At 66.5% G+C, this 54,205-nt stretch carries 57 protein-coding genes and 1 tRNA gene (1 of these 58 cut by a window edge); 26 read left to right on the top strand and 32 right to left on the bottom strand.

From position 1 onward, the window contains the following. The 5 genes from TBU01S_RS13410 to rplU form a co-directional block, all read right to left on the bottom strand. Positions 1–1,010: the 5' portion of an AMP-dependent synthetase/ligase gene (locus TBU01S_RS13410; protein ID WP_068637130.1), read on the bottom strand. The gene continues 868 nt to the left of window position 1, outside the view; the window shows 1,010 of its 1,878 coding nt (coding positions 1–1,010); the start codon lies at positions 1,008–1,010; its stop codon lies off the left edge, out of view. A 185-nt stretch (positions 1,011–1,195) separates the two neighbouring features. After that, the gene (gene proB / locus TBU01S_RS13405) at positions 1,196–2,311 is read right to left on the bottom strand and encodes a glutamate 5-kinase (RefSeq protein WP_068637129.1); all 1,116 of its coding nucleotides are present in this window, start codon (positions 2,309–2,311) and stop codon (positions 1,196–1,198) included. 68 nt (positions 2,312–2,379) lie between these two features. Beyond that, complete coding sequence (gene cgtA / locus TBU01S_RS13400) at positions 2,380–3,555, bottom strand: Obg family GTPase CgtA (protein ID WP_068637128.1); 1,176 nt, start codon at positions 3,553–3,555, stop codon at positions 2,380–2,382. Between the two features lie 83 nt (positions 3,556–3,638). After that, complete coding sequence (gene rpmA / locus TBU01S_RS13395; RefSeq protein WP_068637127.1) at positions 3,639–3,902, bottom strand: 50S ribosomal protein L27; 264 nt, start codon at positions 3,900–3,902, stop codon at positions 3,639–3,641. A gap of 20 nt (positions 3,903–3,922) precedes the next feature. After that, complete coding sequence (gene rplU, locus TBU01S_RS13390) at positions 3,923–4,234, bottom strand: 50S ribosomal protein L21 (RefSeq protein ID WP_068637126.1); 312 nt, start codon at positions 4,232–4,234, stop codon at positions 3,923–3,925. Between the two features lie 205 nt (positions 4,235–4,439). Between rplU and TBU01S_RS13385 the strand changes: the two genes are divergently transcribed. From TBU01S_RS13385 to TBU01S_RS13365, 5 genes are all read left to right on the top strand, one after another. Continuing rightward, positions 4,440–5,204, top strand: a complete 765-nt coding sequence (locus TBU01S_RS13385) for a PP2C family protein-serine/threonine phosphatase (protein WP_068637125.1) — start codon at positions 4,440–4,442, stop codon at positions 5,202–5,204. Positions 5,205–5,392: 188 nt separating this feature from the next. Next, positions 5,393–6,517, top strand: a complete 1,125-nt coding sequence (locus TBU01S_RS13380) for an NAD(P) transhydrogenase subunit alpha (RefSeq protein WP_068637124.1) — start codon at positions 5,393–5,395, stop codon at positions 6,515–6,517. Between the two features lie 10 nt (positions 6,518–6,527). Further along, positions 6,528–6,830 carry an NAD(P) transhydrogenase subunit alpha part 2 gene (locus tag TBU01S_RS13375; RefSeq protein WP_068637123.1) on the top strand — a complete coding sequence of 101 codons (303 nt, stop codon included), beginning with the start codon at positions 6,528–6,530 and terminating at the stop codon, positions 6,828–6,830. Next, positions 6,831–8,210, top strand: coding sequence for an NAD(P)(+) transhydrogenase (Re/Si-specific) subunit beta (locus tag TBU01S_RS13370; RefSeq protein ID WP_068637122.1), 1,380 nt, complete (start codon positions 6,831–6,833; stop codon positions 8,208–8,210). A 100-nt stretch (positions 8,211–8,310) separates the two neighbouring features. Further along, the gene (locus tag TBU01S_RS13365; protein WP_369404211.1) at positions 8,311–8,631 is read left to right on the top strand and encodes a hypothetical protein; all 321 of its coding nucleotides are present in this window, start codon (positions 8,311–8,313) and stop codon (positions 8,629–8,631) included. 25 nt (positions 8,632–8,656) lie between these two features. Here TBU01S_RS13365 and TBU01S_RS13360 read toward each other — a convergent pair whose 3' ends face one another. From TBU01S_RS13360 to TBU01S_RS13345, 4 genes are all read right to left on the bottom strand, one after another. After that, positions 8,657–9,952 carry a sensor domain-containing phosphodiesterase gene (locus tag TBU01S_RS13360; RefSeq protein WP_068637149.1) on the bottom strand — a complete coding sequence of 432 codons (1,296 nt, stop codon included), beginning with the start codon at positions 9,950–9,952 and terminating at the stop codon, positions 8,657–8,659. A 103-nt stretch (positions 9,953–10,055) separates the two neighbouring features. Next, the gene (locus TBU01S_RS13355; RefSeq protein WP_068637120.1) at positions 10,056–11,492 is read right to left on the bottom strand and encodes a DEAD/DEAH box helicase; all 1,437 of its coding nucleotides are present in this window, start codon (positions 11,490–11,492) and stop codon (positions 10,056–10,058) included. Positions 11,493–11,646: 154 nt separating this feature from the next. Then, positions 11,647–12,741 carry a 23S rRNA (cytidine(2498)-2'-O)-methyltransferase RlmM gene (gene rlmM / locus TBU01S_RS13350; protein ID WP_068637119.1) on the bottom strand — a complete coding sequence of 365 codons (1,095 nt, stop codon included), beginning with the start codon at positions 12,739–12,741 and terminating at the stop codon, positions 11,647–11,649. Positions 12,742–12,846: 105 nt separating this feature from the next. Further along, complete coding sequence (locus TBU01S_RS13345) at positions 12,847–13,233, bottom strand: hypothetical protein (protein ID WP_068637118.1); 387 nt, start codon at positions 13,231–13,233, stop codon at positions 12,847–12,849. A 182-nt stretch (positions 13,234–13,415) separates the two neighbouring features. On the opposite strand from TBU01S_RS13345, the gene TBU01S_RS13340 reads away from it, so the two are divergent. The 10 genes from TBU01S_RS13340 to TBU01S_RS13295 all read left to right on the top strand — a co-directional run bounded on the left by TBU01S_RS13340 (position 13,416) and on the right by TBU01S_RS13295 (position 21,637). After that, positions 13,416–14,687, top strand: a complete 1,272-nt coding sequence (locus tag TBU01S_RS13340; protein ID WP_068637117.1) for an extracellular solute-binding protein — start codon at positions 13,416–13,418, stop codon at positions 14,685–14,687. Positions 14,688–14,776: 89 nt separating this feature from the next. Further along, on the top strand, positions 14,777–15,745 hold the full coding sequence (ispB, locus tag TBU01S_RS13335) for an octaprenyl diphosphate synthase (protein WP_068637148.1): 969 nt from the start codon (positions 14,777–14,779) through the stop codon (positions 15,743–15,745). Between the two features lie 36 nt (positions 15,746–15,781). Beyond that, a tRNA-Pro gene (locus TBU01S_RS13330) sits at positions 15,782–15,858 on the top strand. A gap of 377 nt (positions 15,859–16,235) precedes the next feature. Then, positions 16,236–16,829, top strand: coding sequence for a ubiquinol-cytochrome c reductase iron-sulfur subunit (gene petA / locus TBU01S_RS13325; protein ID WP_068637116.1), 594 nt, complete (start codon positions 16,236–16,238; stop codon positions 16,827–16,829). Between the two features lie 55 nt (positions 16,830–16,884). Further along, positions 16,885–17,748: an electron transfer flavoprotein subunit beta/FixA family protein gene (locus TBU01S_RS13320; RefSeq protein WP_068637115.1), complete on the top strand. Its 864-nt coding sequence runs from the start codon at positions 16,885–16,887 to the stop codon at positions 17,746–17,748. Then, positions 17,745–18,863 carry an electron transfer flavoprotein subunit alpha/FixB family protein gene (locus TBU01S_RS13315; RefSeq protein ID WP_068637114.1) on the top strand — a complete coding sequence of 373 codons (1,119 nt, stop codon included), beginning with the start codon at positions 17,745–17,747 and terminating at the stop codon, positions 18,861–18,863. Before TBU01S_RS13320 ends, TBU01S_RS13315 begins: the two co-directional genes overlap by 4 nt. Then, the gene (locus tag TBU01S_RS13310; RefSeq protein ID WP_245650920.1) at positions 18,863–20,164 is read left to right on the top strand and encodes an FAD-dependent oxidoreductase; all 1,302 of its coding nucleotides are present in this window, start codon (positions 18,863–18,865) and stop codon (positions 20,162–20,164) included. The genes TBU01S_RS13315 and TBU01S_RS13310 overlap by 1 nt, the downstream gene beginning before the upstream one ends. Continuing rightward, the gene (locus tag TBU01S_RS13305; protein WP_068637112.1) at positions 20,161–20,472 is read left to right on the top strand and encodes a ferredoxin family protein; all 312 of its coding nucleotides are present in this window, start codon (positions 20,161–20,163) and stop codon (positions 20,470–20,472) included. Before TBU01S_RS13310 ends, TBU01S_RS13305 begins: the two co-directional genes overlap by 4 nt. 8 nt (positions 20,473–20,480) lie before the next feature. Then, the gene (locus tag TBU01S_RS13300) at positions 20,481–20,933 is read left to right on the top strand and encodes a ferritin family protein (RefSeq protein WP_068637147.1); all 453 of its coding nucleotides are present in this window, start codon (positions 20,481–20,483) and stop codon (positions 20,931–20,933) included. A 32-nt stretch (positions 20,934–20,965) separates the two neighbouring features. Further along, positions 20,966–21,637, top strand: a complete 672-nt coding sequence (locus tag TBU01S_RS13295; RefSeq protein ID WP_068637146.1) for an MBL fold metallo-hydrolase — start codon at positions 20,966–20,968, stop codon at positions 21,635–21,637. A gap of 59 nt (positions 21,638–21,696) precedes the next feature. Here TBU01S_RS13295 and TBU01S_RS13290 read toward each other — a convergent pair whose 3' ends face one another. Both TBU01S_RS13290 and TBU01S_RS23900 read right to left on the bottom strand, forming a co-directional pair. After that, positions 21,697–23,049 carry a sigma-54 interaction domain-containing protein gene (locus tag TBU01S_RS13290; protein ID WP_068637111.1) on the bottom strand — a complete coding sequence of 451 codons (1,353 nt, stop codon included), beginning with the start codon at positions 23,047–23,049 and terminating at the stop codon, positions 21,697–21,699. Positions 23,050–23,113: 64 nt separating this feature from the next. Then, entirely contained in the window at positions 23,114–23,518 is a 405-nt protein-coding gene (locus TBU01S_RS23900; protein WP_157659142.1) for a hypothetical protein, read from the bottom strand. Here TBU01S_RS23900 and TBU01S_RS13285 point away from each other — a divergent pair. The 4 genes from TBU01S_RS13285 (at position 23,507) to TBU01S_RS13270 (ending at position 26,409) form a co-directional block, all read left to right on the top strand. Next, positions 23,507–24,298, top strand: coding sequence for a class I SAM-dependent methyltransferase (locus TBU01S_RS13285; protein ID WP_068637110.1), 792 nt, complete (start codon positions 23,507–23,509; stop codon positions 24,296–24,298). The two genes, TBU01S_RS23900 and TBU01S_RS13285, sit on opposite strands and share 12 nt — an antisense overlap. Then, positions 24,295–25,149 carry a formylglycine-generating enzyme family protein gene (locus TBU01S_RS13280; RefSeq protein ID WP_068637109.1) on the top strand — a complete coding sequence of 285 codons (855 nt, stop codon included), beginning with the start codon at positions 24,295–24,297 and terminating at the stop codon, positions 25,147–25,149. The genes TBU01S_RS13285 and TBU01S_RS13280 overlap by 4 nt, the downstream gene beginning before the upstream one ends. Beyond that, on the top strand, positions 25,146–25,808 hold the full coding sequence (locus TBU01S_RS13275) for a hypothetical protein (RefSeq protein ID WP_157659141.1): 663 nt from the start codon (positions 25,146–25,148) through the stop codon (positions 25,806–25,808). The genes TBU01S_RS13280 and TBU01S_RS13275 overlap by 4 nt, the downstream gene beginning before the upstream one ends. 94 nt (positions 25,809–25,902) lie before the next feature. Continuing rightward, positions 25,903–26,409 carry a TlpA disulfide reductase family protein gene (locus tag TBU01S_RS13270; RefSeq protein ID WP_068637107.1) on the top strand — a complete coding sequence of 169 codons (507 nt, stop codon included), beginning with the start codon at positions 25,903–25,905 and terminating at the stop codon, positions 26,407–26,409. Positions 26,410–26,458: 49 nt separating this feature from the next. Here the strand turns inward: TBU01S_RS13270 and TBU01S_RS13265 are convergent, their stop codons facing one another. The 18 genes from TBU01S_RS13265 to nosZ all read right to left on the bottom strand — a co-directional run bounded on the left by TBU01S_RS13265 (position 26,459) and on the right by nosZ (position 42,378). After that, positions 26,459–26,947, bottom strand: coding sequence for a nitrous oxide reductase accessory protein NosL (locus tag TBU01S_RS13265; RefSeq protein ID WP_068637106.1), 489 nt, complete (start codon positions 26,945–26,947; stop codon positions 26,459–26,461). Beyond that, positions 26,944–27,555: a nitrous oxide reductase accessory protein NosL gene (locus tag TBU01S_RS13260; RefSeq protein ID WP_068637105.1), complete on the bottom strand. Its 612-nt coding sequence runs from the start codon at positions 27,553–27,555 to the stop codon at positions 26,944–26,946. The genes TBU01S_RS13265 and TBU01S_RS13260 overlap by 4 nt, the downstream gene beginning before the upstream one ends. A gap of 87 nt (positions 27,556–27,642) precedes the next feature. Next, complete coding sequence (locus TBU01S_RS13255; protein ID WP_068637104.1) at positions 27,643–28,140, bottom strand: TlpA family protein disulfide reductase; 498 nt, start codon at positions 28,138–28,140, stop codon at positions 27,643–27,645. An 11-nt stretch (positions 28,141–28,151) separates the two neighbouring features. Next, positions 28,152–29,162, bottom strand: a complete 1,011-nt coding sequence (locus tag TBU01S_RS13250; protein WP_068637103.1) for a hypothetical protein — start codon at positions 29,160–29,162, stop codon at positions 28,152–28,154. Then, positions 29,159–29,857 carry an ABC transporter ATP-binding protein gene (locus tag TBU01S_RS13245; protein ID WP_068637102.1) on the bottom strand — a complete coding sequence of 233 codons (699 nt, stop codon included), beginning with the start codon at positions 29,855–29,857 and terminating at the stop codon, positions 29,159–29,161. The genes TBU01S_RS13250 and TBU01S_RS13245 overlap by 4 nt, the downstream gene beginning before the upstream one ends. A gap of 4 nt (positions 29,858–29,861) precedes the next feature. Next, positions 29,862–30,998 carry an ABC transporter permease gene (locus TBU01S_RS13240; protein WP_068637101.1) on the bottom strand — a complete coding sequence of 379 codons (1,137 nt, stop codon included), beginning with the start codon at positions 30,996–30,998 and terminating at the stop codon, positions 29,862–29,864. After that, on the bottom strand, positions 30,961–31,293 hold the full coding sequence (locus TBU01S_RS13235) for a hypothetical protein (RefSeq protein WP_068637100.1): 333 nt from the start codon (positions 31,291–31,293) through the stop codon (positions 30,961–30,963). The genes TBU01S_RS13240 and TBU01S_RS13235 overlap by 38 nt, the downstream gene beginning before the upstream one ends. 79 nt (positions 31,294–31,372) lie before the next feature. Beyond that, the gene (locus TBU01S_RS13230) at positions 31,373–32,332 is read right to left on the bottom strand and encodes a prenyltransferase (protein WP_068637099.1); all 960 of its coding nucleotides are present in this window, start codon (positions 32,330–32,332) and stop codon (positions 31,373–31,375) included. Positions 32,333–32,345: 13 nt separating this feature from the next. Further along, the gene (locus TBU01S_RS13225; RefSeq protein ID WP_068637098.1) at positions 32,346–33,173 is read right to left on the bottom strand and encodes an ABC transporter permease; all 828 of its coding nucleotides are present in this window, start codon (positions 33,171–33,173) and stop codon (positions 32,346–32,348) included. Between the two features lie 5 nt (positions 33,174–33,178). Next, a complete protein-coding gene (locus TBU01S_RS13220) occupies positions 33,179–33,556 on the bottom strand; it encodes a hypothetical protein (protein ID WP_245650919.1) in 378 nt (125 codons plus the stop codon). Between the two features lie 116 nt (positions 33,557–33,672). Next, a complete protein-coding gene (locus TBU01S_RS13215) occupies positions 33,673–34,530 on the bottom strand; it encodes an ABC transporter ATP-binding protein (RefSeq protein ID WP_068637096.1) in 858 nt (285 codons plus the stop codon). Positions 34,531–34,585: 55 nt separating this feature from the next. Beyond that, positions 34,586–35,563, bottom strand: coding sequence for a NapH/MauN family ferredoxin-type protein (locus tag TBU01S_RS13210; protein ID WP_068637095.1), 978 nt, complete (start codon positions 35,561–35,563; stop codon positions 34,586–34,588). Continuing rightward, positions 35,560–36,426, bottom strand: coding sequence for a 4Fe-4S dicluster domain-containing protein (locus tag TBU01S_RS13205; RefSeq protein ID WP_068637094.1), 867 nt, complete (start codon positions 36,424–36,426; stop codon positions 35,560–35,562). The genes TBU01S_RS13210 and TBU01S_RS13205 overlap by 4 nt, the downstream gene beginning before the upstream one ends. Next, complete coding sequence (gene nosD, locus TBU01S_RS13200) at positions 36,423–37,805, bottom strand: nitrous oxide reductase family maturation protein NosD (protein WP_068637093.1); 1,383 nt, start codon at positions 37,803–37,805, stop codon at positions 36,423–36,425. Before nosD ends, TBU01S_RS13205 begins: the two co-directional genes overlap by 4 nt. A 6-nt stretch (positions 37,806–37,811) precedes the next feature. Then, positions 37,812–38,813 carry a hypothetical protein gene (locus TBU01S_RS13195; RefSeq protein WP_068637092.1) on the bottom strand — a complete coding sequence of 334 codons (1,002 nt, stop codon included), beginning with the start codon at positions 38,811–38,813 and terminating at the stop codon, positions 37,812–37,814. A 92-nt stretch (positions 38,814–38,905) separates the two neighbouring features. After that, entirely contained in the window at positions 38,906–39,619 is a 714-nt protein-coding gene (locus TBU01S_RS13190) for a c-type cytochrome (RefSeq protein WP_068637091.1), read from the bottom strand. An 89-nt stretch (positions 39,620–39,708) separates the two neighbouring features. Beyond that, positions 39,709–40,017 carry a c-type cytochrome gene (locus TBU01S_RS13185; RefSeq protein WP_068637090.1) on the bottom strand — a complete coding sequence of 103 codons (309 nt, stop codon included), beginning with the start codon at positions 40,015–40,017 and terminating at the stop codon, positions 39,709–39,711. A 72-nt stretch (positions 40,018–40,089) separates the two neighbouring features. Next, positions 40,090–42,378 carry a Sec-dependent nitrous-oxide reductase gene (gene nosZ / locus TBU01S_RS13180; RefSeq protein ID WP_068637089.1) on the bottom strand — a complete coding sequence of 763 codons (2,289 nt, stop codon included), beginning with the start codon at positions 42,376–42,378 and terminating at the stop codon, positions 40,090–40,092. 400 nt (positions 42,379–42,778) lie between these two features. Here nosZ and TBU01S_RS13175 point away from each other — a divergent pair, with 400 nt between their 5' ends. Genes TBU01S_RS13175 through TBU01S_RS13170 form a run of 3 tightly spaced genes read left to right on the top strand, consistent with a single transcriptional unit; the run spans position 42,779 to position 44,290 of the window. Continuing rightward, positions 42,779–43,390, top strand: coding sequence for a 3'-5' exonuclease (locus TBU01S_RS13175; protein ID WP_068637088.1), 612 nt, complete (start codon positions 42,779–42,781; stop codon positions 43,388–43,390). Next, complete coding sequence (locus TBU01S_RS23895; protein ID WP_169802973.1) at positions 43,387–43,542, top strand: hypothetical protein; 156 nt, start codon at positions 43,387–43,389, stop codon at positions 43,540–43,542. The genes TBU01S_RS13175 and TBU01S_RS23895 overlap by 4 nt, the downstream gene beginning before the upstream one ends. After that, positions 43,532–44,290, top strand: coding sequence for a class I SAM-dependent methyltransferase (locus TBU01S_RS13170; RefSeq protein WP_068637087.1), 759 nt, complete (start codon positions 43,532–43,534; stop codon positions 44,288–44,290). Before TBU01S_RS23895 ends, TBU01S_RS13170 begins: the two co-directional genes overlap by 11 nt. Before the next feature lie 30 nt (positions 44,291–44,320). On the opposite strand, the gene TBU01S_RS13165 is transcribed toward TBU01S_RS13170, so the two are convergent. Then, the gene (locus tag TBU01S_RS13165; RefSeq protein WP_068637086.1) at positions 44,321–44,704 is read right to left on the bottom strand and encodes a COG4315 family predicted lipoprotein; all 384 of its coding nucleotides are present in this window, start codon (positions 44,702–44,704) and stop codon (positions 44,321–44,323) included. Between the two features lie 118 nt (positions 44,705–44,822). Next, positions 44,823–45,728, bottom strand: coding sequence for a LysR family transcriptional regulator (locus TBU01S_RS13160; RefSeq protein WP_369404210.1), 906 nt, complete (start codon positions 45,726–45,728; stop codon positions 44,823–44,825). 107 nt (positions 45,729–45,835) lie between these two features. Here TBU01S_RS13160 and TBU01S_RS13155 point away from each other — a divergent pair, with 107 nt between their 5' ends. Then, positions 45,836–47,002 carry a mandelate racemase/muconate lactonizing enzyme family protein gene (locus tag TBU01S_RS13155; RefSeq protein WP_068637085.1) on the top strand — a complete coding sequence of 389 codons (1,167 nt, stop codon included), beginning with the start codon at positions 45,836–45,838 and terminating at the stop codon, positions 47,000–47,002. 235 nt (positions 47,003–47,237) lie between these two features. Next, a complete protein-coding gene (gene citF, locus TBU01S_RS13150; protein ID WP_068637144.1) occupies positions 47,238–48,740 on the top strand; it encodes a citrate lyase subunit alpha in 1,503 nt (500 codons plus the stop codon). 259 nt (positions 48,741–48,999) lie between these two features. On the opposite strand, the gene TBU01S_RS13145 is transcribed toward citF, so the two are convergent. Beyond that, positions 49,000–49,551: a TetR/AcrR family transcriptional regulator gene (locus tag TBU01S_RS13145; protein ID WP_068637084.1), complete on the bottom strand. Its 552-nt coding sequence runs from the start codon at positions 49,549–49,551 to the stop codon at positions 49,000–49,002. 208 nt (positions 49,552–49,759) lie between these two features. On the opposite strand from TBU01S_RS13145, the gene TBU01S_RS13140 reads away from it, so the two are divergent. Both TBU01S_RS13140 and TBU01S_RS13135 read left to right on the top strand, forming a co-directional pair. After that, positions 49,760–50,932, top strand: coding sequence for an efflux RND transporter periplasmic adaptor subunit (locus TBU01S_RS13140; protein WP_068637083.1), 1,173 nt, complete (start codon positions 49,760–49,762; stop codon positions 50,930–50,932). A gap of 23 nt (positions 50,933–50,955) precedes the next feature. Next, the gene (locus tag TBU01S_RS13135; RefSeq protein ID WP_068637082.1) at positions 50,956–54,114 is read left to right on the top strand and encodes a multidrug efflux RND transporter permease subunit; all 3,159 of its coding nucleotides are present in this window, start codon (positions 50,956–50,958) and stop codon (positions 54,112–54,114) included. Positions 54,115–54,205: the final 91 nt, after the last annotated feature.

Genomic DNA, 54,205 nt, shown 5'->3' with positions numbered 1-54,205 from the left:
CCGAGGCTATGGGCCTTGGCGATCCGTTCTTCGATGGACCAGGCGGCGCGCAGCCCTACCCGGATGGGAGCGGGCTGTGCGTCGATGCGGTCGAGCATGCCGGCATGGAGTTTCTCGAAGAACCTCGGCACCGCTACGAAGAGGCTGGGCTGTATTTCCGGCAGCCGTTGCACGATCTGTTCGGGCCGCTCGACGAAATGCGTCTCGGCGCCGAAAAGGATGGCGCACAGGTTGAGAACGCGCTGGAACATGCTCGACGGCGGGAGCCAGCAGACCATGCGATCGCCGACGCCTATCGACGGGAAACCGTCGCAGGTGACGCGGCAGGCCAGCAGGATCTGGGCATGGGTATAGGCGATGCCCTTGGGTTCGCCGGTGCTGCCCGAGGTGAAGATGACGGTTGCGATATCCGTCGGCAGCGGGGGGGCGGGTGCCGGTGCGGGGAGCGATGCATGGAGCGGACCGAGCGCATGCGTGCCCGGAGGGGCATCCGGTGCTGCGATGACCCGTATGGAGAAGCCCGGGTAGAGTGCGTCGAGCCTGTCGAGCTGGGCCGCATCGGCGGCGATGACGATGCGGGGCCGGGCGATCGCCAGGATGTGTTCGAGGTTGCGTGAAGTGTCGTGAGCGTCGAGCCCGATGATGGCCGCACCGAGTCCCAGTATTGCCAGATGGACGAGCTCCCATTCCGGGGTGGTCGGCAGCATGACGGCGACGCGGTCGCCTCGCCCGATGCCCAGATGCAGAAAGCCGCCCTGCAGGGCGTGCACTCTTGCCTGGATGTCTGCCCAGGTGAATGTCGTGGATGCGCTGCCGGTGCGATGGACGTAGCCGATGGCGGACGGGTTCGATCCTGCCCGTGCGTCGAGCAGGGCCGGCAGTGTCTGGACTTGCCGAAGCTGGGTGCGGGCACCATCGGGGGCACTGATCGCTCCGTCCGGCTGGCGATGGTGTTGCGTGGTTCCAGGGTTCGAAACCTGGGCTTCGAAGTTGGTCGACGTCCTCTGCATTGCCCTCTCGCTGGCGCTTGTCCACGCGCACGCCGGAGCGTTTGCGCGATATCCGGCCAGGGCATGCCGATGCGCTTCCCGAGCCAAAGGGAATATTAGCCGACGATGCGCTATTCAGGGGGTATATCCCGTACGAAAGTGAGCCCGGCGGGTTCGCCGGGCCCGATGAGCCGTGCGCGGCGCTTTCAGCGGCCGACCATGTTATCCCGGTGGATCAGCTCGGGTTCGTCGACGTAGCCCAGCAGCGTTTCGATTTCGGCGCTCGGCTTGCGGGCGATCCTGCGGCATTCGGCGGCGCTGTAGTTCACCAGGCCGCGCGCGATCTCCTCGCCGGCAGCGCTGCGGCAGGCCACGGCGGCGCCGCGGACGAAATCGCCGCGTACCGCGATGACGCCTACCGGAAGCAGGCTGCGGCCACTCCGGAGCGCGGCGATGGCACCGTCGTCGATGATCAGGTCGCCGGCCAGCTGCAGATGGTCGGCCAGCCATTGCTTGCGGGCCTGCAGCGGGGTGCTGCTGGCGTAGAGCAGGGTGCCGACGGCTTCGCCCGCGCCCAGGCGCAGCAGCGGGTCGTGCTCGCGTCCGCTGGCGATGCAGGTGTGGGCGCCGCTGCGGGCGGCGCGCTGGGCGGCACGGATCTTGGTGATCATGCCGCCCTTGCTGATGCCGCTGCCGGCGCCGCCGGCCATGGCTTCGTACTGGCGGTCTTCGGCGCGCCCTTCCGAGATCAGCGTGGCGTCGGGGTCGCGGCGCGGGTCGGCAGTGTACAGGCCTTGCTGGTCGGTCAGGATGATCAGCGCGTCGGCTTCGATCAGGTTGGCGACCAGGGCTCCGAGGGTGTCGTTGTCGCCGAACTTGATCTCGTCGGTGACGACGGTGTCGTTCTCGTTGATGATCGGCACGACGCCGAGCTCGAGCAGCGTGGTCAGCGTGCTGCGGGCGTTGAGATAGCGGGTGCGGTCGGTGAGGTCTTCGTGCGTCAGCAGGATCTGCGCCGTCTGCAGGCCGTGGCGCGAGAAGGCTTCTTCGTAGGCTTCGACCAGCCCCATCTGGCCGACGGCTGCGGCGGCCTGGAGCTTGCTGATTTCGTGCGGCCGCTTGTTCCAGCCCAGCCGCTGGATGCCGGCGGCGATGGAGCCGGAGGAGACGAGCAGGATTTCGCGCCCCTGGGCACGCAACGCGGCGATCTGCCGCGCCCAGTCGTCGAGTGCGGTCTTGTCGAGACCGGCGCCATTGTTGGTGACGAGGGCGCTGCCGACCTTCACCACCAGGCGGCGGGCGTTGCGGATCTTGGTTCTCATGGTGTCGCGGCGGAAGGAAAAAGGTCGGCGGGAAAGATCGGCAGAATGATGGGATGGGTGGAATGCGGTCAGCGCGCAGCGCCGTCGATGGGGCCGCCCTCGTCACCCTCATCTTCATCATCCAGACTCTCGGCGGCATAGGCTGCATCGGCAGCGGCGCGCTGGGCATCGAGCGCGGCCAGGCGTTCGGCTTCGGCCGCCTGGCGTTCGGCGCGTTCGGCCTCGATGCGGGCACGTTCGGCGTCGAGGAAATCCTGCAGCGCAAAGATCAGCGCCTGCGTGCCTTCGCTCTTGAGCGCCGATATCTCGAAATGGCGTTCGACCGGACCGTAGGCCTCGAGGAAGGCAGCGATGCATTCGGCGCGTTCTTCTTCCGGAACCAGGTCGAGCTTGTTCAGCACCAGCCAGCGCGGCTTGGCATGCAGCGCGTCGTCGTACTTGCGCAGCTCTTCGACGATGGCCTTGGCGTCGGCGACAGGATCGGCTTCGGGATCGAAAGGCGCGAGGTCGACCAGGTGCAGCAGCACATGGGTGCGCTGCAGGTGGCGCAGGAACTGGTGGCCCAGGCCGGCACCTTCGGCCGCGCCTTCGATCAGGCCGGGAATGTCGGCGATGACGAAGCTGCGGTTCTCGGCGGTGCGCACCACGCCCAGGTTGGGCGCCAGCGTCGTGAAGGGGTAGTCGGCCACCTTGGGCTTGGCCGCCGACACGCTGCGGATGAAGGTGGATTTGCCGGCATTGGGCATGCCGAGCAGGCCGACGTCGGCCAGCACCTTGAGCTCGAGATGCAGGCTGAAGCGTTCGCCTTCCTGGCCCATGGTCTTCTTGCGCGGCGCGCGGTTGACGCTGGACTTGAAGTGGATGTTGCCCAGGCCGCCGCGGCCGCCGCGGGCGATCAGCACTTTCTTGCCGTCTTCGTCGAGGTCGGCGATCAGTTCCTCGGTCTCGAGGTTGCGGATCACCGTGCCGACCGGAAAGCGCAGCGTGATGTCCTCGCCGCCCTTGCCGTAGCAGTCTCGGCTGCCGCCGTTCTCGCCGCGCTGGGCGCGGAAGCTGCGGGTGTAGCGGTAGTCGATCAGGGTGTTGAGGTTGCGGTCGGCCACCGCATAGACGCTGCCGCCGCGTCCGCCGTCGCCGCCGCTGGGGCCGCCCTTGGGAATGAACTTCTCGCGGCGGAAGGTGGCGGCACCGTTGCCGCCGTCGCCGGCGAAGACTTCGATGCGGGCTTCGTCAAAAAACTTCATGCCTGATCAACCTTGATCCAAAAATGAAAAAGCCCTACCGCAAGGATAGGGCTTCGATGCTGCAAGGCGCGTGCTGCCGTCGATCAGGCCGCTTCGGGCACGATGATCACGGTGCGGCGCTTGGACGGACCCTTGACCGCGAACTGGACGGTGCCGTTCTTCAGCGCGAACAGGGTGTGGTCCTTGCCGATGCCGACGTTGTCGCCCGGGTGGTATTCGGTGCCGCGCTGGCGAACGATGATGTTGCCGGCGAGCACGAACTGGCCACCGTAGCGCTTCACGCCGAGGCGTTTCGATTCCGAGTCGCGACCGTTACGCGAACTGCCGCCAGCTTTTTTGTGTGCCATGTCGGATTACCTCCTGCGCCTTAGGCCGAGATCGCTTCGATGCGAAGCTCGGTGTAGTTCTGACGATGCCCCTGATGCTTCTGGTAGTGCTTGCGACGGCGCATCTTGAAAATCTTGATCTTGTCGTGACGGCCGTGCGAAACCACGGTCGCCTTGACGGAAGCCCCGGCCACCACCGGCGTGCCGATCTTCACGGACTCGCCTTCGCCGACCATGAAAACCTGGTCGAGGGTGATTTCGGAACCCACGTCGGCCGGTATCTGTTCTACCTTGATCTTTTCGCCAGCGGCAACGCGATACTGCTTGCCACCGGTTTTTATCACCGCGTACATGGTGCTGCTCCAGTTGATGGGTTTGCAAAGAATCGCGCATTCTGGCTTTTCGGGCGGGAAAAGTCAATGCCAATCAGCGCCGTACGTGCCAGCGTGATCTTTGTCACGCAGCATGCGCCGGCAATGGCCGTTTCCGGCAGAAGTGCCGCGCGGCGGTGATAAAGCGGTTGCTATGATCAGCGTCTCTTCAGCAAGCATGCCCGCAATGCCCTTCTCCGCCGAAACCTGTGTCGCCATGCATATCGGCGACCGCCTGGAACAGCAGGATCGCGTCGGCCTTTTCGCGCATCCGAAGCGGCCGGGCATCATGTTGGCGGTGCTGGCCGACGGCATGGGCGGGCACAGCGGAGGCGCGGTGGCCGCCGAACAGGTGATCATGCGCGCCCGGCAGAACCTCGAAACCTACGCGCCGCTGCACGAGACGCCGCGGGACCTGCTGGCGAGCGTGATCGACGAAGCGCATACCGTCATCAAGCTCACCCGCTTCACCAGCGAAAAGGACCCGCACAGCACCGCCGTCGCATTCCTGCTGCAGCAGGGCAAGGCCTACTGGGCGCATTGTGGCGATTCGAGGCTTTACTGGTTCCGCGGTACCGACACGGCGGCGCGCAGCCGCGACCATTCGCTGGTTGCCGAGCTGATGCGCAAGGGGCGGCTCGACGAGGCGGGCGCGCTCAGGCATCCGCAACGCAACGTGCTGCTGTCCTGCCTGGGCAGCGAACGCGAGCCGCATATCGAATATGGCGTGGCGGAATCGCCCGATGCCGGAGACAGCTTCCTGCTGTGCTCGGATGGGCTGTGGTCCTACTTCACCGATTTCGAAATGGCTTCGACCATCCAGGCGCATCCGCCCCGGCACGCTGCCGAACGCCTGATCCAGCTGGCGCGGGAGCGTGCCGGCGGCGCGGGCGACAACATCTCCCTGGCCATCGTCAAACTCGTTCCGCCTGCCGCAGACGCTTCGCGGTGAAAGCATGCGGATGAATTCCGCGCTGCATTTCCCGCCGACTTCGGGTTCACCCTTGTTGCTGTGGTGCAGCAAATCCGTCTAATGTCCGGGGTTCGCCGGTGTTGCAACGAAAGGTTGCAGGACAAGGATAACGACGGGTGAGCCCGGCGGAATGTGCAATGTGGTCAAACAACAGGGAGGATCGGCCTATGCCTCTGACGATCGGAGTGCTAGCGGAGACCGCTGCGGGCGAACGACGCTTGTCTGTCGTGCCGGACGTGGTCAAGAGATACCTGAGCCAGGGCGCCCAGGTAGTGTTGCAGAAAGGGGCGGGGGTGCCTGCGCATTTCCCCGATGAAGTCTTCTCCGACGTGAGCTTCGCCGACACTGCGGCCGAAGTCTGCGGGCAGGCCGACGTGGTGTTCTGCGTTCAGCCGCCGAGCGAAGAGACGATCGCGGCGATCAAGCCGGGCAGCGTGCTGCTGGGCCTGCTGCAGCCGTGGTCCAGCGCCGAGCGCGTGCGCCAGCTCCAGGAGAAGCAGATCACCGCGTTCGCGCTCGAACTGCTGCCGCGCATCTCGCGTGCGCAGAGCATGGACGTGCTGTCCTCGCAGGGCGCGGTGGCGGGCTACGAATGTGCGCTGATCGCGGCCGACCACAGTCCGAAGTTCTTCCCGATGATGACCTATGCCGCGGGCACGATCCGTCCGGCCAAGGTGCTGGTGATCGGCGCGGGCGTTGCCGGCCTGCAGGCCATCGCCACCGCGCGCCGCATCGGCGCCATGGTCGAGGCCTACGACGTGCGTCCCGAAACGCGCGAGCAGATCGAATCGCTCGGCGCCAAATTCGTCGACACCGGCGTGTCGGCGGCGGGCACGGGCGGCTATGCGCGCGAACTGACCGACGAGGAAAAGGCCCGGCAGGCCGAGCGCCTGGCCAAGGCGGTGGCGCAGTGCGACGCGCTGATCACCACTGCGGCCATCCCCGGCAAGCGCGCGCCGCGCATCATCACCGCCGACATGGTCGCGAGGATGAAGCCGGGCGCGGTGGTCGTGGACATGGCGGCCGAGACCGGCGGCAACGTCGAAGGCACGGTGGCGGGCGAGAAGACCTGGGTCGGCGACGTGCTCGTCATCGGCCCGGTCAACATCCCCAGCCGCATGCCGGTGCATGCGTCGGAGATGTACGCCAAGAACCTGTTCAACTTCATTTCGCCCTTCATCGAGGACGGCGCGCTGACGCTGGACTGGGAAGACGAGGTGGTGGCCGGCACCTGCCTGACCCATGCGGGCGAAGTGCGCCACGCCGGGGTGAAGCAGATCCTGGGGCTGTAAGGAGACCACGATGGAAGGATACGCAGCACTGTACATTTTCATGCTGGCCGCATTCACCGGTTACGAGGTGATCTCGCGCGTGCCGGTGATCCTGCATACACCGCTGATGTCGGGCTCCAACTTCGTGCACGGCGTCGTGCTGGTCGGTGCGATGGTCGTGCTCGGCCACGCCGACCCGGAAGAACCGGTGCAACTGGTGATCGGCTTCGTTGCCGTGTTCCTCGGCGCCGCCAACGCGGCCGGCGGCTACGTCGTCACCGAGCGCATGCTGGCGATGTTCAAGGGTGGCAACAAGAAGGAAGGAGGCGCATAAATGGCGAACTGGTTCATTCAGGCGTCCTATTTCATCGTTGCCGTGGTGTTCATCCTCGGCCTGAAGGCGATGAGCTCGCCGGTGACGGCGCGCAAGGGCATCGTGTGGGCGGGCTACGCGATGGTCGCGGCCACCGTCGTCACCTTCTTCATGCCCGATCTGCACAACGTCGGCCTGATGGTGCTGGCCATCGTGTCCGGCGGCGCAGTGGCATGGTGGAGCGGCAAGACGGTCAAGATGACCGACATGCCGCAGATGGTCGCCATCTACAACGGCATGGGCGGCGGCGCGGCGGCGGCGATCGCCGCGCTGGAGTTCGCCCGCGGCGAAATCAACGATCCGGTGGTGGCGACGCTGGCGGTACTCGGTGCGCTGATCGGCTCGGTGGCCTTCTCCGGTTCGTGCATCGCCTACGCCAAGCTGCAGGGCATCATGAAGAACGCCTTCCGGCTGCCCAACCAGAACCTGGTCAACATCGGCCTGGCCGTGCTGACCGCGGTGCTGGGGCTGGCGATCATCGTCGCCGATGCGCCGTCCTCGACCCTGATCGTGCTGTTCTTCGTGCTGGCGCTGGCGCTGGGCGCGATCCTGACCAGCCCGATCGGCGGTGCCGACATGCCGGTGGTGATCTCGCTGCTGAACGCCTTCACCGGCCTGGCGGTGGGCTTCGAGGGCTACGTGCTGGGCAATCCGGCGCTGATCGTCGCCGGTATCGTCGTCGGTGCCTCGGGCACGCTGCTGACGCAGCTGATGGCGAAGGCGATGAACCGTCCGATCACCAACGTCATCTTCACCCCGCTCAGCGGCGGCGCGGCCGGTGGCGAAGGCGAGGCGATCGAAGGCACGATGAAGGAGTTCTCCGCACTCGATGCCGCTTCGGTGATGCGTTACGCCAGCAAGGTCGCCATCGTGCCGGGCTACGGCATGGCGGTGGCCGGCGCGCAGCACAAGGTGTGGGAAATGGCGCAGTTGCTCGAAGAGGGCGGCGTCGAGGTGGTGTTCGCGATCCATCCGGTGGCGGGCCGCATGCCTGGCCACATGAACGTGCTGCTGGCCGAAGCCGGTGTGCCCTACGACAAGATCTTCGACCTCGAGGAGATCAACGCCGACTTCCCGCAGATCGACGTGGCGCTGGTGATCGGTGCCAACGACGTGGTCAATCCGGTCGCCCGCACCGACAAGACCAGCCCGATCTACGGCATGCCGATCCTGAACGTCGACATGGCGCAGAACGTCATCGTCGTCAAGCGCGGCAAGGGCGCGGGCTACTCGGGCATCGAGAACGCGCTGTTCTACAAGGACAACTGCCGCATGCTCTACGGCAGCGCGCAGGAAGCGATCGCCCAGGTCATCACACACGTCAAGGCGCTGGAGTCCTGATCCGGGCAGTTTCCGGCCGGCATTCACCGGCCGGCTAAAGCCTGGCTTCATCGGGCCGTAAGCAGGAGAATGTTCCCCTGCTTACGGCCCGATGTCCTTCATGCGTGCATTGCTTTTCCTGAGCCTGTTTTCCGTCCTGCTGCCGGCCGCCGCGCAGCAGCCGGCGGCCGTGGCGAGCGAAGGCGCGCCGGCGTCCGCCGCGGCGAAGCCGGAAGTGCCCGAATGGCGCAAGACCGACGGCTACCGCTTTCCCGCCGTGGCAAAGACGGTCGAGGACATGCAGAACCTCGCTTATGCGATGCAGTTGCGGGAATTCTGCGCCAATGTGCGCATCCCGGACGATTTCGTGCGCGAACGGCTGAACCGCTTCAGTGCCATGACCGGGCGCGAGGAAGACTGCCGGACGCTGCTCGACTACTGAATCCCGCTTCGAACGCAGGTCGGTATCAGGCGGAAAAGCGCGAGAACTCGTGGGCCGTCATCGGCTGGCCGAACAAGGGGCCTTGTTGCAGATGGCAGGCGAGGGCGCTCAGAAAATCGCGCTGGGCGGGCGTTTCCACGCCGCGGGCAAATACTTCGAGTCCCAGCGTGCCTGCAAGGCTCACGATCGCCTCGACGACGGCCTCGCTGTCTTCGCTGTGGCCCACGCCCTGGACGAGCCCGGGCGTCAGCTTGACGGCGTTCAGCGGATAGCGGCGCAGCCGCGGGATCGATGACAGGCCGCGGCCGAAGTCGTCGATGGCAAGGCGGACGCCCATTGCCGACAGCGCCTTCAAGGCGCTCAGCAGGCCCGGGCTCTCGCTTTCGAGCACTTTCTCGTCGAGATCGAGCTCCAGGCGCTCCGGCGGCAGGTCGTTGTCCTCCAGCACCAGCCGTACGCATTCAGCGAAGTCGCCATGCAGCAATTGTTCGGTGGCGACGTTGACGGTCAGCCGCGCCTTGCGGCCCTTGCCGTTCTGCCAGGTCCGGGCGCTGCGGCAGGCCGCATTGAGCGCCCAGTCGCCGAGTCGGGCGATGAGCTGCGGATCGTGGATCGCATTCCTGAAACGTCCGAACGGCAGCTGGCCGAGGGTTGGATGCTGCCAGCGCAGCAGCGCTTCGCCGGCGCACAGGCGTTTGCTTCGGGTGTCGATCAGCGGCTGGAAATTCAGCGTGAACTCGTCCTGGTCGAGCGCTTGCCACAGTCTGGGTTCGAAGCTGCCGGCACTGGCGTCAGGCCATATGGTGGCGTCGAACAGGCTGCCCGGGCGGCTCAGAAGCCGGTGTTCCGGATCGAGATGGGCGGCGAAATGCACGGTCGGGGGCGCAGTGGTGCGCGACGCCGGGCGGGATGATGCGCGCGCGCGCGAGCCGGTGGGGCTGAGCACCAGTGCATGGACGCCGGGGCGCAGCCGGGGTGCGCAGAGCACCTTGAGTTCGCGCGTGCGCCCGTCCGGCAGGGCGAAGCCGACCTGGCTGCGCCGTTCGCCTTGGATCAGGAGCCGGCCGCGCGCTTCGAGAAAACCTTCCTCGTTGGGGAACAGGCTGGCAAGCGGCTGGCCGGCGATTTCCCGGTAGTCACGCTCCAGCAGCTTGCAGGCCGCCGTGTTGGCGTCGAGGATCAACTCGTCGCCGATGATCAGCAGCCCTTCGTCGATCAGCTCGAGCAGGGCCAGGTAGACGCCCGTTTCGGCGCCTTCCGAGAGGTCGGCAACGAAAGGTTCGTGCTGCGGCGAAGAAGACGGGCGTCCGGGAAGATTCACGGGGAACAAGGTCTGAGGTGGTGGTGTAGTGATCTACGGCATCGCCATCAGAATACTTGAACCCCCGTCATCGCCGATCTGGAAATAGACACCGGAGTCGCGGCTATTTTCGCCCCAGGCCGCCCAGCAGAACCGCGATCGGCCGCTGGGGCCGGCGCAGGGGGTCGGGGCGGGCATCGGCAGCCGGGTGCTCGGAGGCGGACGACGACGCTGCGGGCTGGTAAGGCTTGCTGAAATCGAAGCCGTCCGCGGCGACCGTCGAACGCGAGCGGGGGCCGGTCCGTGCCGCCGGCACGGCGGGCTGGCGCGTCCCGCCCTGGCGCGGCGGCCGCTGGCCATCGGCGGCGGCTGCGGCACGGCGGCCGCGCGACCGGCTGCCGGCTTCGAAGAACTCGGGCTCGGGGTCGAAGCCGGGCACGATCTCCTGCGGAATCTCGAGCTTGATCAGTTTCTGGATCTCGGCCAGCCAGTGCTTCTCTTCGGTGCTGACCAGCGACACCGCATTGCCCTTGTGGCCGGCACGGCCGGTGCGGCCGATGCGGTGCACGTAGTCTTCGGCGGTGTGCGGCAGTTCGAAGTTGATGACGTAGGGCAGTTCGTCGATGTCGATGCCGCGCGCGGCGACGTCGGTGGCGACGAGCACGCGCAGCTTGCCGCTCTTGAACGCTTCCAGCGTCTCGGTGCGCTGCTGCTGGCTCTTGTCGCCGTGGATGGCGTCGGCCGAGATGCCGCTGCGCTCCAGGAAATGGGCCAGCCTGCCGCAGACGATCTTGGTGTCGACGAACACCAGCGCCTGGGTGTCCGGCTGGTGGCGCAGCAGGTGGGCGAGCAGATTGCGCTTCATGCCCGACGAGACGGGGTGTACGACGTGCGTGATCGTTTCCGACACCATGTTGCGGCGCGCGACTTCGATCAGCTGCGGATTCTTCAGCATCTGGTCCGCCAGCTTCTTGATCTCGTCCGAGAAGGTGGCGGAGAACAGCAGGCTCTGGCGGTTGGCCGGCAGCAGCGCGAGGATGCGCTTGATGTCGGGGATGAAGCCCATGTCCAGCATGCGGTCGGCTTCGTCCAGCACCAGCACTTCGACCTGGGACAGGTTGATCGATTTCTGCTCGACGTGGTCGAGCAGGCGGCCCGGCGTGGCGATGACCACTTCGATGCCGCGGCGCAGTTCCATCTGCTGCGGCTTGATGTCCACGCCGCCGTACACGCACACCGAGCGCAGCGGCAGATGCTTGCTGTAGGTCTTGACCGATTCGTACACCTGCATCGCCAGTTCGCGCGTCGGCGCCAGGATCAGCGCGCGCGTCTGGTGACGGGCGGGCGAGGTGCTGGTGTTGGCGTGGCGGGCGATGCGCTGCAGCAGCGGCAGCGTGAAGCCGGCCGTCTTGCCGGTGCCGGTCTGGGCGCCGCCCATCACGTCGTGGCCGGCGATGACGGTCGGGATGGCCTGGCGCTGGATCGGCGTGGGTTCGGAATAGCCGGCGTCGGTGACGGCTTTGAGCAGTTCGGGAATGAGGCCGAGATCGGCGAAACTCATGGGCGCCTTTGCGTTGAATGCGGCCGGCAGCCGACCGCCTGATTGCGAAACCCCGGATTATACACCGCACGGAAAATCGTTACGGGACAGGGGCTTCGCCTGCGGCAGGGCCGGGCCGTCCCCGGCCGGACCTTGCCTGGTCGGGGCCGGCTTTTCAGCGCTTCAGCGTGAGGAAGGCGGTGACTTCCTCGCGGTCGTGGTACAGATGCTTGATGCGCAGGTCGAAGGGGCCGACGCTGTTGAGCCGCTTGCGGATCAGCTCGCGGCATTGCTCGACGGCTTCGAGCCGGCGCTTCATCGGCAGCTTGAGGTTGAAGATCGTATGGCGGCACTTGCCGGTGGCGATCCATTCGGCCATCAGCGAGGCGATGCGCGAAGGCTGCTCGACCATGTCGCACACCATCCAGTCGACCGGCCGCTGCGGCCGCCAGGTAAAGCCGTCGGCCTTCAGGTGCTCGACCATCTCGGTCGCCATCACGCTGTCGCGCAGCGGGCCGTTGTCGATCGCGGTCACCCGCAGGCCGCGATGGACGAGTTGCCAGGTCCAGCCGCCCGGCGCGGCGCCGAGATCGACCGCGCGCTGCCCGGCGCGCAGGATGTTGTCGCGCTCGCCTTCTTCCAGCAGCGTCATGAAGGCTTCGGCCAGTTTCATGGTCGAGCGGCTGGGGGCGTTGGAGGGCATCCGCAGCCGCGGAATGCCCATGGTCCAGGGCGCGCACTGGCCGTCCAGGCCGGCCGCCAGCCAGGCGGTGGTGGCGTCGGTGAACAGCACGTGCAGCACCGGCAGGCCGGTGCGGCTGCTGCGCAGGCAGCCGGCCTTCTCCAGCGCTTTGGTCAAGGGCTCGGTGAAGCGCTTGCAGAAACCTGAACGCTGCTTGGCCTCGTCGGTGTCCGGTGTTTCCAGCACCACGCCGCAGAAGCGCTGGCCGGAGGCCTTGACCGCGTCGACGATCGGCGTGGCGCGGTCGCGCTCGGGCAGACCCTCGACGCGGGCGAAATACGGCAGCAACTGGCGTGCGAAGCAGGGCCGCCGCCAGTCGGTGGCGGCGCCGAAGCTGCCGAGCGGAACGGGCTCGAAGGTCTCGAAGACGACGTAGCCGGTGTCGGGCTGGGCACGGACGAAGCCGATCAGGCCGGCCTCGGCGGCCAGATCGTCGAGCTCGCCGGCCAGTTCCTTCTCGAAACCGGCGCGGCAATAGCCGATCAGGCCGGAACAGGGCAGGCCGGCGGCAGGTGTGTGTTGGGTCATCGGCAGGCAGGGGAGATGAAGGGCGCGCACCCATCGCGAAATGGGAGCAAATGCGGGGAAAGTGCGGATGATAAGCCCTGCGGCCCGCCAGGGGCAGTGGCGCCGCTACTGTGCGGGCGCCGTGGCGCCGCCCGGAGAGGCGGCCGTGCCGGGCTCGGCCTGCCGGGCTTCCGGCACCAGCACCGATGGAACGGTGTCAAGCTTGTGCTCCATCATGTAATCGTTCATGTCCCGCCAGCCGGCGAACACCGCTGCCTTCTCGGATGAGGGGTTGAGTGCGTAGCAGTCTTCGAGCGAGCGCCCGGCGTGGCGGCAGGCGCCGCCGACCGCACGCCCCTCGGCTTCCTTCGCCGCCTGTTCGCGTGCAGGATTGGGAATTTCCAGCAACTCGCCCAGTACGTCGCAGCCGGCGGTCATCGTCAGCGAGGCGGCGAGCAGGAGTCTTGCGAGCGAGCGTTTCGCAAGTGCGGAGGGCAGGGCGTGTTTGTGCATGGCTGGTCGGAATGTGCACGGGCTATGGCAGGGCTTAACGGCATTGCCCGCCATATCTTGAAGGTCTGGCGCGAAGGCGTGCGATGTTGCGTCAGCAACATCAGGAGCACTCTATAATCTTTCAGTTAACTGATTTCTGCCGCCCTTCCTCTTTCCCGCCGTTTTCCTTTTGCCCCAGGTCCATGGATACCAAACGTTTCAAGACGACAGTCATTGCCTTTGCCGCCCTTCTGTCCGGTGCTGCCATGCCTGCGGCGCAAGCGGATGCCGGCTTGCAGATCCAGCTCTTCCACCGGCTGCCCGAAAGCAAGGCGGCGGCGCTGCAGGAACTGGTCGAGCGCTTCAACGCGCAGGAAAAAAGCGCCAGGGTGGTGCTGTCCGATGAGGACTGGCGCAGCGCTTCGCCGCACATGCTGATCCTCGAAGGCGAGGACGAAGAGGCATTCGTTGCCGGCAAGCCTCGCTACAAGGCGCTGCACGCGCTGATGAAGGATGCCGGCGTGCCCTTGCAGACGCTGCGCCCGCCCGCGATGATGACGCGCACGCCGGTCAACGCCAAGGGCCAGTTGCTGGCGCTGCCGGTCGGCTTGTCGACCCCGGTGCTGTTCCTCAACCGCGAGGCCTTGCGCAAGGCGGGGGTGAACGCGGACGCGCCTTCGGTGGCGACCTGGTTCGAACTGCAGGAAACGCTCGGCCGCCTGGCCGATACCGGCCATGCCTGCCCCTACACCGTGGCCGAGCCGGGCCGCGTGATGGTCGAGAACCTGAGCGCCTGGCACAACCAGCCCGTCACCAAGGCCCAGGGCAAGGGCAAGGCGCAGACGATGGCGCCATCCTTCAACGGCATGTTCCAGGTCAAGCACGTGGCGATGATGGCGAGCTGGTCGCGGGCGCGCTATCTGCATGTCTTCGAGCAGAACAGCGAAGCCGAGCAGCGTTTCGCGAGCGGCGATTGCGCGGTGATCGCGGCGCCGTCGTCGAGCTGGGCCGATTTCCGCCGCCAGGGCAAGGTCGATGTCGCGGTGTCGCGCCTGCCGTATTACGACGATTTCCCCGGCGCACCCCAGAACACCATTGCCGACGGTCCGGCGCTATGGGCCTCTGCGGGCAAGAAGCCGGCCGAATACAAGGCGGTCGCGCGTTTCATCGCGTTCTGGCTGCAGCCGCAGAACCAGGTCGCCTGGCAGCGCGAGACCGGCTATCTGCCGCTGAACCGCGCGGGCCTGCTGGCATCGACCAGCGAACTGCTGGGCGACGACCTCGACAACGTGCGCGTGGCCGTCGGGCAGCTCACGAACAAGCCGGCCACGGCCGAATCCGGTGCCCAGCCGGTGGTCGAGCGCGGGCGCGTGCGCCGCATCCTCGACGAGGAGCTGGCCGGCGTGTGGGCCGACAGCAAGGCCGCCAAGGAGGCGCTGGACAACGCCGTGGCGCGCGCCCTGGCCAGCCACTAGCAAGGTGCCGGGAACAGGTCGCCCGCGCGGCTTGACGCGAGTCGACGCGGGCGCCTACCATCCAGACTTTTTCCGCCAGCGTGTCCGCCTTGTCCGTCAAGCAGCTTTTTGCGCCGATCGCCGCCGACATGCAGGCGGTGGATGCGGCCATCCGCAGCCGTCTCCATTCAGACGTGGTCCTGATCCGCCAGGTCGCGGAATACATCATCCATAGCGGTGGCAAGCGCTTGCGTCCGGCTCTGGTGCTGTTCACCGCCGGGGCGATGGGCTACAAGGGGACGCATCACCACGAGCTGGCTGCGGTCGTGGAGTTCATCCATACCGCGACGCTGCTGCACGACGACGTCGTCGACGAATCCGACCTGCGCCGCGGCAACAAGACCGCCAACGCCATGTTCGGCAACGCGGCTTCGGTGCTGGTGGGCGATTTCCTCTATACCCGCGCCTTCCAGATGATGGTCGGGGTGGACAACATGCACGTGATGCGCGTGCTGGCCGACGCCACCAACATCATCGCCGAAGGCGAAGTCCTCCAGTTGCTCAACTGTCACAACGCAGATGTCCTCATCGAGGATTATCTGCGCGTGATTCGCTACAAGACGGCCAAGCTGTTCGAAGCCGCCTCCCGCCTGGGCGGCATCATCGGCGGTGCGGACGCGGATACCGAGCAGCGCCTCGCCGCATTCGGCATGCACCTCGGCACGGCCTTCCAGCTCATCGACGACGTGCTCGACTATTCCGCGGAGGAAGCCGACACCGGCAAGCACCTCGGCGACGACCTGGCCGAAGGCAAGCCCACGCTGCCGCTGATCCATGTCATGAGCCACGGCACGCCCGAGCAGGCCGCGCTGGTGCGCGGCGCCATCGAGAACGGCGGCCGTGACGATTTCGCCGTCGTGCTGGCAGCGATCAAGGCCACCGGTGCGCTGGAAGAAACCCGCCGCCATGCCGAAGCCGAAGCCCGACTGGCGATCGACGCGATTTCGGTGCTGCCCCCTTCCATTTTCAAGGATGCACTGCTACAATTATCCCACTTTGCAGTTGAGCGAAATCACTGATATATTGGTGGGCTTCGCAAGGCAGCAAACAAGTGTCGGGGAATAGCTCAGCCTGGTAGAGCACTGCGTTCGGGACGCAGGGGCCGGAGGTTCGAATCCTCTTTCCCCGACCAGAAATTCCCGGGAAACGCCCAAGTGAATCGATCACTTGGGCGTTTTTTTTTGCGGCCTCCATGCACGTCGAATCAAAGCAGGCCCTGCGTCTGCTGTGCCGGTTCGTCCATGGCAGTCGCTGCCGTCCGGGTGGCAGTATTGGCGGTGAATGGCAGTCGCCGGATGCAGCCATGTCGGCAATATCCCCTGTTTTCCGCCCATTCCGCGCCATCCCGTTCGTGGCACGCGGATTGCAATAGAGCCATCGAAGCAAGGCCGCCGGCCAAATCCCTGCCTGGGCTGTCCCCTCTTCGGCCCAACCCCCCGGTAGAGTTTTCCGGATTGGAGTGTTCCCCGGCCTTGTTTCTTTTTCGTGCCATTGCCGGGAGAGCAGTCGATGTCCGAATATCTCGAAGACCGCCGCAAGCTGCTGGCTGCCACTGCAGGTGCAGGGGCTGTTGCGGCGGCTGCGACGGCGGTTCCTTTCGTTGCCAGCCTGACGCCGTCGAGCCGTGCCCAGGCGGCCGGTGCGCCGGTCGAGGCCGACGTCAGCAAGCTGGCGGCCGGTGAAATGATGACCGTGGAGTGGCGGGGCAAGCCGGTGTGGATTTTGCGCCGCACGCCGGAAATGCTGGCCGCGCTGGAAGGCCATGAACAGCGCCTCGCCGACCCGGCCTCGGCGGAAAAACAGCAGCCCGGGTACGCCGCCAATCGTCATCGTTCGATCAATCCCGAATTTCTCGTCGTGATCGGCATCTGCACGCATCTCGGCTGCTCGCCATCGGAGAAGTTCGCACCGGGTGCGGCGCAAGGGATGCGGGAGGACTGGCCGGGGGGGTTTCTGTGCCCTTGCCACGGCTCGATATTCGATCTGGCCGGGCGTGTCTACCTCAGCCAACCGGCGCCGACCAATCTCGAAGTGCCGCCTTACCAGTGGCTGTCGGAGGCCGTGGTCCGGATCGGTGACGACGGCAGCGGTGATTCTGCGTGATGAGGACCGGGCCGATGAGCTTGCCGTCGATTCCTTGCAAACGTGACCGAATGCCATGCACATCGCCGTCTGTATAAAACAGGTTCCCGACAGCGCGCAGATTCGCGTGCATCCGGTCACGAACACGATCATGCGGCAAGGTGTGCCGACCATCGTCAATCCCTACGACCTGTTCGCGCTCGAAGAAGCGTTGCGGATCAAGGATCGTACCGGTGCCCGGATCACCGTGCTGACGATGGGGCCGGCCCAGGCCGAGGAGGCGCTGCGGAAATGCCTTTCCCTCGGTGCGGATGAGGCCATCCTGATCACCGACAAGGTGTTCTCCGGTGCCGACACCCTCGCCACCTCCTATGTACTGGCGGCCGCATTGAAGACGCTGGATGCGCGGACGCCGATCGATCTGATTTTCACCGGCAAGCAGACCATCGACGGCGACACCGCCCAGGTCGGTCCCGGCATTGCGATCCGGCTCGGCTGCCAATTGCTGACCTACGTGTCGAAGATCTGCGAGTTGGAGCCGACGGCACGGCACATCGTCGTCGAACGCAGGGCCGAAGGCGGCGTGCAGGTGTTGAAATCGGCGCTGCCCGCCGTGGTGACCATGCTGGAGGGCAGCAACGAACTCCGCTTCGCCGACATGCCCGGCATGTTCAGGGCTGCGCGCCAGGAAGTGCAACGCTGGAACCGCGACAGCATCGGCGTGGAGCTTGCCCAGGTCGGACTGAAGGGTTCGCCCACGGTGGTCGCCCAGGTTTTCGGTCCCAGGCCCAAGGCGGTCAAGGCGCTGCGCATCGACGGGGAAACCCCGGATGCGATCGCCGAAGCCTTTGTCGACAAGCTGTTCGCCGATCACCCGCATCTCGAGGACGCCATGCTCGAACATCTGGAACTGCTCGGCCAGCAGGGAGTGAAACCATGAGCGACTCACTCGACACTGCCGCCAAGCCGATCAAGAAGCCCAAGCGAGTCCTGCCGGAACGCTTCAAGTCCTACAAGGGCGTGTGGGTCTTCATCGAGCACGAGCATGGGCATGTGCATCCGGTGTCCTGGGAACTGCTCGGCAAGGGGCGGGAACTCGCCGACAAGCTGGGTGTGGAGCTGGCCGGCGTATTGCTGGGTGGCATGGGCGAAGCGGTGAGGGAACTGGCCGCGGAGGTCGGTGCCTACGGTGCCGATCTGTGCTATCTGGCCCGGCATCCGGTGCTCGAGGATTACCGCAACCAGCCTTACACCACCGGGCTGACCGAACTGGTCGACACTTACCAGCCGGAAATCCTGCTGCTCGGCGCCACCACGCAGGGGCGCGATCTGGCCGGATCGGTCGCGACCACGCTGCTGACCGGGCTGACCGCGGACTGCACCGGGCTGGACATCGATCCCAGCGACCGTTCGCTGCTGTCGAGCCGCCCGACCTTCGGCGGCAGCCTGATGTGCACCATCGTCAATCTGGCGACGCGGCCGCAGATGGCCACGGTCAGGCCGCGCGTCATGACCATGCCCGCCCGCCGGCCGGACCGCCCGCTGCGCGTCGTCGAGCATGGCCTGCAGCTGGACGAGTCCGCGGTCGTCACCAAGGTGCTCGATTTCGTCCCGGATGTCCGCGCCGACAAACCGCAGCTGCCGTTCGCCGATTTCATCGTCGCCGGCGGCCGGGGTTTGGCCAAGCCGGAAAACTTCACCCTCGTCACCCGCCTGGCGAGCACCATCGGCGCCGAGGTGGGCGCTTCCCGCCCGGCGGTTCATGCCGGCTGGGCCGACGTCGAACGCCAGGTGGGCCAGTCGGGCAAGACCGTACGGCCCAAGCTCTACATCGCCGCCGGCATCTCCGGCGCGGTGCAGCACCGGGTCGGCATGGAGGGCGCGGACGTCATCGCCGGGATCAATCCCGATCCGCGGGCGCCGATCTTCGATTTCGCCAACTACGCCCTGATCGGCAGCGCCGCCGAATTGCTGCCTGCGCTCGAACGCGCCTTCGCCCGGCGTCTGGCCGAGGCGCGGGCACGGCGGGCGCAGGCGGCGGAGGAGACGGTGTGATGGAGAAATTCGACGTCGTCGTCGTCGGCGCCGGCCCGGCCGGCAATGCTGCGGCCTACACTCTTGCTCGCGCCGGACTGTCCGTGCTCCAGCTCGAACGCGGCGAGTCGCCGGGAACCAAGAACGTCCAGGGCGCGATTCTCTACGCCGATGCGCTGGAGAAGATCATCCCCGACTTTCGCGACTCGGCGCCGCTGGAACGGCACGTCGCCGAGCAGCGGATGTGGCTGCTCGACGAGAACCAGACCTGTACCGGCGTCAGCCACCGCGACGCGCGCTTCTCGCAGCAGCCGTACAACCGCTACACCATCATCCGCGCGCGCTTCGACCGCTGGTTCTCCGAGCAGGTCAAGAGTGCCGGTGCGCTGGTGATCTGCGAGACCACGGTGACCGGCCTGCTGAAGGACGACGCCGGCAAGGTCATCGGCGTGCGCACCGAGCGCGCCCAGGGCGACATCCTGGCCGACTGCGTGATCCTGGCCGATGGCGCCAACGCGCTGCTCGGCGAGCGTGCCGGCCTGCGCCCCGCGATCAAGGCCGAGGACATGGCGCTGGTGGTGAAGGAGGTGCTGTTCCTGCCCAAGGAAACCCTGGAAGCGCGCTTCAACATCAGCGGCACCCAGGGCGTGGTCATCGAGATCGCCGGCAACGTCACCCATGGCATGGTCGGCACCGGCTTCCTCTACACCAACAAGGACTCGATCGCGATCGGCATCGGCTGCATGCTGGGCGACATGAAACGGCAGCAGCTCACGCCCTGCCAGTTGCTGGAGGGCTTGAAGCGCCATTCCGCCGTACAGCCCCTGATCGATGGCGCCGAGATGAAGGAGTACTCCGCCCACCTGATTCCCGAAGGCGGCTACCGCGCATTGCCGCAGCTGTATGGCGAAGGCTGGCTGGTGGTCGGCGACTCGGCCGGCTTCGTCAATGCGGTGCACCGCGAAGGCTCGAACCTGGCGATGACCTCGGGGCGCATCGCCGCGGAGACGCTGATCGCGCTGCGCCAGGCCGGCAAGCCGTTCACTGCCGCCAATCTGGCGGGATACAAGCAAGGCCTGGACGACAGCTTCGTGATGGCCGACCTGAAAAAATACCAGGGCGTGCCCGAACTGCTCAACCAGAACCCGCACATCCTCGACCTGTATCCGCGTTTCGTCGGCGATGCCGCGCGGGAAATCCTCACCGTCGATGGCGTGCCCAAGCGCGACAAGCAGAAGAAGATTCTCGGCGAACTGGCGCGCAGACGCTCCCTGCTCGGCCTGCTGGGCGATGCCTACAAGTTCTGGAGAGCCTTTCGATGAACATGCTTGCCGAAGCGCTGCTGCCCAGCGTCAACGTGGAAGAAAAGCTCTTCCAGGATCGCTATCGCGTCGATGTGGGCAGGCCGCACATCAAGCTCCGTGACGCCGCGGTGTGCACGGCGTGTAAGGCGAAGCCCTGTACCGTGTGCTGTCCCGCGGGCTGCTGGCGCGTCGCCGAGGGCGGCGGAATCGAACTCGTCGTCGACGGCTGCCTCGAATGCGGCACCTGCAGGCTGGTGTGCGGCGAAGGCAACGTCGATTGGAACTATCCGCGCGGTGGTTTCGGCATCCTCTTCAAGTTCGGTTGATCGAAGCGATGAACGGTATCCGCAAGTTCCTGGCCCATGCCGTGCGCCTGGAGGCCGAGTCGGCCAGGCGTTTCGACGAACTGGCCGAGCACATGGCCACTCACGGCAACGTGGAAGTGGAGGCGGTGTTCCGGCAGTTCGCGGACTTTTCCAGGCTGCACCTCGAGGACGCGATGGCCCGGGCCGGCTTCAGACATATCCGGGATCTGCCGCGGGACGGCTATGAATGGCCGCATGGCGAGCCGCCCGAGGCCGCGCCGTGGTGGGGCGTCGACGGCCTGATGGACGTCGAAGGGGCGTTGAAGCTGGCGCTGGAGAGCGAGCAGGGTGGCCTGGATTTCTACCGATCGGTCGCGGCCGCTTCGGCCGACCCGCTGGTGAAGGCCATGGCCGCCGAATTCGCTGCCGAGGAAGCGGAGCATGTGGCGACGCTGCACGAAATGCTGGCCAGGAACGAATAGAAAGAGAGGCGGCTTCCATGCTTGGCAGAGTGATGCCGCTGCAGTTCAGGCCGATCGAGGGGGTGCAAACCGGGCTGATCGGCTATCTGTTGGCCGACCTGGCCGCAAAGGCCGCGGTGGTCATCGACCCGCCACGCGGACAGACCGAATTGATCCTCGCCCTGTCGGAAGAGCGCGGTGTCGAGTTGAAGTATGTCCTTCGCACCCACGTCCATGCAGCCGATGGCGATGCCTGCGATGAGTTGTGCAGCCGCACCTGCGCATGCCTGCTGGCGGGCGATGAGTTCGAGATCGCAGGTATGCCGGCAGCGCGGATGTGCCGTGTCGGGCACGGTGCGGCGCTGTCGTTCGGCGCAGAAACGATCGACGTGATCGGCACTCCCGGCCACACGCCGGGCAGCGTGAGCTTCCTCTGGCAGGATCGCCTCTTCTGCGGCGATGTGTTCGATCTGGATGGCTGCGTGCCCAGTGGCAGCGAGACGGAGCCGGGGAGGCTTTTCGACACTCTGGTCCGGCGTGTTTTCGTGCTGCCGGAAGAGACCCTGGTGTTTCCTGCTCATCCGATCGATGTACGCCGCGTGGCAACGCTGGAAGAGCTGAAGGCGCATCTGGCGCCTGTGATGCGGCACGGCAGGGACGCCTTCATCACCGACATGGAATCGCGGAGAACGATGGACTCCGCAAGCGGCGAGTCCGTGCCGTAAGCTGCCGGCTCTGCCGTCTGCATCGGTATTTCCGACGCAGACGGAGGAGGGGGCCGGCCTCAGCTTGTCCGCTGTCCGAGGCCGAGTGCTTTCAGCCGGCGATAAAGCGTGCGCTCGCTCAAGCCCAGCTTCTGCGCCAGTTCCTGACGGCTGCCGCGATGGTTGCGTACCGCCTGGATCAGCGCCTGGCGCTGGATTTCACCGAGATCGGATCCTGGCGCCATCTCCGCGGTGCTTTCCTTGCGGGCATGCGTGGCGTCAGGGACCGGCTCATCCGGGTTACGGATCTCGTTCGCCAGATGTTCGAGGTCGATCACTTCGCCGTCGCACATCAGGCTGGCACGTTCCAGTACGTTGCGCAGTTCGCGCACGTTGCCGGGAAAGGAGTAGGCGGACAAGGCCCGCAAGGCTGCCGGCGACAGGCTCAGCCGGCGGCGCGGCGCCACCCGCTCGAGCAGCGAGGCCACCAGCAGCGGCAGATCCTCGCGCCGCTCGCGCAGCGGCGGCACGACGATCGGAAAGGCATTGATGCGAAAGTACAGATCCTGGCGGAAGCCGCCGTCGCGGATCATCTGCCGCAGCGGACGGTGCGTGGCCGATACGAGCCGCACGTCCGCATGGCGCAGTTCCGTCGAGCCGACCCTGCGGTAGGTGCCGGTCTCGAGCAGGCGCAAGAGCTTGACCTGCATGCTCAGCGGGATGTCGCCGATTTCATCGAGGAACAGCGTGCCGCCGCTGGCGGCTTCCACCAGCCCCTGCTTGCGCGCGACCGCGCCGGTGAAGGCGCCGCGCTCGTGACCGAAGACTTCGCTCTCGAACAGGGTTTCCGGCAACCCGGAACAATCCACCACGACGAAAGGCGCGTCTGCCCGGCTGCTGGCCGCATGCACGGCGCTGGCGACGAGCTCCTTGCCGGTGCCGGATTCGCCCTGCAGCAGCACGCTGGCCTCCGAGGGAGCCACTCTCATCACCATTTCGAGCATGCGCTGGAATGCCGGTGCACGTCCGATCAGCGCCTGATGGCCCGCTGCTCCCCGCGCGACCTGCATCGGCTCCATCCTCTCGATGAACCAGACAATCTCGCCCTCCGCATCCCGGATCGGGGAAAGTTCGATGGTGACGTATTCTTCCCCGCGCGGCGTGTGGTGCAGGTGGAGCATCTTTTCGCGCTGCCCCGACTGCAAGCTCTTTGCCAGCGGGCAGGACTCTCCCGCGCGGTCGCATGGAACGCTGTAATGGTGGGACACGTCGTAGCAGGTTCGTCCGACCACGCTCTGCCTGTCAGGATACGAGCGGCGGTATGCCGCGTTTGCGGCGATGATCCGGTAATCCCGGCCGCACAGGATATGCGGCTCCGGCAATGTCTCCATGAACGAAATCAATTCGGGCAGAGGGCGTGACGCGGGGCTCATTGGGATGCCGCCAGGACGGAAATGAGAGTTCGATTCTGCCATAAGGACAGAGGGTCCGCCTGTTTCATCGAACGGGCTTCACGCCGTATTGCAGGCTTTTCGGTCCCGCGGCGGCATGGAGCCGGTGCTCGGCATTTTCAGCACGTGAATAGGGGACAAAAGCAATCCGGCGTTTCCTGCCGCCGTTGTCGGGACGCCGCTCCATCGCTTTTCCATTCGGGCAGTGGCCTGCCTTCGCGCATGGACTGCCATTCATGGCGGTCGGTGGCAGCAATCCGGAAGGTGGCGGGGGCGTCCGATACAGGCTGAAAGGCTTGCACGGCTTGAAAGAGATCCGCCTCCTGGCATTCGAATGAAAATGGCACGACATTTGCTGATTGGCCGGTGGGCTGCCCCGTGATGTCTCGTCGTCGCGGAAGCCGGAAATGCCGGAACCACCGAGGATGCGAATGTGTTCATGAGCGGCCACGACGACAGCGACAAGGAACTGGATTCGACTTTCGGTCGGCAGCCGGTGACGGCGCACGAGCGCAGGAGAAGGATTCGCCGGATGTTCGACGACGTCGCGATGCGTTACGACCTGATGAACGACCTGATGAGTTTCGGCATCCACAGGCTGTGGAAGCGCAGTTTCGTCGCGCACCTGCCCGAGCGCGGATTGTTCGTCGATCTGGCAGGGGGGACGGGCGATGTGGCTGCGCTCCTCGCACGGCGGGGCGGCCGGCGCGTCGTCGTGCTCGACCCCTCCCTCCCGATGATGCGTACGGGGCGGAACAGGGACGATGCGGCCGGGGTGGAGTGGATTGCGGGAGAGGCCGAACGCCTTCCCTTCGCAGACGCTTCGGTGGATGTCCTCACGGTGTCGTTCGGCTTGCGCAACACCACCCGGCTGGATGCTGCGATCGCCGAGGTGGCCAGGGTGCTCAGGCCCGGTGGCACCTTCGCCTGCCTCGAGTTTTCCCGCCCGCAGAAGTGGTTCCAGTTGTTGTACGACCCCTATTCCTTCCATGTCATCCCGCGCCTGGGCTCCTGGGTGGCGAAGAATCCCGCGGCTTACGAATACTTGGTCGAGTCGATCCGCAACTTCCCCGATCAGCGGCGTTTCGCCGGGATGCTGGAGGCGGGCGGCCTGAGCGAGGTGAACTGGCGCAACTTGAGCCTCGGGATCGCCTGTGTCCACCAGGCATGCAAGCCGCCCGTATCGGCAGGCCGCACCGGGAGGGGCACAGCAGGAGGAAGCCCGCAATGAAAACGGATTCGTTCCCGCTCCGCTGCCTGGCCGGTGCGGCGCTGCTTGCCGTCGTGGCGAGCGCGTCCGCGATGGCGCAGGACGTATGGCGGGAACCTGTCACCGGTATGGAGTTCGTGCGTGTGCCTGGGGGGTGTTTCGACATGGGCGACACCTTCGGCGATGGGGAAACGAACGAACTTCCGGTGCACAAGGTGTGCATGAGCCCGTTCTGGGTCGGGCGTCACGAGGTCACCCAGGCGCAGTGGGGGCGGCTCATGGATTACAACCTGTCCGTCTTTGCGGCCTCGCCCCGGCACCCGGTCGACAGCGTGAACCAGGCCGACATCGAAACCTTCGTGCGCAAGCTCTCCGAGCACCATCCGGACAAGATCTTCCGGCTGCCGACCGAGGCCGAATGGGAATATGCGTGCCGTGCCGGGGGCAGGGCCGAAAAGCATGGCGGAGAGCCGCCACCCGCGGGCGCGAACACGGCCGAGTATGCGGAGGCGCATGGTGAGGGCAGCGTCGCGGTAGGCTCCTTCGCGCCGAATGCGCTCGGTCTGTACGACATGAGCGGGAATCTGTGGGAATGGGTGTCGGATGTCTATGCATCCGATGCCTACGCGCATCATGCCGTGGAGAACCCGCACTATCGGGCGGCCGGACCTGCCCGCCTGTTGCGCGGCGGCGGCTGGTCCCACCCGGGTGCCTTTGCCCGCTGCAGCAAGCGCCACATGCATTGCAGGCCCACGGCGCGTTTCGATTTCGTCGGATTTCGCCTGGTGCTCGAAAGCCAGGCGGCGGCCGTATCCGTTTCTCGGCCGGTCGCAGCCTCCAGCGTCCGTTCCGTGGAGGACTTGCGTCGATGATTGCAGAAAGGTTCCTCGGCCTCGTGCTCGGATTGGGCGCTCTGGCCGCTACCTTGCCCGTCCTTGCCCAGCAAGCCGCGACGGCGCCGGTGTCCATCCCAGGGGAGCAGCAGACGCCGGGCGGGCCGGGAATCGCCAAAGGGCTGCTTCTTGTCCATGAAGGGCGCGTTTTCATGGCGCCCTGCCGGGATCGCAGCTACTTGAACGTGGACGATGCCTCGGTAGGCCGGGCGGTGCTCGGTGCGCTGAAGGATTTCGGGCTCGCGCCGGGCCGTAACCTCTACGCCGAGCTGCTTGCGGTGCAGCGTGGCGGCTCACTGGAAGTGTCGGGCATCAACTTCGTCCACATCACTGCGCGCTGCATGCGCGAGTCGAAAGATACCGGGGAGTGGCGAGCGGTCGGTCTGCAGGCCGATTGGGAGGCCATGGCCGGCGGCGGCACCCTGCGCATCGATCGTATCGGTGAGGCCGAAGCATATGCGATCGACGGCGAAATCGAGCGCGACGGCGAGACGGTCCGGATTGCCGGGGCAGGAACGACGCTGACGGTAGCGCCGGGCATATGCCGCCTTGCCGATGGCAGCATGATGGCGGGGTGGAAGGCTTCCCTGCTGCTCGCCAACGGCGAGGCGCTGCAGGGCTGTGCCTGGGAGCGCTGAGCCCGCGGCATTCCCGGGCGCCCGTTCGCCGATATGCGAAATCCATGCCGCGCCCGAACCGCCCGGTCCCTGTTTGCCAAGAAAAGGTTGCCTCATGATCCGCAGATTTGCCTTGATCCTCTGTCTCGGCTTCGTCGCTGCCAGCACTGCCCGCGCCGGCGAAGGCATCGATACCGCGGCTTTCTTTTCTTCCACGCTGACCGGACTCGACGGGCGGAAGATCGCGATGCAGCAGTTCCGCGGACGGCCGCTGGTAGTCAATTTCTGGGCGCGCTGGTGCGGGCCGTGCCGCGAGGAGATTCCCGAACTCGTCAAGTTGAGCGCGGAACAGGCCGTGGACGGCATCGAGGTCATCGGCGTGGCGATCGAGGAAAGCGACAAGCTCGAGGCCGTGCGCGATTTCGCCCGCGCCTACGACATGGGCTATCCGGTCGTCCTCGCCGCCAATGACGGCATTCCGTTGATGAAGGCGCTCGGAAATCCGCAGGCAGGGTTGCCATTCACGGTCTACATCGGCCGTGACGGCGAGCCGCTCGGCAGCAAGATGGGCGTCGTGCGGCGCGCCGACCTGGAGGCGTCGGCGCAGGCGCTGCTGAAGTAGGGGGCTGGTGGGGGCGGCCCCGGTCCGGCGCCCCGCTCGGGCGGACGATCTACTCGAAGCGCCCTTGGTCCAGCATGGCTGGCAACCCGGCTGGCACCTCGTCGAAGCGCACGATCCGCACGCCCTTGTGCTCCCTGAGGAAATCGGCCGCGTCCTCGGCGCTGGCGAGCGGTACGAATTCGTGCCCCATCGGGCCGAGCACGTCCGAGCCGATGACGTAGTACGCACTTTTCGCATCGATCGCCTGCAGGCCGTAGTACTCGGTCACCCGGATGTGCGCGATCTGGTCGCGGTCGTGGCCGGCGGCGTACTTGCCCGGATCGTGCCAGAACTTGAACATGTCCTTGGCGCCGTCGAAGAAGTGGGCGTGGCCGTCCTCGTAGACGATGGTCGCCACCCAGTTCGGATACCTGGACACCAGCATGCCGCACACCGGGCAGAGATCCCTCGGCCCCGGTTTCGGCAGGCCGGCGGCGGGGGCCTGGGCAAGCGCGAAGCCCGTCCAGGCCGCGAAGACGAGGGCGAGCAGGGTCTTCATGACTGGCCCTGCCGCTCCATCATCCTGCGTTGCCGTTCGGCGCGGTTCTTGCGGATGCGCGCGACGTCGGCCGACATGTCGGTGTAGGCGGCGAGCAGCGCCTGGTCGAAATCGGCGATCTCGCCGCCGTTGGCGGCCTGCGCGGCCCTGGCGGCCTCGGCGTTGCCGTAGGCGATCTTGCTGCGCGCCGTCATCACGCCGGGCAGCTTGCTGCCGACCAGGAAGCTCGCCTTGTCGGCCGCGGCCAGCGGCCTGGGCTCGCCCTCGGCGGCATTGTCGCCGACCCAGATCGCCTTGGGGTCGCGATCGATGTTCAGCGACAGGCTGATCGCCGCGCAGTGCAGCGAGCAGGTGCCGTCGGCGAGGTCGTCCGCGTAATGCACGACCATGCGCGAATGGTGGAACTGCCTGCGGTCCATGCCGCAGTACGGGCATCTGGGGTACTTGGCGATGTCATCGATCTGGGGCTGGGGGTCGGGCGCGGTCTTGGGAACGAACTGCGCCGGCGTGCCGTCGCCGGCGCAGCCCGACTGGGCACCGGCCTTGCCGGCGGCCGCCAGTCCGATGCTGGCGAGGACGGACATCCTGAGGGCTTCCCTGCGATCCATGGTTTCTCCTGGTGTGAATGGGGTGGGTGGATGACGCGGGCCTGCCGTCGACCCTGCCGGTCCGCGTCGGGGGTTCGATGAAGGTCTCTAGGGCGCGGGCGGCAGGATGCGGTTCAACTGGAACATCAGCGATTTCCGGTCCGCCTCGCCGATGATCTTGCCGCCGACGATGCCGTCACGGTCGATGAAATAGGTGATCGGCAGGCCGTTCACGCCGTACCGCCGGGCGATCTTCGAATCCGGGTCGAGCACCGCCGAATAGCCGACGCCGAGCCTGTCGATGAAGGCCGCGGCGGTGTCGCGGTCCTGGCCGACATTGACCGCGACCACGGCCAGGCCGCGCGCCGCGTGTTCGCGGTGCACCGCGTCGATCCGGGCCATGCCGCCGGCACAGTAGCGGCACCAGTCGGCCCAGAAGTCGAGGATCACCGGGGTGCCGGCGAAGTCCTCCGGGAAGCGGCGCACGCTGCCGTCGATGCCGACCGCCTCGAAGCGCGGGGCGGGCGTGCCGGTGCTCGGGCCGGTGTCCGGGCTGCCGCAGGCGGCGAGCAGGGCGCAGGCGAGGGCGATCGGGAAGGCTCTCATCGGTGGCGGCCTCATGCGATCAGGATCAGGTTCGAGCGCAGCACCATGACGCTGGCGATCGCGGCGAACAGCGCGAAACCCGCCGCGGCGATGCCGGCCAGGCGCGCGCTCGCCCGCGGCGCGAGGGTGGCGAGGCTGGGGCGGCGCGCGAACGGCGTCAGCACACCCGCGGCCAGCCCGGCGGCGGCGGCGGTAAACAGCGGGACGTAGAGCAGATAGCCCTGGTAGCCGTATTCCGGCTTCAGGATGCAGAACGGGCAGTGGTGGTTGGGATGCTCGTAGATGTAGAGCGACACGAAGGCGACGATGCCGATCAGCGCGGCGAAGAAGGCGGCCACGGATGAGGCACCGACCGCCAGCCCGCCCCATGCCCGCCGGCCGGCGCCGCGCCAGTGCCACAGCGCGAGCAGCACCGCCGCGCCGAGGGCGGTGTAGAACAGCGCGATTGCCCGGCGCGGCGCCATCGTGCCGAGTTCGCTCGCCACCGTGTCGGCCGCCTCGGAGAACATGCTGCCGCAGCACGAGGTGATCACGTCGGCTTCCAGGTGGATGAAGTGCTTGAACTGCAGGTACAGCACCAGCGCGGCGAGCGGCGCGTAGACCAGCAGCAGCGCGTACTTGAGCCGGGTCAGCGGGTAGTCGCGCGCCTGGTTGTCGAGGCGGTTGATCGCCAGCCAGACGGCGGCGAGGAAGAACAGCGCGAGCTGCGCGTACAGGGCCGGAAAGCCGTATGCGTTGGCGTTGAGCGTGCCCACCGCGCACATCGCGCCGACGAACATCACCGCCATCCTGTCGGCGTTGAACACGAACAGCAGCGTGGACAGGATCTGCAGCCCGCACACCAGCGCCATCATCATCGAGAACAGGTAGGTCAGGCGTTCGAGCCGCAACTGGCGCTCGCTGCCGCTGCCGATGTCCCAGTGGCGGATCAGTTGCACCGCGAACGGCGAGGCCGCCGCCAGCATGGCCAGGCTCAGGCCGGCGGCCAGCAGCAGGGCGATGATGGCGGGCTGGAAGATCATGGCGCCGCCCTGCGCACGTCGCGGACGTCGATGAGCTGGCCGTCGCGCAGCGAATACACCCGGTCGACCACCGCCGATTCGACCACCAGGGGGTCGTGGCTGGTGAGGATCACCGTGCGCCCGGCCTCGGCCAGGCGGCGCAGGATGGCGAGGAATTCGGCCGACAGCCTGCTGTCGAGGTTGGCGGTGGGCTCGTCGGCGACGAGGATCTCGGGGTCGTTGATCAGCGCGCGGCAGATCGCCACCCGCTGCTGCTCGCCGCCGGAGAGCCATTCCACCTTCGCGTCGCGGCGGTGGGCAAGCTGCATGTCGGCGAGCAGGGCCTCGGCACGCTGCAGGAGCTGCGCGCGCGGCGTGCCCGTGGGGTAGCCGGGCAGGATGATGTTGTCGATCGCCGACAGGCCGCGCACCAGGTTGAACTGCTGGAAGATGAAGCCGAAGCTGCGGCGCCGGATCTCGGTCAGGAAGCGCTCGGGCAGGCCGGAAATGTCCTCGCCCTTCAGGCGCACGCGGCCTTCGGTGGGGCGGGCGAGGCAGCCGAGGATGGTGAGCAGGGTGGTCTTGCCCGAGCCCGAGGGGCCCTTGAGCACGCTCACCCGTGCCGGCGGGATCGCCAGGTCGATGCCCTTGAGCGCCCAGTATTCGTTGTGCCGGCCCTGGTTGAAGGCCTTGCGGATGTTGGCGAGTTCGAGCATCGCGTCAGCTCCGCATCACGGTGTCGGGGTCGGTGGTGGCGGCGCGCCAGATCGGCACCAGGGTGGCGGCGGTATAGGGCAGCACGGTGAACACGAACAGCGTCGCCACCTGCACGCCGTCGATCCGCGGCGTGAGCGCGAAGCTCGGGTAGAGCACCGCCCAGCCCTGCAGCACCGGGGCGAAGAGGGCGAACTCGAAGTGGAAGACGTGCACGTAGGCGGCGACGTAGCCGAGCAGGAAGGCGAGCAGCGAGACCAGGAAGCCTTCCCAGAACTTCATCGCGATCACGTCGCCGGTCTCCCAGCCGATCGCCTTGAGGATGCCGATCTCGCGCTTTTCCTCGGCCGACAGGCCGGCGGCTTTCTCCCAGGCGAAGATGCCGAAGGCGAGGATGGCGGCCGACAGCAAGGCCAGCATCATGCCTTCGCGCCAGTCGAAGACCGAGGCGTAGGTGCGCAGCACCTCCTCGCGCAGGATCGGGCGCGAGTCGGGCAGGGCGTCGATCAGCTTGCGGCCGACGTTGCGCACTTCCTGCGGGTTGGCCACCCATAGCGCGATGTCGGTGTAGTGGCCCTCGGGGTAGGCGAAGAAGCGGCGGAAATCGGCCTCGCTCATCAGCACCAGGTCGGCGCTCACCAGTTCCGATTCGTGGGCCAGCACCCCGGTGACGATGAAGGTGTGGAGTTCGCCCGAGTAGGCGCGGAAGGAGATGCCGTTGCCCGCCGCCAGCCCGCGCGAGCGCTCGAGCGCGGGGCCGACGGTGATCTCGCCCTCGGCGATGTTGCGGTCGGCGGGCACCATGAAGGTGTAGTTGGCCTTGAGCACGCTGTCGTAGTAATAGCCCCACAGCCGCCCCTCGATCTTCTGCACGCCGCGCATGCGGCCGATCTTCTCGACGTAGCCGGGCGGGACGAGGTCGTGGCGGCCGGCGATCAGGCGCTGCAGCACGATCTCGGGAGTGCCGGCGAGCACCCGGGTGGCCTCGTTGCGCAGCGCGTGGGTGTACAGCGACACCGAGGCGAGCACGAACACCAGCAGCGTATAGACGACGAGCAGGCCGAGGCTCTTGCCCTTGCGCCGCGCCAGCGAGCTGGCGGTGAAGTCAATCAGATGGCGCTGCTTCTCGATCCAGCGGTTCATGGCGGTCCAGCAGGAGGGCGGGGGGCGGCAGCAGCGATCCGGAGGGAAAGTGCTCGAACGCCACCGGGTGGTCCTGGAAGGCGGAATGCAGGTCGGCCTGGGTCGGGTGGCGGGTGTAGCGGGCCTCGGTGAACAGCACGGGGTCCGACAGGCGCAGATCTTCGGCCAGGCGCGCGGTGCGCTGCAGCGCCGCTTCGTGCGTGCCGCGCCGGAGCGCCGCGTCCACGAAGGTGGCGGCGAAAAGCGCGGCGGCGAGCAGCGTGAAGCCGAGCACGCGGTCGGACGGCCGGCTCACGGCGCGGCCCTCCCGCCGCCGCGCGGCATCCTCCCCGTGGGAGGCGGGCGCTTGCCTGCGGGCGGCCGTGCGGGAGCGCTCATGCGAACAGCCTTGCCACGCCCAGGCCGACGGCCAGCATCACGCCGCTCAGGTTCGCGGCCGCGATCGTGTCGCGGATCGGCGGCACCAGACGGGATGGGTGTCCGGCGTCGGCGATCAGGCTGCGCGCGGCGCGGATCGAGAACGCCGCCGGCAGCAGCGCGATCGCGGCGCTGGCCGGCATCTGCCCGGCGGCGAGGGCGCCGGCCAGCCACAGGTAGGCGAAGGCGGCCAGTGCCGCATAACCCCGGCTCGCGGCCTGCGGGCCGAGGCGCACGACCACGGTGCGCTTGCCGGCCGCCGCGTCCGCGCGGCGGTCGGGAAACTGGTTGATGTAGAGGATCGCCGCCACCAGCAGGGCGAAGGGCAGGCCGGCCACCAGCGGCAGCGCCGCCGCCTCGCCGCGCTGCACGTAATCGGTGCCGAACACCACCAGCAGCCAGCCCGCGGTGATGGCGGACTCGCCCATGCCGCGCGACATCAGCTTGAACGGCGGTGCCGAGTAGGCCCAGGCCACGAGCAGCCCGGCCAGGCCGATCGTGAGCAGGCCGGGGCCGGATTCGATCGTGAGCCACAGCCCGCCGGGAATCACCGCCGCCAGCAGCAGGTAGCCGAAGCGGCGCATCTCGGCCAGGCTCAGGTAGCCGTTCTGGATGAAGCGGCTGCCGCCGGTGTAGGGGTGCAGCAGCTCGGTGTTGAGGGTATCGGTTCCGTTGAGGGCGTCGAAGTAATCGTTGATCACGTTCGCGCCCGCGTGGGCGACAAGGGCGAACAGGATCGTGACCAGCGCCTTGACGGGGTCGATGTCGAGCCCGTCGGCCGCCGCCGTGCCCAGCCCGATCAGCGAGCCGGCGAAGGTCACCGTCAGGAAGGCGGGCCGCGTCGCCGCGAAATAGCGCGTGAACGCGTTCCGGAATGGATCGCGGACGGGCTCGCGGAGGGATTTGTCGATGTTCATGGGGGGCGCTCGCTCAGGGCAGGTCGCCGCGACGGAAGATCAGGAAGCCCAGTGCCGCGCTCGCCATGCCGAGTGCGGCCGGGTAGGCGACGGCGAAAACCTTGTAGCCGAGCACGCCGAACAGGTCGAGGATCACGTAGGCCGAGGGGCCGAGCACGATCAGTTGCGGATCGAACATCGACAGCGCGGCGGTGCGGAAGACCTGCAGCGGATTGGCGAGCGCGATCGTGACCGCGAGTTCGGGCGAGATGCGTTCCTGGATCATCACGCCGAGCAGGATCAGGTCGAGGAAGAGCAGGAAGCCCAGCCATGCCAGGAAGGCGGCGCCCTGGGCGACGTCGGTGCTGCGCGCGATCGACGAGATCAGCATGCCGAAGCCGAGGAAGCACATCGCCATCGCCGCGATCAGCGCGGTGTAGTAGGCGAACATGCCCCAGGGCACTTCGATGCCCTGCACCGTCGCCCAGGCCACCGCGAGCAGCATCGCGGCGAACACCGGCATGAAGATCACGATGTAGCGGCCGGCGAACTTGCCCCAGAACCAGGCCCACAGCGACACCGGCAGCGACAGCAGGTACTCGAACACGCCCGCCTCGCGGTCGCCGGCGACCGAGCGCACGGTGGTGATCAGCACGAAGATCGGCAGGATCGCCATCGTCAGCTGGATGTAGGTGACGAGCAGGCGCGACAGGCCGATGAAGCCGAGCACGCGCGACTCGGTGAGGCCGAACAGGAAGAGCAGGGCGACGATGCCGCCGAAGACCAGGGTGTAGACGTGGAACCAGCGGGCGCGGAGCGACTCGACGATGTCCAGACCTGCGGTGAGCCAGAACTGTTTCATGTGCCTCATTTCCCCCTCGCCAGCGTTTGCTGCCGCATGTCCTCGTAGCTCGCGCTCTCCGCCTCGGCGGCCGCGCCGGCGGCAGCGTGGTTGTAGCCCATCGGCGAGGTACGCGTGATGTAGCGCACCTTGCGCGGGTCGTGCCAGACCATCTCGTCGCGGCTCTTGCTGTCGAAGTCGGCCACCCACATCCGGGACGATGCGTCCGTCATCCACGGGAAGCGGTCGCGCTGCTCCTCCAGCCAGAACACCAGGCAGCCGACGTCGTCGAACTTGAACACGGTGTCCTTGGGGCCGCCGCGCATCTGCGCGGCGAAGCGGCGGTCGGAGATCGCCATGTTGCAGCGCACGCAGGTGTCGCGGTCCCAGATGATGGGTTTCATGCCCTCGGGCCACCTGTCGTCGGTGCAGCCCGACAGCGCGGCGGCGAGCGGGGAGAGCAGGAGCCCGCCGGTGGCGAGACGGCTGATGAATCGGCGTCGATGCTGGTTGCACATGGTCAGTGGGGCCTTTCGGTCATGTCCAGGCTGCTGACCAGCCCGGTGTAGCGCGAGACGACGCCGAGGAAGCGCAGGCGGTCGGCGCCGGCGATCTCGCCGCTCCACGCGGTTTCTTCGGCGTCGAAGGCGAACTTCCAGCCCGCCAGGGCCTTGGCGATCGCGGGATCGGGAGTCTTGAGCACGATGCGGCAGTCGAGCCGGGTGGTCAGCGCGCCGGGGTCGGCGACCTTGTCGTCGAGCACGATGCGTCCGGTGTCCATCTCGATCACCCTGTTCACCAGCGCGGAGACCTCGTCGAGGCGGTGGCTGGAGATGATCATCGTCGCTTCCTGCATCCGCTCGGCAAGCAGGTCAAAGAAGATCCTGCGCGCCTCCGGGTCGAGGTTGGCGGCCGGCTCGTCCATGATCAGCAGCTTCGCGTCGCGGCCGAGCGCGATCGCGATCAGCAGCTTCTGCTTCATGCCGCCCGACAGGCGGACGAACTGGCGCGCGCGGATCGAATCGATGTCGAGCCCGAGCCGGCGCGCGATGTCGTCGATGCGTGCCGGCGCGGTGCCGCACAGCCCGGCGGCGAAGTCGATCAGCTGCCCCGCCGGCATCTTCAGCGGCGGCGGCAGCTGCGGCACGAAGCCGACGTTGGCGAGCACGGTGGCGCGTTCGCGGCGCGGGTCGACGCCGTCGATGCGGACTTCGCCGTCATGCACGTACTCGCCCAGCAGGCAGCGGATCAGCGTCGTCTTGCCGGCGCCGTTCGAGCCGATCAGCGCGATGCGCTCGCCGGGGGCGACCTCGAGCGAAATGCCGTCGAGCACCCGCGCGCTGCGGAAGGTCTTGCGGACGTTCTGTAGTCGGATCATGTGTCGACTCTCGTCATGTGTTGCGGATTGTCCGGGGGTGGCGGTCCGGAATGTCTCAGAGCAGTCTGGACAGCCCCTTGATGTCGAAGCTCAGCGAACCGGTCGGACACGCATCCACGCACAGGCCGCAGCGGGTGCAGTCGGGGCCGAGTGGCACTTCCGGCTCGACCGCGCGGCCCTTGATGACGGTGTCGAGCACGTGCGGCACCAGGCAGACCTTGCGGCAGTCGCCCTCGTGGAAGCAGCCCTCGAGCCTGTACTTGATGCGGACCGGCGAAATGATGCCGACGACGCCGTAGGTGAGTCCGATCGGGCAGGCGTAGCGGCACCAGGCGCGGCGCGAGAAGAAGACCTCGAACACGAGCAGGGCCAGCACCCACAGCAGCGACAGCCCGGCGCCGTAGATCAGCGCGCGCGACAGGATGCCGGTGGGCGAGATCGCCTCGAACACGGTGTAGCCGGTGACGACGGCGAGCGCCGCGAACACGATCCAGAACACCGTGCGCAGGCGGCGGTCGATCGGCTGGTCGCTCACGAGCTTCTTCTTCGCCAGATACAGGTGGATCTTTTCCGCCCACTCGGCCACGAGGTGATAGGGACAGACCCAGGAGCAGAAGGTCCGGCCGCCGAGCAGGGCCCAGAGCAGCAGCACCGTGGCGGTGCCGATCAGCAGGTTGGTGATGATGTGCTTGTGCGCGAGCATCACCTGCAGCGCCGAATTGAGGTCGGCCATGTGGAAGCCGACGAAGCGGGACGCGGTCAGCGCGCCCTCCAGCACCTGGATGTCGAGCCAGTACGAGAACACGAACAGCAGGTTGGCGAAGATCAGCGTCGCCCAGCGCCGGTTGCGCCACGTGTGGCTGGGTTTTTCGTGCGCGCGCCGGTGCTTGAGCTCGGCGATCTCGTCGCGGTTGTTCTTCTTGTAGAAGTGGATCTTCTGCGCCGCGGGCGAGATTTCCCTGGGCTTCTCGGGTTCCTTGCCCAACATCGCCTTGATCTGGTCGAAGTAGCGGCGGGTCAGCAGCTTGCTCATGATTTCCACACCTCACGGGGGACGATGGCGATCGAGGCGGGTTCGGTCGGGCAGATCATCTCGCACACGCCGCAGCCGACGCAGTTCTCGTGCACGATCGGGCGCGCGCGTGTGCTGCCGTCGGGGCCGGTGAACTTCTCCAGCGAGATCGCGCCGGCGATCGGGCATTCGCGCATGCACAGGTCGCACAGCGGGACGTCGTAGGGATGGTCGGCGACCTGGATGGGCTTCCAGCGGTCGACCTTGACGTATCGCATCCTGCCCTTGAATCCGGGGCCGCGGGCCTGGCCCTTGAAGCCCTCGCCCTTCATCGCCAGGCAGGATTCCGGGCGGGTCAGGCGCGCCACGCCCATGCGCTCGGTCATGTTGAGCGTGGGCTCGGGGTCGTTCATCTTGGCGATCAGGGTCGGCTTCTGCGGCAGCGCAGCGCCCGCGCGCACCGGCAGGAAATCGGGCTTGTCGTAGGTCAGCGAACCGGTCGGACAGGCGAGGATGCACTGCACCGCGTCACAGGAGAAATCGCAGGCCTGCTCGCGGGCGTCGATGTACGGGGTGCCGACGCCGAAACCGTCGGTCAGATCGGCGAGCCTGATCGCATTGACCGGGCATACCTGCACGCATTGCCCGCACTTGATGCAGGACTGCAGGAACTCCTTCTCGTCGAGTGCGCCGGGCGGCCGCAGGCGGCTGGTGCGCGCATAGACCAGCGGCAGGTAGCCGGACAGGCCGGCGCCGAGCACGCCGCCGGTGAGCAGGATCGTGCGCAAGGCCTTGCGCCGGCCCTGGCGCGCGCGTTCGCGCGAAACGGGCGCCTTGCCCTTGGCCGGGGCGGCGGGCGCGGGGGCGTTTTCCTTGTCGCTCATGATGCATTCCCTTCGGTGCGCCGTTCGGGCTTGATGTAGAGAGGGTTTTCGTCGCGGGCCTGGAGGTCCGGATTCGAGAACGGCGCGAGGCGCTCGAGGAAGTCGAGCAGTTCGAGGACGGGCGAGGTCTTGAAGAAGCGCGCGCTGGGGATCTCCATCCAGATCCGGTCGGCGTAGGCATATTCCTCGTGCGGGGTGTCGCCGTGGCCGTCCCCGTCACGGTCGAAGCCCTGGTAGGTGTCGAAGTAGTTCCCGTTCCATTTGTTCTTGACGCCTTCGCCGCGGCCAGCCTGATACATGTCGGTGAGGTTGCCCTCGAAGATGTTGCCGAGCATCTCGTTGCCGCCGAGTTCGCTGGTGAGCTGGATGGCGACGCCGTTGAAGGCGAAGCGGTTATTGACGAAGCGGATCGCGGTGTCGGGCTGGAAGGGCGAGAGGTCGGAGCCCACGCCCACGGCGCAGTAGATGATCTCGTTGTTCTCGAGCAGGATGTCCGAGGACTCCTTGAAGCCCAGCCCCATGCCGGTGGCGCCGGTGGCGTGCGAGATGACGTTGTTGCGCGCCACGCCGCCCTCCATGTACATGAAGTAGATGCCCACGGCATTGTCGTGGAAGCGGTTGTTCTCGACGATGTTGTGGTTGGCGAACATGAAGTGGATCGAGTAGCGGCTGCGCCGCCCTTCGTTGCCGCGGTAGATGTTGCGGTGCGAGTACCAGGCCACCATGTCGCGCGTGTCGGTGACGAGGTTGTTCTCGATCAGGTTGTCGTTGCTGTACCACAGGCGGATGCCGTCGCCGCGCACGCCGAGTTCGGCGTCCTTCGAGCGCACCTTGTTGTTGCGCACGATGTTGTGGTCGGCCTGCTTGAGGTCGATGCCGAACAGGCAGTCGGCGATGTTCAGTTTCTCGACCAGGTTGCCGTGGCCGCGGATGTTCAGGCAGGTGTCGTCGGCGTCGTGCGAGTCGCCCGAGCCGGTGATGGTGAGATTGCGCAGCGTGGCTTCGTTGGTTTCGAGCACGAACACGGTACCCTTGTCGCCGCCGTCGATGACGACCTCGCCTTCGCCCTCGATCGTCAGGCGCTTCCTGACGTGCACCGGCCCTGAGTAATGGCCTGCCGGAACCTTGAGCACGCTGCCTTCGGGCGCCTTGTCGACCAGTTCCTGGAAGGGCTGCAGCCCGTGGATGCGCTTGTGGCGCAGGTAGAGCGGGATCAGTTCGACCGGTTTATGGACGTCGACCCGCGGCGCGGTGGAAAAGTCGGCGGTGGCGCCGGGTCCGCGGACCCGGTCCTCGCCGTCGGACTCCCGCGCCTGGGCCGTGGGCAGGGCCAGGGCCGCTGCCGCGGCCAGCAATGTCAGCCGCTGAAGAATGCTCACGGGCGTTCATCCTTGCCGGGTGCCGGCCAGGGCTTGCTCTTCGCGCAATTGCTTGCGGCGCAGCAGCAGGGCGAGCATCAGGCAGACGAACACCACCATCAGCAGGCCGTAACCCCAGTGCGGGTACGAAAAGGTGGAAAACTGCGCCACCTTGCCTTCGCCGAACACGGTGGGCATGAAGGGCTTCACCGTGAAAGCGCCCCACGGGTGCAGGTTGTGGCCGAAGAACCACAGCCAGCCGGAATACTCGACCAGGTAGAACAGCGGCAGCAGGCCGGGAATCAGCGCGAGCAGCAGTTCGAAGGAGCGGAACTTGAGCACGCCGGCGAGCACCACGAGCATGGCGGCGATCAGGCCGAAGATCGCGATCTTCGAGACCAGCTCGACGTTCCTGCCCCAGGCGGCGATGCGTTCGGGGTCGTTGAAGAAGGTCGCGGACTCGTCCATGTAGTGCTGCACGTGGATGGCGAGCCTGCCCATCACGAACTGGTCGGCGACCATCCATGCGGCCAGTGCGCCGAAACCGGCCCCCATGATGCCCAGGCGCAGCCTGCGGTCGCGCACGGCGAAGGTGAGCAGCATCACGGCGAAGAAGGTGATGAAGAATTTGGAGAGCTTGGTTTCGACCGGGCCGCCGGTGGCGATCGGATACATGCCGACGTAGTGGTTGATCGTGTTCATCTCGTGAACGCAGTCGAGCGCGGTCGCCTTGCCGGTCAGCGTGGTCTGCTCGGCGAGAATCGGGTTGTAGCGGCCGGTGCCCTCGCCCATGTCCTCGGCCATCGTTTCTTCGGCAAGACGCGAGGTCTTCGGCGGGGTGGAGCAGCCGTTCTTGACGCCATCGAAGTGGAAGTGGATGCGGATGCCGTCCGGGAAGGCGTCTTCAGGGTAGTTCGGGGCAGTCAGCGACACCCACCAGATGGGGGCGAAGTAGGCGGCGACCATCGCCACCAGCGCCACCAGCGTGAGGCCGGCGATCAGGCCGTTCTTGTTTTGGGTTGCAGGCATGTGGAGCTCCGGTCGCGAGAGGATGGGTTGGCGGTCCCGGGGGGCGTGCGCGTGGCACGTACCCCCCGGTGCGAGACGGGCAGGTCAGCGGGTCACTTCTTGGCGCTGCACATCGAGCCGGGCATCTTCAGGCTGGCCTGGTAGGCGGAGATCGCCACCAACTGGTCGTCGTTGTATGGCTTGATGACCTTGACCATGTCGGGGTTGGCGTTGCGGCGGTGGCCGTCACGGATCTCGGTCATCTGGCGCAGCAGGTACTTGTAGTGCTGGCCGGCGATGACGGGGTAGAACTTCTCCTTGTCGCCCTCCCCGTTCTTGCCGTGGCACTCCATGCAGTCCTTCTCGTACATCTCCCTGCCCTTGGCGATCTGGATCGAGACGTCGGCGCCCTCGTACTTGCCGTGGTCGGTCGGGATGCACAGGCTTTCGATATAGGCGGAGACGTCGGCGAGTTCCTGCGGGTCGACCAGGGTCACCGCGAACGGATACATGGTCGGGTTGTCGCGCAGGCCGGCGCGGATGTCGGCCATCTGCTTGATCAACACGGTGGTGTGCTGGCCCGCGAGCTGCGGGAAGGTGCCGTCGGGACGCCCTGCGCCGGACGGCAGATGACAGGCGCCGCAGATTTCATAGGCTTCCTCGCCGCGGGTGACGTCTCCCTCGAGCTGGAGCGCCTCGATCTTTTCGCCTTCCTGGGCGTTCCAGACATAACCTTCGCCCTCGATGCCGGTTGCCTTCGGTGCAGGGGGGCCGGCGAACGCGAGGCTGGCGGAGAGCAGGGCGGTGAGCAGAACGGTGATCTTCATGATTCGGGTCCTCAATCGGTGCAGCGCGGAGGGCTTGGAGAGAACATGGCTTCCGCATGCGTGGTCACGGGGGGCGGTGAAGGGCTGCCTCATTTCAGGCTTTCGAGCCAGGCGGCGATCGCCTTGATCTCTTCGTCATTGACGAGGTGCATCACGCCCTTCATCGCGGCGGACTGGCCATTGGCACGCGTGCCGCTCTTGATGTCCTTCATCTGCTGCTCGGCATAGGCCGCGTTCTGGCCGGCGAGCATGGGGTACGTGGGCAGCAGCGGCTTCCTGGCGTCTGCGCCGTGACAGGCGTTGCAGGTCTTTTCGGCGTAGAGCCTGGCGCCGTCGAGCGCGGCGAAAGCGGGGGCGGACACGGTGGCCGCCAGCAGCAGGGAAACGATCAGCTTCATGGATCCGTCATCCTTGGGAGAGAAGAAAGGTCGGGGAACGGCGGCCACTGGCTCCGCTCCCCGATTCGTGTGCTACTTGGCGCCCTTCTGCTCGAGGAAGGTCTTCGCGCGCAGACCGATGTCGGCAGCCTTGACCTGGTACTGCCACACCTGCTCGGCCCACAGGTTCGCCTGCTCCCAGTCCTGCTGGGCGGCGGCGGCCTCGTGCTTGGCCTTGGCTTCCTGGGTCTTGCCGAGCTGGTCGGTGGCGTCTTCCATCAGCGCGACGACTTCCGGATAGGCCTTGTAGTTCACCGAGGTGATGTAGCCGACGACCTGGTCGATGACCGCCTGGGTGTCCACAACCTTCTTCAAGGTGTTCTTGTAGTCGGTTTCGGTGTAGTTGGCGGCGGCGAGCTGGGCGCCTTCCTCGGGCTTCCAGCCCTTCGGGCTGACCAGCAGGTAGCCCTGCATCTCGAGGTGCAGCGCCGAGCAGAACTCGGTGCAGTAGTACGGATACACGCCTTCCTTGTCCGCGGTGAACTTGACCGAGGCGGTCTTGCCCGGCTCGACCGAGGCATGCACGTTGTAGGTCGAGACGGTGAAGCCGTGGGTCTCGTCCTGGGCGCGCTCGAGGTTGGTCAGGTAGATCGTGACCTCGTCACCCTTTTCGACCTCGATGGTCTCGGGAGTGATGTGCGAGCGGATCAGCGTGCCATACACCGTGACCTTGTTGCCCTCGCGGACGATCTTCTCCTCGCCCGCGCGCACCTTGCCCACATGCTCGGAGTCGGTACGCGTATTGGTGCCGACCTTGTAGCGGATCGCGGGCTTGAGCTTCTTGGCGTCGATGCCGACGACGTAGTGCGGCTCGCCGAGCGGCAGCGGCATGTCGTACAGCAGCTGCATCTTGTCGTTGCTGATGTCGATCAGCTGGTGGTTCTGCGGATGCAGCGGGCCCACGGGGTTGAAACGGTCGATCGACAGCTTGTTGAGCGCCACCAGGTACTTGCCCTTCGGCTTGGTGGTGTCGCCTTCCATCGTCATCAGGTGGCCGATGTTGTAGTGGATGGCCAGCTTGTCCAGCAGCTTGCCTTCGCAGAAGTTCCACTTCGCCACCATCGAGTCCACATACAGCGAGGTGTAGGCGACGCACTCCTTGGCATCGAACTGGGTGTGCAGCGGGCCGAGGCCGAGCTGGACCTGGGTGTGCAGCGCATCCTTCATGCCGATCACCGGGATGCCATACGGATCCTTGGATTCGAAGCGCCCGCTCTTGATCGCATCCATGATCTTCTCGAAGGAATAGACGGATACGTGGGTGTCGAGCTTGCCGGAGACGACGATGAACTTGCCGTTCGGCGTCACATCGACGCCGTGCGGGCTCTTCGGCTCGGGAATCAGGAACAGGATGCCTTCCTTGATCGCCGTTTCCATCATGATCACGCGATGGCCGTTGATGACCTGGATCTTGCTGTCGTCCCTGGCGATCTCGGCCGCACGCTTCCAGTTGATCACGTGCATGTAGTCGGTGTCCTTCGCCGAACAGCCGGCCTCGTACGGCGGGCGGCCCTTCTCGATGCCGCCGACGTAGCGTTCCGTGCAGAAGCTGTTGGTGAAGGACCAGCCGTCGGACACCAGCTTGCCCGCATCCGAAAGGTCTTGAGAATAGGGCGGGAGTTCGAGCGAGAAGGATTCTTCGGGCTTGATCTTGCCGTGCTCGCGATCGAACTTCCAATAGGTGATGGCGCCGCGGTATTTCTCGTTGAATTGCTCGAGCGGGTAGAACTTCTGGTTCTCGAGCGGCGCGGCGTATTGCGAGGCCTCGATGATGTACTCGGTATTCGGGGTGACGAAGGCGCCGCCATGCTCCGATTTCATGATCGGATTGACGACGATCTGCTTGGTTTCGAAGTCGCGCAGATCGAGAACGGCAATACGCGGGTTCGATTTGTCGTTGATGAAAAGGAACTGGCCGTCGTATTCGCCATTGGTTTCGGAAATCGCGGGGTGATGGGTATCGCCCCAGGTGATGTCCTTGCCGTCGATGCGCCCCTGGGCGAGCACTGCCTTGGATTCCTCGTCGTAGCCATAGCCTTGCCAGGGCTCAGGCGTGAATACGCCTATGTATTTCAGGATGCGCATCGAAGGCACGCCGTAGACGAGAACCTGGCCGGATTGTCCGCCCGAACTGAAGGCAAGGAATTCGTCGCGGCCGCCGCTCGGCGTGTAGGTCTTGGCCGCCGCGAGCAGATCCTGCTGGGTCAGGTTGCGGCGCTTCATCACGTCCTGCAGCGATTCGGCCGCGGAGGACATGCCTGCGCCCAGGCCGAGGCCGGACGCAATGAGCAGGGCCATGGTCTTTACTGCCAGTGTTTTCATTTTGGATATCTCCTAATGAGTTACTGCATTCCAGACATCGGGAAAACGATATTTGTCGAACCACGGCCCATGGGCGTCGGATCGTGGAAACGGGTGAATCGAAGAGATTGATTCATGGAGTCGGATCCGCCGATTTTTTGGATTGATGAATGGGCTGGAGTGAGCATGGTTCGTGCCAATGCCGGAAAAGGCGCCGCGCCTGGCTTTTCGGCGACCGTCCGGCGAATGTGGCGCTGTCTCGGCTGCCGAAAATGACAGCCCCGCTGCTGGGATGGCAGGCAGGTGTCAGTGCCCTTCAAACGGGGCTCGTGCCCGCTTCGGCACGCCCCATGTGGCATGGCCGAATCCGCCGGATGTCGGCTACAGTTCCGACTCTGACGAATCAGCAGGTGTACCGAGCATGGAAGTGGTGGCGGTGATCGACTTCGAGACCACGGGGCTGTCGCCCGCGCAGGGCGACCGGGCGACCGAGGTCGCGGCGGTGATCGTGGAAGACGGCCGGGTGGTGGATCGATACCAGAGCCTGATGAACGCCGGTGTGCGCATCCCGGCCTTCATCGAAGCGCTGACCGGGATTTCCAATGCCATGGTCCGCAGCGCGCCGCCCGCCGGAGAGGTCATGCGGGAAGTGTCCGACTTCGTCGGCGACATCCCCATCGTCGCCCACAACGCTTCCTTCGACGCCAAGTTCTGGGATGCCGAACTCGCCCGCGTCCAGCGCTCGCGCAGGCAGGAGTTCGTCTGTTCGCTGCTGCTGTCCCGCCGCCTGTTCCCGCTGGCACCCAGCCACAAGCTCGGTGCGCTGGTCGAGTACGCGCAACTGCCGGTCGCCGGCCGCTATCACCGCGCGCTGGCCGATGCCGAGATGGCGGCAAGCCTGCTGCTGCGTCTCGAAGAGGAACTGCGCCAGCGCCATCGGGTGCCGCAGGTGTCGGTCGAACTGCTGCGGCGGATTCAGCGCGTGCCCAAGGCGCAGTTGCAGAAATGCCTGGCGGCGTTCACCCGGGCGTGAGGGTGCCGGCAGAAGCAGCTTCGCCAGGTGTGTACCGGCTGGAGCAGGTGCTGGAGGATGCGGCCCAGGCCCTGGCACGCGAAGAATTCCCGGCCCGCATCGCGGCCGCCAAGGCAGGACTTTCCACAGGAGGCGACACCGATGTCGAGTGATTCCACCCCGGCACGCAACTGGTTCGACCAGGGCGGCAGCGCCTATGCGCGCTTTCGCCCCGAATACCCGCCCGAGCTTGCCGCCTTCCTCGCCTCGGCGGCGCCGGACACCGGGCTTGCGGTCGATGTCGGCTGCGGCAACGGGCAACTGACCCAACTGCTTGCGCCGCATTTCGACACGGTCGTCGGCCTGGACCCCAGCGCCGACCAGATCGCGCACGCCGCGCCGAACGCGCGCATCACTTATCGGTGCGCGCCGGCCGAACGGCTTCCGCTGGCCGATGGCAGCGCGAGCCTGATCACCGCGGCCCAGGCCGCGCACTGGTTCGACCTGCCCGCCTTCTACCGGGAGGTTCGCCGGGTCGGCGCGCCGGGAGCCGTCCTGGCCCTGGTCAGCTATGGCGTCCTCAGGCTCGAACCCGCGCTCGACGAGCGATTCCAGGCCTTCTACCGGGACGGCATCGGCCCCTGCTGGCCGCCCGAGCGCAAGCTGGTGGACAGCGGCTACGCGACCCTCGATTTCCCCTTCCAGGAACTGAGCGCCCCAGCCCTGCAGATCCGGCTCGACTGGCGCCTGCCCGAGTTCCTGGGCTATCTGTCGACCTGGTCGGCCGTCCGCAATGCCAGGGAAGCGGGGCGCGAAGACGTGCTGCTCGGCTTCGCCGACGAAATTTCCGCGGCATGGGGCGACGGCGACACCCGCCGCGCCATCGTCTGGCCGATCAACATGCGCATCGGAAGGCTATGACGCCGCGGCAATCCAGGGTCGCCATCGGCTTCAGGGTTTCGCGACGCGCCAGACGTTGTTGAAGCCGTCTCCCGTCCTGTCCCCCGGCTTCTGGTCCTTGGCCCAGAAATACAGCGGCTTGCCCTTGTAGGCCCATTGCTTCCTGCCGTCGTCGCGCGTCACGACGCTGTAGTCGGCCCCGGCCGTTTCGCCCTCCATCACCAGCAGCGGCGGCCAGTTGGTGGCGCAGGGGCCATTGCATGCGCTCGTGCCGCTGCCTTCGGCGTCCCTGTCGAAGGTGTAGAGCGTCATGCCGTTGCTGCCGGTGAGCATGCCGTCGCTGACCTGCGCCGGTTCCGTGGCCTGGACGGTGTGGCCGGCCGCCAGCAAGGTGGCGGCAAGAATCAGGCGGGCGGATGTTCTGGAGGCTTTCATGTCGTTCTCCTTGACGAGGTCTCGGGGAGCCTCACCTGCATCTTAGTAAACGATTCGGCTCATCACATTGCTTTCGCAGCTCGGCGCTCCATTCCGGGGCGCCGCCGGCCCGAACCGGCTAGGCCTGTTCGCCCGCAAGCTGCTCGACCAGGAAGTTGATGAACGTCCTGACCCGGGCAGGCAGGTTCTTCTTGCTCGGGTAATAGGCGTACAGGTCCGCACTCGGCAGCGCGAACTCGGGGAGAATGCGCCGCAGCCGGCCGCTTTCCAGGTACTTGGTCACGTCCCATTCCGAGCGGATGACGATGCCCCGGCCATCCAGCGCCCAGCCCTGGACGATGTCCCCGTCGTTGCTGGACAGGACTCCCTGGACCTTGACGGCTTCCGTGCGGCCATCGACCAGGAAGCGCCAGACGCCGTATGCATCGTTGTTCTGCCGATGGATGATGCAGCGGTGCCTGGTCAGGTCTTCCAGCTTCTTCGGTGTGCCATGCTTTTCCAGGTAAGCGGGCGAGGCACAGACGAAGCGCCGGTTCGACATGATCCGGCGGGCGTTGATCCTGTTGTCCGGCAGTTCGCCAAAGCGGACTGCCAGATCGAAACCTTTGTCGATCAGATCGACGGGGCGGTCGGTGACTTCCAGCTGCACCTGGACATCGGGATGGCGGGCCGTGAAGGTCGAGACGAGCGGCGCGATGACGCTGCGGCCGAAGCCCAGCGGTGCGTTGACGCGCAGGAGCCCGCGCGGCGCGGCACCGTTTCCGGAGACGATCTCGTCCAGTTCCCGCAGTTCGTCGATCAGGCGGACCGCATGCTGGAGATAGACCTCCCCCTCGGGCGTCAGGCTGATCCTGCGCGTGCTGCGATTCAGCAATCGGGCGCCGATGCGCTTCTCCATCGCTGCCAGGCGCATCGTCGCCGCCGGCGGTGTGATGTCGAGTGCCCGTGCTGCGGCCGACAGGCTGCCCAGCCTGTTCAGGAGCACGAAGAATTCGAGTTCGGAGAAGCTTGCAGTTTTAATCAAAACTTAATAATGATCTCAGATCAGGCTGAAACAGCATCAAGGAGCTTAAAACTATTCTAGTGCCACGGAAGCTGACCCGCCAGCCTCCGGACTTCAAGGAGACGCACATGAGAATAGTGGAAATTCGCGAGAAGACCGTACCGATCAGTTCCCCGATCCGCAACGCCTATATCGATTTCAGCAAGATGACGCTCAGCCTCGTGGCCGTCGTCACCGACGTCATCCGCGATGGCAAGCCGGTCATCGGTTATGGCTTCAACTCCAACGGCCGCTACGGCCAGGGCACATTGATGCGCGAGCGCTTCATTCCCCGCATCCTGGAGGCCGATCCGGCAAGCCTGGTCGATGTCAGCGGCGGCAACCTGGACCCGCACAAGATCTGGAACTGCATGTTCACCAACGAAAAGCCGGGCGGCCACGGCGAGCGCTCGGTTGCGATCGGCACGATCGACATGGCGGTCTGGGACGCGGTGGCCAAGATCGAAGGCAAACCGCTGTTCCAGTTGCTGGCCGACCGCCATGGCGACGGCACGGTGAACCGCGAGATTTTCGTGTATGCGGCCGGCGGCTATTACTACCCCGGCCAGGATCACGGAAAGCTGAAGGACGAGATGCGCAGCTACATCGATCGTGGCTACACCGTGGTCAAGAAGAAGATCGGCGGTGCATCGCTGGATGAGGATCTCCGCCGGATCGACTCGATTCTGAGCGTGCTGCAGGATGGCCAGAAACTCGCGGTCGATGCCAATGGCCGCTTCGATCTGGATACCGCCATCCAGTACGCCAAGGCGCTGTCCCAGTATGACCTGTTCTGGTACGAGGAGCCGGGCGACCCGCTGGACTTCGAGTTGCAGGCAGCGCTGAGGAACTACTACGACAAGCCGATGGCAACCGGCGAAGACCTGTTCTCGATGCAGGATGCGCGCAACCTCATCCGCTATGGCGGCATGCGTCCCGACCGCGACTGGCTGCAGTTCGACTGCGCCTTGAGCTACGGGCTGGTCGAGTATCTGCGCACACTGGACATGCTGAAGCAGCATGGCTGGTCTGCCAGCCGCTGCATTCCGCACGGCGGCCATCAGATGTCCCTGAATATCGCGGCTGGCCTCGGCCTGGGCGGCAACGAGTCCTACCCGGATCTGTTCCAGCCCTACGGCGGATTCCCGGATGGCGTAAAAGTGGAGAACGGCTACGTCACGTTGCCGGAGTTGCCGGGAATCGGCTTCGAAGGCAAGTCGGACCTGATCTGCGAGATGCGCAAGCTCGCGGAATGAGCGCCGGACCCACGCCGTCGCCGCAAGGCGGCAGCGTGAGCCTCGCCGCCGCTGCCGGGGCTTCTTCCATGCCAAGGCTTTTTCCATTGTGGCTGGGAGGGGCCCTGGCCGGTCTTCGGATTTCGTGAAGACCGGGTTAATGAATCAACGATACCTCCTCTCCGGGCGCCTTCGATACGATGCGCCCTTGCGGCGTCTCGATGCGCCGGCCGATCGAATGAACGAGGAGACGAACATGATCAACGCCGTCGGACGGGACATTCCCGCGCAACTGCCCGGCCGCGCGCCCTTCGCCGGCGCGGGCGGGAAGGCTGGCCGCGCGTCCGGGCAGCAGAAGCTGCTGGCGTCGATCGGCGACGCGCTGGATGCCTGCGGGCTGGCCGATGGTGGCACGGTGTCGTTCCACCACCATCTGCGCAATGGCGACCACCTGTTGAACCTCGTGCTTGCCGAGATCGCACGGCGCGGGCTGCGCGGCATCCATGTGGCGGCCAGTTCCCTGTTTCCGGTGCATGCGCCGCTGGTCGAGCACATCCGTTCCGGCGTCGTCGGCCGGATCAGCGCGACCTACATTTCCGGCGCGGTCGGCGAGGCCATCGCGCGCGGCGAACTGAGCGAGCCGGTGCGCATGCTGACCCACGGCGGGCGGGCGCGGGCGATCATGGCGGGTGAGCTGCCGATCGACGTCGCCTTCGTCGCCGCGCCCACGGCCGACTGCTGCGGCAACATCAACGGCATCGATGGGCGCTCGGCCTGCGGCACGCTGGGTTATGCGCTGGTCGACGTCAGGCATGCGCGGCATGTGGTGGCCGTCACCGACCACCTCGTGCCCCACCCCGCCAGCCCGGCCCAGATCACCCAGGACTTCGTCGACCACGTGGTCGAGGTCGACTCCATCGGCGACGCCGCCGGCATCGTCTCCGGGACCACGCGGGCGACCTCGGACCCGGTCGGGCTGGAGATCGCGCGTACCGCTGCGCAGGTGATCGAGGCCTCCGGGCTGCTGAAGGACGGGCTGTCGTTCCAGACCGGCGCCGGCGGCATCTCGCTGGCCGTCGCCGCGGCGCTGCGGGAATTGATGGTCGCGCGCGGGATCACCGGCAGCTTCGCCTCCGGCGGCATCACTTCCTACCTCGTCGAGATGCTCGAACAAGGCCTGTTCCGGACCCTGCTGGACGTGCAGTGCTTCGATCTCGCCGCGGTCGATTCCTTCCGCCGCAACGCCGCCCACATGGAGATGTCGGCCTCGCTGTATGCCAATCCGGCGACCCGCGGCCCGGTCGTCGACCAGCTCGACGTGGTGATCCTGGGCGCGGCCGAGATCGACACGGATTTCAACGTGAATGTCACCACCGGCACCAACGGCGTGATCCTCGGCGGCTCGGGCGGCCATGCCGATACCGCAGCGGGGGCGAAGCTGGCGATCGTCACCACCAAGCTCAATGCCGGCGGCTTCGCCAAGGTGGTGGATCGCGTCGGCGTGGTCACCACGCCCGGCGAGACGATCGACGTGCTGGTCACCGAGGCAGGGGTCGCGGTGAATCCGCGGCGCACCGAGCTCGCGCAGCGGCTGCAGGCCGCCGGCCTGCCGGTGGTGCCGGTCGAGGCGCTGCGCGACATCGCCGCCGGGCAGGCGACGAAGCCGCCGGCCGGAATTCCATCCTGTGGGCGTGTCGTCGCCTTCGTGGAGTATCGGGACGGCACCGTGATCGACGTCGTCAGGGCCGTGCAGGGCTGATCGTATTGCTGTTCCCTTGCCGGCCGGTGGCAGGCGAGCGGCCTCCCCGATCGGCAAAGCGGCCCTGTCCCCGTTCGGTCTGCGTGGCGAGATGCATCGGCCGCATCATTGCCACCCACGATCGACAAGATGTCTCCGATCCGGCAGCGCATGGCCCGGGCAGCGTCCGGTCATCGCACCCGCCAGGATGTTCAGCTCCCGATGGCGGGGCCGGGAAGGCCGGCTTCAGGCCCATGGCGACGCCCGTCCCGGCAGCTTGTCACTGCCTTGCCGTACCCTGCAGGAACGCGCGTTCGAGCAGGCCGGGCAGGCCCGCGCGGGCGACGCGGCCGCGGCGCTCCGCGTCCACCAGGCCGATCACCATCGACACCCAGATCTCGGCCAGCGCGGGTGCGGGGATGTCGATGCGGAACACGCCTTCCTGCTGGCCGCGCAGGAAGAAGGCGTCCAGCGCGGCATCCCAGCCTTCTTCGACGCAGGGGTCTCTCAGCGCATCCTTCCAGTAATACATCAGGAAGGCGGTCAGTTCCCGGTGCTCCAGGTGGCTGGCGGTCAGTTGCCTGAGGGCGTCCGGCACCGCCGCCGTGTCCAGGCTGGCGTCTCTGATGGCGTCGCTGAAGACCTGGGTGCAGTGCTGCATCAGGCGCTCGATGAGCTGCTCGCGGGTGCGGCAGAAGCGGTACAGCGTGGCCTTGCTGATGCCGATGGCGCGGGCGAGTTCCTGCAGCGAGGCCCTGGGCTGGTCGACGAGGGCGAGGGCCAGCGCGGCCAGCAGTTTCCGGTCTTCGGCATCGGCGGCAGGAGTTGTCATGCCAGGCTCACACGCTTCCATGTCAGGGGTTCGGATGCGAACGTGAATCACACCTGACTCACCTTCGCCAATCATCGGCCCCATTGTCGCATGAGCTGGATTCAAACGTAAAATTGATCATAAAAATATCTTTTGAATCAAAATTGATTCATAGGATTTTTTGTGGAATCATGCAGCGCTTGTGCATTCCGATCCTGCAGAGAGACCGATGATGAAGAGCCCGAAAATGCGGCCGCCATCCCTGTTCATGCTTGCCGCGGCGGCGCTGATCGCCGGCTGCGACGGCAGCCGGGGGGCGCCCGGACCGCAAGCCGAAACCTTGCCCACGGTCGAGACGATCACGGTCGAGCGCGGACCGCTGGCCTTGTCGAGCGAACTGCCGGGGCGTGTCGAGCCGGTCCGCGTCGCCGAAGTGCGGGCGCGGGTCGCCGGCATCGTGCTCAGCCGCAAGTTCACCGAAGGCGCCGACGTCGAGGCCGGCCAGGTGCTGTTCCAGATCGATCCGGCGCCGTTCAAGGCGGCGCTGTCGCGCGCGCAGGGCGCGCTGGCCAAGGCCGAAGCGAACCTGTTCGATGCCCGGGCCGTGCTGAAGCGCCATGAAGAACTGGTCAGGATCGAAGCGGTCAGCCGCCAGGACTACGATGCGGCCCAGGCGCGGCTCAAGAGCGCGCAGGCCGAGCGCCAGGCGGCGCTGGCCGAGGTCGAGACGGCGAAGCTCGATCTCGGCCATGCGACGGTGAAGGCGCCGATCTCGGGCCGCATCGGCCGCGCGCTGGTGACCGAAGGCGCCCTCGTCGGCCAGGGCGAAGCCACGCCGCTGGCGATGATCCAGCAGATCGATCCGGTCTATGTCGATTTCAAGCAGCCGGTGGCCGAAGTGCAGGCCCTGCGCGCCGAACTGGCCGCAGGGCGGCTGGCGCAGGACGAAGGCAGGGGTGCGCGGATTTCGGTCAGCGTCGAAGGCACGGGCGAGCAGCGCGACGGGCACCTGCTGTTCTCCGACATCACCGTGGACCGCGGTACCGGGCAGATATCGCTGCGCGGCCGCTTCGACAATGCCGACGGGCTGCTGCTGCCCGGCATGTACGTGCGCGTGCATGCGCCGCAGGGCGTCGACCCGCAGGCGGTGCTGGTGCCGCAGCGCGCGGTGGTGCGCGGCACCGACGGCAGCCCGCAGGTGCTGGTGGTCGATGGCCAAGATACCGTGCAGGCACGGCAGGTGCGCACCGGTGCGATGCACGGCGCTGCCTGGCACATCACCGACGGCCTGCAGGCCGGCGACCGGGTCGTCGTCGGCGGCCGCGCCAAGGCGGGCGACAAGGTCGCCGTCGCGCCAGCGGCGTCGCCCGCCGCGGCTGCCCCCGCCGCCGCGGGCGGTTGAGACCAGACGCCAGGAACAGGAACATGCCGAAGTTTTTCATCGACCGCCCCAACTTCGCCTGGGTAGTCGCGATCTTCATCTCGCTCGCCGGCCTGCTGGCGATTCCCTCGCTGCCGGTCGCCCAGTACCCGGTGGTGGCGCCGCCGCAGATCTCGATCTGGGCGACCTATCCCGGCGCCTCGGCCGACACCGTGGTCGATTCGGTGACCAGCGTCATCGAGGAAGAGCTCAACGGCGCCAAGGGACTGCTGTACTACGAGTCGTCCAGCAGTTCCGCCGGCACCGCCGAGATCATCGTCACCTTCGCGCCGGGCACCGACCCGGACCTGGCGCAGGTGGACGTGCAGAACCGCCTGAAGAAGGCCGAGGCACGCCTGCCCGGCGCCGTCACCCAGCTCGGCCTGCAGGTGGATCAGGCCAGCGCCGGTTTCCTGCTGATCTATGCGCTCACCTACAAGGGCGACGATGCAGGCAAGGACGTCGTCGGGCTGTCCGAATTCGCCGTGCGCAACATCAACAACGAGATCCGCCGCGTGCCCGGCGTCGGCAAGGTGCAGTACTTCGGTGCCGAGGCGGCGATGCGGGTGTGGGTCGATCCGCAGAAGCTGGTCGGCTACGGGCTGTCGGTGGCCGACGTCAATGCCGCGATCGCGGCGCAGAACGCGCAGGTGCCGGCCGGCAGCTTCGGCAGCCGCCCCGGCAGCGCCGAGCAGGAGCTGAGCGCCACGATCGTGGTCAAGGGCATGCTCGCGACGCCGGAGGAGTTCGGCCGCATCGTGCTGCGCGCCAATCCGGACGGTTCGAAGGTGACGCTCGCCGACGTCGCCCGGCTGGAACTGGGCCGCCAGGACTACAACTTCGACTCGCGCATGAACGGCAAGCTGTCGGTGGCCGGCGCGGTGCAGTTGTCGCCGGGCGCCAACGCGGTGCAGACGGCGGCGGCGGTCAAGGCGCGGCTGGCGGAACTGTCGGTGTCCTTCCCGGACGACATCGAATACGCCGTGCCCTACGACACCTCGCGCTTCGTGGACGTCGCCATCGACAAGGTGATCCAGACCCTGGTCGAAGCCATGGTGCTGGTCTTCCTGGTGATGTTCCTGTTCCTGCAGAACTTCCGCTACACGCTGATCCCGACCATCGTGGTGCCGGTGTGCCTGTTGGGCACGCTGGCGGTGATGTATGCGCTGGGCTTCTCGGTCAACATGATGACGATGTTCGGCATGGTGCTGGCCATCGGCATCCTGGTGGACGATGCCATCGTCGTGGTCGAGAACGTCGAGCGCATCATGGCCGAGGAAGGGCTGGCACCGCGCGAGGCGACGGTCAAGGCGATGCAGCAGGTCGCCGGCGCCATCGTCGGCATCACCCTGGTGCTGGCGGCGGTGTTCATGCCGCTGGCCTTCATGAGTGGCTCGGTCGGCGTGATCTACCAGCAGTTCTCGCTGTCGCTGGCAGTGTCCATCCTGTTCTCCGGCTTCCTCGCGCTGAGCCTGACGCCGGCGCTGTGCGCGACGCTGCTGAAGCCGATTCCGCAAGGCCATCACGACGAGAAGACCGGCTTCTTCGGCTGGTTCAATCGCCGTTTCGCCGGGCTGACCGAGCGCTACGGATGGCTCAACGCGCGCCTGCTGCGGCGCAGCGGGCGCTACATGCTGGTCTATGCGGCCATCGTCGCGGTGCTGGGCTTCTTCTACCTGCGCCTGCCCGAATCCTTCGTGCCGGTCGAGGACCAGGGCTATTTCATCGTCGACGTGCAACTGCCGCCGGGCGCCACCTATCCGCGCGCCGAAGCGGTGGTCAAGGAGCTGGAAGAGTATCTGCATTCCCGGAACAGCATGGATTCGACCACGATGCTGCTCGGTTTCAGCTTCTCCGGCACCGGCCAGAACGCCGCCCTCGGCTTCCCGACGCTGACCGACTGGTCCGAGCGCGGCCGCGGACAGTCGGCTTCGGACGAAGTCGCGGCGTTCAACGCCCGTTTCGCCGGCCTCGGCGATGCCGCGGTGATGGCGGTCGATCCGCCGCCGATCGAAGGCCTGGGCAATGCCGGCGGCTTCGCCCTGCGCCTGCAGGACCGCGGCGGCCTCGGCCGCGAGGCGCTGATCGCGGCGCGCAACGAGCTGCTGTACAGGGCCAACACTTCGCCGCTCTTCGCCTACGCGATGATGGAAGGCCTGGAGGATGCACCCCAGCTTCGCCTGGACATCGACCGTGCCAAGGCCGAGGCGCTGGGCGTCAGCTTCGCCGACATCAACACCGTCATCGCCAGCGCCTACGGTTCGGCCCTGGTCAGCGACTTCGCCAACGCCGGCCGGCAGCAGCGGGTGGTGGTGCAGGCCGACGTCGACGAGCGCATGACGCCGGAGCAGATCCTGGCGCTGCACGTGCCCAATGCGCGCGGCGGGCAGGTGCCGCTGTCGGCCTTCACCACCATGGCCTGGGAAAGCGGCGCGGTGCAGATTTCGCGCTACAATGGCTATCCGGCGTTCAAGATCGGCGGCAATGCCGCGCCCGGCCACAGTACCGGCGAGGCGATGGCCGAGATCGAGCGCATCATCGGTGAACTGCCCGAGGGCATCGGCTACGAATGGACCGGGCTGTCCTACCAGGAGAAGTTCGCCGGCGCGCAGGCACCGATGCTGTTCGCGCTGTCCTTCCTGGTGGTGTTCCTGCTGCTGGTGGCGCTGTACGAAAGCTGGTCGATCCCGGCTTCGGTGATGCTGATCGTGCCGGTCGGCGCGCTCGGCGCGGTGCTGGCCGTGACCCTGCTGGGCATGCCCAACGACGTCTATTTCAAGGTCGGCCTGATCACCATCATCGGCCTGTCGGCGAAGAACGCGATCCTGATCGTCGAGTTCGCCAGAAGCCTGCACCAGCAGGGGCGTTCGCTGGTCGAGGCCGCGATCGAGGCGGCGCGGCTGCGCTTCCGCCCGATCGTGATGACCTCGCTGGCCTTCATCCTCGGCGTGGTGCCGCTGGCCATCGCCACCGGCGCCGGCGCCGCCAGCCAGCGCGCGATCGGCATCGGCGTGATCGGCGGCATGCTGACCGCGACCTCGCTCGGCGTCATCCTGGTGCCGATCTTCTTCGTCTGGGTGCTGTCGCGCTTCTCGCGCCGGCAGCAGGCCGGGCAGGGGGCCGATGCGCCGATGCGGCCGGCGGCCGACGGCGCGGCGGAATGAGCGGACGCGGCATGCCGCCAACCGTGGGCTGGCGGTATGCCGTGATGGCGTCTCGGGCGGCGTTCAGGCCGATGCCAGTTGGCGTGCCTTT

Origin of the sequence: Thauera butanivorans NBRC 103042, assembly GCF_001591165.1 — a bacterium.
GTDB classification, from domain to species: Bacteria; Pseudomonadota; Gammaproteobacteria; order Burkholderiales; family Rhodocyclaceae; genus Thauera; species Thauera butanivorans.
Note: the sequence above shows the minus strand (reverse complement) of the source record. Positions and strands in the feature narration are given on the sequence as shown.

What these genes read in the sequence shown, in the direction of transcription:
- proB (WP_068637129.1), bottom strand. Translation starts at nt 2,311, where the DNA reads ATGAGAACCAAGATCCGCAACGCCCGCCGCCTGGTGGTGAAGGTCGGC.
- cgtA (WP_068637128.1), bottom strand. Translation starts at nt 3,555, where the DNA reads ATGAAGTTTTTTGACGAAGCCCGCATCGAAGTCTTCGCCGGCGACGGC.
- rpmA (WP_068637127.1), bottom strand. Translation starts at nt 3,902, where the DNA reads ATGGCACACAAAAAAGCTGGCGGCAGTTCGCGTAACGGTCGCGACTCG.
- rplU (WP_068637126.1), bottom strand. Translation starts at nt 4,234, where the DNA reads ATGTACGCGGTGATAAAAACCGGTGGCAAGCAGTATCGCGTTGCCGCT.
- TBU01S_RS13385 (WP_068637125.1), top strand. Translation starts at nt 4,440, where the DNA reads ATGCCCTTCTCCGCCGAAACCTGTGTCGCCATGCATATCGGCGACCGC.
- TBU01S_RS13380 (WP_068637124.1), top strand. Translation starts at nt 5,393, where the DNA reads ATGCCTCTGACGATCGGAGTGCTAGCGGAGACCGCTGCGGGCGAACGA.
- TBU01S_RS13375 (WP_068637123.1), top strand. Translation starts at nt 6,528, where the DNA reads ATGGAAGGATACGCAGCACTGTACATTTTCATGCTGGCCGCATTCACC.
- TBU01S_RS13370 (WP_068637122.1), top strand. Translation starts at nt 6,831, where the DNA reads ATGGCGAACTGGTTCATTCAGGCGTCCTATTTCATCGTTGCCGTGGTG.
- TBU01S_RS13365 (WP_369404211.1), top strand. Translation starts at nt 8,311, where the DNA reads ATGCGTGCATTGCTTTTCCTGAGCCTGTTTTCCGTCCTGCTGCCGGCC.
- TBU01S_RS13355 (WP_068637120.1), bottom strand. Translation starts at nt 11,492, where the DNA reads ATGAGTTTCGCCGATCTCGGCCTCATTCCCGAACTGCTCAAAGCCGTC.
- rlmM (WP_068637119.1), bottom strand. Translation starts at nt 12,741, where the DNA reads ATGACCCAACACACACCTGCCGCCGGCCTGCCCTGTTCCGGCCTGATC.
- TBU01S_RS13345 (WP_068637118.1), bottom strand. Translation starts at nt 13,233, where the DNA reads ATGCACAAACACGCCCTGCCCTCCGCACTTGCGAAACGCTCGCTCGCA.
- TBU01S_RS13340 (WP_068637117.1), top strand. Translation starts at nt 13,416, where the DNA reads ATGGATACCAAACGTTTCAAGACGACAGTCATTGCCTTTGCCGCCCTT.
- petA (WP_068637116.1), top strand. Translation starts at nt 16,236, where the DNA reads ATGTCCGAATATCTCGAAGACCGCCGCAAGCTGCTGGCTGCCACTGCA.
- TBU01S_RS13320 (WP_068637115.1), top strand. Translation starts at nt 16,885, where the DNA reads ATGCACATCGCCGTCTGTATAAAACAGGTTCCCGACAGCGCGCAGATT.
- TBU01S_RS13315 (WP_068637114.1), top strand. Translation starts at nt 17,745, where the DNA reads ATGAGCGACTCACTCGACACTGCCGCCAAGCCGATCAAGAAGCCCAAG.
- TBU01S_RS13310 (WP_245650920.1), top strand. Translation starts at nt 18,863, where the DNA reads ATGGAGAAATTCGACGTCGTCGTCGTCGGCGCCGGCCCGGCCGGCAAT.
- TBU01S_RS13305 (WP_068637112.1), top strand. Translation starts at nt 20,161, where the DNA reads ATGAACATGCTTGCCGAAGCGCTGCTGCCCAGCGTCAACGTGGAAGAA.
- TBU01S_RS13300 (WP_068637147.1), top strand. Translation starts at nt 20,481, where the DNA reads ATGAACGGTATCCGCAAGTTCCTGGCCCATGCCGTGCGCCTGGAGGCC.
- TBU01S_RS13295 (WP_068637146.1), top strand. Translation starts at nt 20,966, where the DNA reads ATGCCGCTGCAGTTCAGGCCGATCGAGGGGGTGCAAACCGGGCTGATC.
- TBU01S_RS13290 (WP_068637111.1), bottom strand. Translation starts at nt 23,049, where the DNA reads ATGAGCCCCGCGTCACGCCCTCTGCCCGAATTGATTTCGTTCATGGAG.
- TBU01S_RS13285 (WP_068637110.1), top strand. Translation starts at nt 23,507, where the DNA reads ATGAGCGGCCACGACGACAGCGACAAGGAACTGGATTCGACTTTCGGT.
- TBU01S_RS13280 (WP_068637109.1), top strand. Translation starts at nt 24,295, where the DNA reads ATGAAAACGGATTCGTTCCCGCTCCGCTGCCTGGCCGGTGCGGCGCTG.
- TBU01S_RS13275 (WP_157659141.1), top strand. Translation starts at nt 25,146, where the DNA reads ATGATTGCAGAAAGGTTCCTCGGCCTCGTGCTCGGATTGGGCGCTCTG.
- TBU01S_RS13270 (WP_068637107.1), top strand. Translation starts at nt 25,903, where the DNA reads ATGATCCGCAGATTTGCCTTGATCCTCTGTCTCGGCTTCGTCGCTGCC.
- TBU01S_RS13265 (WP_068637106.1), bottom strand. Translation starts at nt 26,947, where the DNA reads ATGAAGACCCTGCTCGCCCTCGTCTTCGCGGCCTGGACGGGCTTCGCG.
- TBU01S_RS13260 (WP_068637105.1), bottom strand. Translation starts at nt 27,555, where the DNA reads ATGGATCGCAGGGAAGCCCTCAGGATGTCCGTCCTCGCCAGCATCGGA.
- TBU01S_RS13255 (WP_068637104.1), bottom strand. Translation starts at nt 28,140, where the DNA reads ATGAGAGCCTTCCCGATCGCCCTCGCCTGCGCCCTGCTCGCCGCCTGC.
- TBU01S_RS13250 (WP_068637103.1), bottom strand. Translation starts at nt 29,162, where the DNA reads ATGATCTTCCAGCCCGCCATCATCGCCCTGCTGCTGGCCGCCGGCCTG.
- TBU01S_RS13245 (WP_068637102.1), bottom strand. Translation starts at nt 29,857, where the DNA reads ATGCTCGAACTCGCCAACATCCGCAAGGCCTTCAACCAGGGCCGGCAC.
- TBU01S_RS13240 (WP_068637101.1), bottom strand. Translation starts at nt 30,998, where the DNA reads ATGAACCGCTGGATCGAGAAGCAGCGCCATCTGATTGACTTCACCGCC.
- TBU01S_RS13230 (WP_068637099.1), bottom strand. Translation starts at nt 32,332, where the DNA reads ATGAACATCGACAAATCCCTCCGCGAGCCCGTCCGCGATCCATTCCGG.
- TBU01S_RS13225 (WP_068637098.1), bottom strand. Translation starts at nt 33,173, where the DNA reads ATGAAACAGTTCTGGCTCACCGCAGGTCTGGACATCGTCGAGTCGCTC.
- TBU01S_RS13220 (WP_245650919.1), bottom strand. Translation starts at nt 33,556, where the DNA reads ATGAAACCCATCATCTGGGACCGCGACACCTGCGTGCGCTGCAACATG.
- TBU01S_RS13215 (WP_068637096.1), bottom strand. Translation starts at nt 34,530, where the DNA reads ATGATCCGACTACAGAACGTCCGCAAGACCTTCCGCAGCGCGCGGGTG.
- TBU01S_RS13210 (WP_068637095.1), bottom strand. Translation starts at nt 35,563, where the DNA reads ATGAGCAAGCTGCTGACCCGCCGCTACTTCGACCAGATCAAGGCGATG.
- TBU01S_RS13205 (WP_068637094.1), bottom strand. Translation starts at nt 36,426, where the DNA reads ATGAGCGACAAGGAAAACGCCCCCGCGCCCGCCGCCCCGGCCAAGGGC.
- TBU01S_RS13195 (WP_068637092.1), bottom strand. Translation starts at nt 38,813, where the DNA reads ATGCCTGCAACCCAAAACAAGAACGGCCTGATCGCCGGCCTCACGCTG.
- TBU01S_RS13190 (WP_068637091.1), bottom strand. Translation starts at nt 39,619, where the DNA reads ATGAAGATCACCGTTCTGCTCACCGCCCTGCTCTCCGCCAGCCTCGCG.
- TBU01S_RS13185 (WP_068637090.1), bottom strand. Translation starts at nt 40,017, where the DNA reads ATGAAGCTGATCGTTTCCCTGCTGCTGGCGGCCACCGTGTCCGCCCCC.
- nosZ (WP_068637089.1), bottom strand. Translation starts at nt 42,378, where the DNA reads ATGAAAACACTGGCAGTAAAGACCATGGCCCTGCTCATTGCGTCCGGC.
- TBU01S_RS13175 (WP_068637088.1), top strand. Translation starts at nt 42,779, where the DNA reads ATGGAAGTGGTGGCGGTGATCGACTTCGAGACCACGGGGCTGTCGCCC.
- TBU01S_RS13170 (WP_068637087.1), top strand. Translation starts at nt 43,532, where the DNA reads ATGTCGAGTGATTCCACCCCGGCACGCAACTGGTTCGACCAGGGCGGC.
- TBU01S_RS13165 (WP_068637086.1), bottom strand. Translation starts at nt 44,704, where the DNA reads ATGAAAGCCTCCAGAACATCCGCCCGCCTGATTCTTGCCGCCACCTTG.
- TBU01S_RS13155 (WP_068637085.1), top strand. Translation starts at nt 45,836, where the DNA reads ATGAGAATAGTGGAAATTCGCGAGAAGACCGTACCGATCAGTTCCCCG.
- citF (WP_068637144.1), top strand. Translation starts at nt 47,238, where the DNA reads ATGATCAACGCCGTCGGACGGGACATTCCCGCGCAACTGCCCGGCCGC.
- TBU01S_RS13145 (WP_068637084.1), bottom strand. Translation starts at nt 49,551, where the DNA reads ATGACAACTCCTGCCGCCGATGCCGAAGACCGGAAACTGCTGGCCGCG.
- TBU01S_RS13140 (WP_068637083.1), top strand. Translation starts at nt 49,760, where the DNA reads ATGATGAAGAGCCCGAAAATGCGGCCGCCATCCCTGTTCATGCTTGCC.
- TBU01S_RS13135 (WP_068637082.1), top strand. Translation starts at nt 50,956, where the DNA reads ATGCCGAAGTTTTTCATCGACCGCCCCAACTTCGCCTGGGTAGTCGCG.